The organism is Paracoccus litorisediminis (genome assembly GCF_009711205.1).
Taxonomy (GTDB): Bacteria; Pseudomonadota; Alphaproteobacteria; order Rhodobacterales; family Rhodobacteraceae; genus Paracoccus; species Paracoccus litorisediminis.
Map to the genome: position 1 here is coordinate 1 of NZ_WMIG01000022.1, position 57,671 is coordinate 57,671.

49 protein-coding genes and 1 pseudogene (1 of these 50 running past the window's edge) are annotated in these 57,671 nt (G+C 64.9%); 24 read left to right on the plus strand and 26 right to left on the minus strand.

Features of this window, described 5'->3' with window-relative positions:
- The 7 genes from GL300_RS22025 to GL300_RS22055 all read right to left on the minus strand — a co-directional run.
- Window positions 1-152, minus strand: a 152-nt coding sequence (locus GL300_RS22025) for a cytochrome ubiquinol oxidase subunit I (protein WP_211595236.1), incomplete at its 3' end; no start/stop codon positions are given.
- Between the two features lie 154 nt (window positions 153-306).
- Window positions 307-1,200 (minus strand): LysR family transcriptional regulator, encoded by an 894-nt coding sequence (locus GL300_RS22030; RefSeq protein ID WP_155041836.1) that lies wholly within the window; start codon window positions 1,198-1,200, stop codon window positions 307-309.
- A 42-nt stretch (window positions 1,201-1,242) separates the two neighbouring features.
- Window positions 1,243-2,685, minus strand: a complete 1,443-nt coding sequence (locus GL300_RS22035) for an MFS transporter (protein WP_155041837.1) — start codon at window positions 2,683-2,685, stop codon at window positions 1,243-1,245.
- 13 nt (window positions 2,686-2,698) lie between these two features.
- Window positions 2,699-3,103, minus strand: coding sequence for a (R)-mandelonitrile lyase (locus GL300_RS22040; RefSeq protein ID WP_155041838.1), 405 nt, complete (start codon window positions 3,101-3,103; stop codon window positions 2,699-2,701).
- Between the two features lie 20 nt (window positions 3,104-3,123).
- Window positions 3,124-4,140: a zinc-dependent alcohol dehydrogenase family protein gene (locus tag GL300_RS22045; RefSeq protein ID WP_155041839.1), complete on the minus strand. Its 1,017-nt coding sequence runs from the start codon at window positions 4,138-4,140 to the stop codon at window positions 3,124-3,126.
- Window positions 4,141-4,247: 107 nt separating this feature from the next.
- Window positions 4,248-4,733: an isoprenylcysteine carboxyl methyltransferase family protein gene (locus GL300_RS22050; RefSeq protein WP_343043169.1), complete on the minus strand. Its 486-nt coding sequence runs from the start codon at window positions 4,731-4,733 to the stop codon at window positions 4,248-4,250.
- Window positions 4,734-5,792 carry a type III polyketide synthase gene (locus GL300_RS22055; RefSeq protein ID WP_155041840.1) on the minus strand — a complete coding sequence of 353 codons (1,059 nt, stop codon included), beginning with the start codon at window positions 5,790-5,792 and terminating at the stop codon, window positions 4,734-4,736. It lies immediately after the preceding gene.
- Between the two features lie 195 nt (window positions 5,793-5,987).
- Here GL300_RS22055 and GL300_RS22060 point away from each other — a divergent pair, with 195 nt between their 5' ends.
- From GL300_RS22060 to iolB, 12 genes are all read left to right on the plus strand, one after another.
- A complete protein-coding gene (locus GL300_RS22060; RefSeq protein ID WP_155041841.1) occupies window positions 5,988-7,016 on the plus strand; it encodes a LacI family DNA-binding transcriptional regulator in 1,029 nt (342 codons plus the stop codon).
- Window positions 7,017-7,237: 221 nt separating this feature from the next.
- Window positions 7,238-8,182 (plus strand): sugar ABC transporter substrate-binding protein, encoded by a 945-nt coding sequence (locus GL300_RS22065; protein ID WP_155041842.1) that lies wholly within the window; start codon window positions 7,238-7,240, stop codon window positions 8,180-8,182.
- A gap of 54 nt (window positions 8,183-8,236) precedes the next feature.
- Window positions 8,237-9,775 carry a sugar ABC transporter ATP-binding protein gene (locus tag GL300_RS22070; protein ID WP_155041843.1) on the plus strand — a complete coding sequence of 513 codons (1,539 nt, stop codon included), beginning with the start codon at window positions 8,237-8,239 and terminating at the stop codon, window positions 9,773-9,775.
- 15 nt (window positions 9,776-9,790) lie between these two features.
- Window positions 9,791-10,810 carry an ABC transporter permease gene (locus tag GL300_RS22075; protein ID WP_155041844.1) on the plus strand — a complete coding sequence of 340 codons (1,020 nt, stop codon included), beginning with the start codon at window positions 9,791-9,793 and terminating at the stop codon, window positions 10,808-10,810.
- A gap of 106 nt (window positions 10,811-10,916) precedes the next feature.
- Window positions 10,917-11,816, plus strand: coding sequence for a sugar phosphate isomerase/epimerase family protein (locus tag GL300_RS22080; RefSeq protein ID WP_155041845.1), 900 nt, complete (start codon window positions 10,917-10,919; stop codon window positions 11,814-11,816).
- Window positions 11,817-11,826: 10 nt separating this feature from the next.
- The gene (locus GL300_RS22085) at window positions 11,827-12,837 is read left to right on the plus strand and encodes a Gfo/Idh/MocA family protein (protein ID WP_155041846.1); all 1,011 of its coding nucleotides are present in this window, start codon (window positions 11,827-11,829) and stop codon (window positions 12,835-12,837) included.
- 21 nt (window positions 12,838-12,858) lie between these two features.
- A complete protein-coding gene (locus GL300_RS22090; RefSeq protein ID WP_246195342.1) occupies window positions 12,859-13,644 on the plus strand; it encodes a TIM barrel protein in 786 nt (261 codons plus the stop codon).
- The gene (locus GL300_RS22095; RefSeq protein WP_155041848.1) at window positions 13,641-14,753 is read left to right on the plus strand and encodes a Gfo/Idh/MocA family protein; all 1,113 of its coding nucleotides are present in this window, start codon (window positions 13,641-13,643) and stop codon (window positions 14,751-14,753) included. Before GL300_RS22090 ends, GL300_RS22095 begins: the two co-directional genes overlap by 4 nt.
- Window positions 14,754-14,761: 8 nt before the next feature.
- Window positions 14,762-16,684, plus strand: coding sequence for a bifunctional 5-dehydro-2-deoxygluconokinase/5-dehydro-2-deoxyphosphogluconate aldolase (locus GL300_RS22100; RefSeq protein ID WP_155041849.1), 1,923 nt, complete (start codon window positions 14,762-14,764; stop codon window positions 16,682-16,684).
- 97 nt (window positions 16,685-16,781) lie between these two features.
- The gene (gene iolD / locus GL300_RS22105) at window positions 16,782-18,611 is read left to right on the plus strand and encodes a 3D-(3,5/4)-trihydroxycyclohexane-1,2-dione acylhydrolase (decyclizing) (RefSeq protein ID WP_155041850.1); all 1,830 of its coding nucleotides are present in this window, start codon (window positions 16,782-16,784) and stop codon (window positions 18,609-18,611) included.
- 12 nt (window positions 18,612-18,623) lie between these two features.
- On the plus strand, window positions 18,624-19,535 hold the full coding sequence (gene iolE / locus GL300_RS22110) for a myo-inosose-2 dehydratase (protein ID WP_155041851.1): 912 nt from the start codon (window positions 18,624-18,626) through the stop codon (window positions 19,533-19,535).
- A 77-nt stretch (window positions 19,536-19,612) separates the two neighbouring features.
- A complete protein-coding gene (gene iolB / locus GL300_RS22115) occupies window positions 19,613-20,416 on the plus strand; it encodes a 5-deoxy-glucuronate isomerase (protein WP_155041852.1) in 804 nt (267 codons plus the stop codon).
- Here the strand turns inward: iolB and GL300_RS22120 are convergent.
- The 8 genes from GL300_RS22120 to sauS form a co-directional block, all read right to left on the minus strand.
- Window positions 20,413-21,303, minus strand: a complete 891-nt coding sequence (locus GL300_RS22120; RefSeq protein WP_155041853.1) for a dimethyl sulfoxide reductase anchor subunit family protein — start codon at window positions 21,301-21,303, stop codon at window positions 20,413-20,415. The genes iolB and GL300_RS22120 overlap by 4 nt on opposite strands.
- The gene (locus GL300_RS22125; RefSeq protein ID WP_155041854.1) at window positions 21,303-22,040 is read right to left on the minus strand and encodes a 4Fe-4S dicluster domain-containing protein; all 738 of its coding nucleotides are present in this window, start codon (window positions 22,038-22,040) and stop codon (window positions 21,303-21,305) included. Before GL300_RS22125 ends, GL300_RS22120 begins: the two co-directional genes overlap by 1 nt.
- Entirely contained in the window at window positions 22,037-24,826 is a 2,790-nt protein-coding gene (locus GL300_RS22130) for a molybdopterin oxidoreductase family protein (protein ID WP_155041855.1), read from the minus strand. Before GL300_RS22130 ends, GL300_RS22125 begins: the two co-directional genes overlap by 4 nt.
- Before the next feature lie 87 nt (window positions 24,827-24,913).
- A complete protein-coding gene (locus tag GL300_RS22135; RefSeq protein ID WP_155041856.1) occupies window positions 24,914-26,434 on the minus strand; it encodes a tripartite tricarboxylate transporter permease in 1,521 nt (506 codons plus the stop codon).
- Window positions 26,435-26,450: 16 nt separating this feature from the next.
- Window positions 26,451-27,032, minus strand: a complete 582-nt coding sequence (locus tag GL300_RS22140) for a tripartite tricarboxylate transporter TctB family protein (protein ID WP_155041857.1) — start codon at window positions 27,030-27,032, stop codon at window positions 26,451-26,453.
- An 11-nt stretch (window positions 27,033-27,043) separates the two neighbouring features.
- Entirely contained in the window at window positions 27,044-28,000 is a 957-nt protein-coding gene (locus GL300_RS22145) for a tripartite tricarboxylate transporter substrate binding protein (protein WP_170297777.1), read from the minus strand.
- 72 nt (window positions 28,001-28,072) lie between these two features.
- The gene (locus GL300_RS22150; RefSeq protein ID WP_155041859.1) at window positions 28,073-29,599 is read right to left on the minus strand and encodes an AMP-binding protein; all 1,527 of its coding nucleotides are present in this window, start codon (window positions 29,597-29,599) and stop codon (window positions 28,073-28,075) included.
- Complete coding sequence (gene sauS / locus GL300_RS22155; protein WP_155041860.1) at window positions 29,596-31,005, minus strand: acylating sulfoacetaldehyde dehydrogenase; 1,410 nt, start codon at window positions 31,003-31,005, stop codon at window positions 29,596-29,598. The genes GL300_RS22150 and sauS overlap by 4 nt, the downstream gene beginning before the upstream one ends.
- Window positions 31,006-31,194: 189 nt before the next feature.
- Between sauS and GL300_RS22160 the strand changes: the two genes are divergently transcribed.
- The 8 genes from GL300_RS22160 to GL300_RS22195 all read left to right on the plus strand — a co-directional run bounded on the left by GL300_RS22160 (window position 31,195) and on the right by GL300_RS22195 (window position 40,199).
- Window positions 31,195-32,184: a LacI family DNA-binding transcriptional regulator gene (locus GL300_RS22160; RefSeq protein WP_343043170.1), complete on the plus strand. Its 990-nt coding sequence runs from the start codon at window positions 31,195-31,197 to the stop codon at window positions 32,182-32,184.
- 138 nt (window positions 32,185-32,322) lie between these two features.
- Window positions 32,323-33,462 carry a hypothetical protein gene (locus GL300_RS22165; protein ID WP_155041862.1) on the plus strand — a complete coding sequence of 380 codons (1,140 nt, stop codon included), beginning with the start codon at window positions 32,323-32,325 and terminating at the stop codon, window positions 33,460-33,462.
- Window positions 33,459-34,808, plus strand: coding sequence for a sigma 54-interacting transcriptional regulator (locus tag GL300_RS22170; RefSeq protein ID WP_155041863.1), 1,350 nt, complete (start codon window positions 33,459-33,461; stop codon window positions 34,806-34,808). Before GL300_RS22165 ends, GL300_RS22170 begins: the two co-directional genes overlap by 4 nt.
- Window positions 34,809-34,812: 4 nt before the next feature.
- Entirely contained in the window at window positions 34,813-35,871 is a 1,059-nt protein-coding gene (locus tag GL300_RS22175; RefSeq protein ID WP_211595340.1) for an ABC transporter substrate-binding protein, read from the plus strand.
- Between the two features lie 74 nt (window positions 35,872-35,945).
- Entirely contained in the window at window positions 35,946-37,025 is a 1,080-nt protein-coding gene (locus GL300_RS22180) for an ABC transporter ATP-binding protein (RefSeq protein ID WP_155041864.1), read from the plus strand.
- Entirely contained in the window at window positions 37,022-37,888 is an 867-nt protein-coding gene (locus GL300_RS22185) for an ABC transporter permease (protein WP_170297778.1), read from the plus strand. The genes GL300_RS22180 and GL300_RS22185 overlap by 4 nt, the downstream gene beginning before the upstream one ends.
- 13 nt (window positions 37,889-37,901) lie before the next feature.
- Entirely contained in the window at window positions 37,902-38,687 is a 786-nt protein-coding gene (locus GL300_RS22190; protein ID WP_155041865.1) for an ABC transporter permease, read from the plus strand.
- A 12-nt stretch (window positions 38,688-38,699) separates the two neighbouring features.
- Window positions 38,700-40,199, plus strand: coding sequence for an aldehyde dehydrogenase (locus tag GL300_RS22195; RefSeq protein WP_155041866.1), 1,500 nt, complete (start codon window positions 38,700-38,702; stop codon window positions 40,197-40,199).
- A 40-nt stretch (window positions 40,200-40,239) separates the two neighbouring features.
- Here GL300_RS22195 and ahpF read toward each other — a convergent pair whose 3' ends face one another.
- On the minus strand, window positions 40,240-41,802 hold the full coding sequence (gene ahpF / locus GL300_RS22200; protein WP_155041867.1) for an alkyl hydroperoxide reductase subunit F: 1,563 nt from the start codon (window positions 41,800-41,802) through the stop codon (window positions 40,240-40,242).
- A 54-nt stretch (window positions 41,803-41,856) separates the two neighbouring features.
- On the minus strand, window positions 41,857-42,420 hold the full coding sequence (gene ahpC, locus GL300_RS22205; RefSeq protein ID WP_155041868.1) for an alkyl hydroperoxide reductase subunit C: 564 nt from the start codon (window positions 42,418-42,420) through the stop codon (window positions 41,857-41,859).
- A 472-nt stretch (window positions 42,421-42,892) separates the two neighbouring features.
- Here ahpC and GL300_RS22210 point away from each other — a divergent pair, with 472 nt between their 5' ends.
- Window positions 42,893-44,521, plus strand: coding sequence for an AMP-binding protein (locus GL300_RS22210; protein WP_211595342.1), 1,629 nt, complete (start codon window positions 42,893-42,895; stop codon window positions 44,519-44,521).
- A 91-nt stretch (window positions 44,522-44,612) separates the two neighbouring features.
- Here GL300_RS22210 and GL300_RS22215 read toward each other — a convergent pair whose 3' ends face one another.
- Window positions 44,613-45,671: an AraC family transcriptional regulator gene (locus tag GL300_RS22215; RefSeq protein WP_170297779.1), complete on the minus strand. Its 1,059-nt coding sequence runs from the start codon at window positions 45,669-45,671 to the stop codon at window positions 44,613-44,615.
- Between the two features lie 487 nt (window positions 45,672-46,158).
- Between GL300_RS22215 and GL300_RS22220 the strand changes: the two genes are divergently transcribed.
- Window positions 46,159-47,253 (plus strand): OmpP1/FadL family transporter, encoded by a 1,095-nt coding sequence (locus GL300_RS22220; protein ID WP_155041871.1) that lies wholly within the window; start codon window positions 46,159-46,161, stop codon window positions 47,251-47,253.
- Window positions 47,254-47,292: 39 nt separating this feature from the next.
- On the opposite strand, the gene GL300_RS22225 is transcribed toward GL300_RS22220, so the two are convergent.
- Entirely contained in the window at window positions 47,293-48,180 is an 888-nt protein-coding gene (locus GL300_RS22225; RefSeq protein ID WP_155041872.1) for a LysR family transcriptional regulator, read from the minus strand.
- Window positions 48,181-48,271: 91 nt separating this feature from the next.
- Between GL300_RS22225 and GL300_RS22230 the strand changes: the two genes are divergently transcribed.
- On the plus strand, window positions 48,272-48,880 hold the full coding sequence (locus tag GL300_RS22230; protein ID WP_155041873.1) for an NAD(P)H-dependent oxidoreductase: 609 nt from the start codon (window positions 48,272-48,274) through the stop codon (window positions 48,878-48,880).
- A 63-nt stretch (window positions 48,881-48,943) separates the two neighbouring features.
- Here GL300_RS22230 and GL300_RS22235 read toward each other — a convergent pair whose 3' ends face one another.
- From GL300_RS22235 to GL300_RS22260, 6 genes are read right to left on the minus strand one after another with little or no spacing between them, the layout of a single operon-like run.
- Entirely contained in the window at window positions 48,944-49,966 is a 1,023-nt protein-coding gene (locus GL300_RS22235; protein ID WP_155041874.1) for a LacI family DNA-binding transcriptional regulator, read from the minus strand.
- Window positions 49,963-50,598: a dual specificity protein phosphatase family protein gene (locus GL300_RS22240; protein ID WP_155041875.1), complete on the minus strand. Its 636-nt coding sequence runs from the start codon at window positions 50,596-50,598 to the stop codon at window positions 49,963-49,965. Before GL300_RS22240 ends, GL300_RS22235 begins: the two co-directional genes overlap by 4 nt.
- The gene (locus GL300_RS22245; protein ID WP_155041876.1) at window positions 50,588-51,436 is read right to left on the minus strand and encodes an inositol monophosphatase family protein; all 849 of its coding nucleotides are present in this window, start codon (window positions 51,434-51,436) and stop codon (window positions 50,588-50,590) included. The genes GL300_RS22240 and GL300_RS22245 overlap by 11 nt, the downstream gene beginning before the upstream one ends.
- Window positions 51,437-51,451: 15 nt before the next feature.
- Window positions 51,452-52,549 carry an ABC transporter substrate-binding protein gene (locus tag GL300_RS22250; protein ID WP_155041877.1) on the minus strand — a complete coding sequence of 366 codons (1,098 nt, stop codon included), beginning with the start codon at window positions 52,547-52,549 and terminating at the stop codon, window positions 51,452-51,454.
- A 12-nt stretch (window positions 52,550-52,561) separates the two neighbouring features.
- Entirely contained in the window at window positions 52,562-53,692 is a 1,131-nt protein-coding gene (locus GL300_RS22255) for an ABC transporter ATP-binding protein (protein WP_155041878.1), read from the minus strand.
- Between the two features lie 2 nt (window positions 53,693-53,694).
- Window positions 53,695-55,482 carry an ABC transporter permease gene (locus GL300_RS22260; protein ID WP_246195344.1) on the minus strand — a complete coding sequence of 596 codons (1,788 nt, stop codon included), beginning with the start codon at window positions 55,480-55,482 and terminating at the stop codon, window positions 53,695-53,697.
- 279 nt (window positions 55,483-55,761) lie between these two features.
- Here GL300_RS22260 and GL300_RS26885 point away from each other — a divergent pair.
- A pseudogene (locus GL300_RS26885) lies at window positions 55,762-56,621 on the plus strand (transposase); the annotation flags it as partial.
- Window positions 56,622-57,319: 698 nt separating this feature from the next.
- Here the strand turns inward: GL300_RS26885 and GL300_RS22270 are convergent.
- Window positions 57,320-57,671, minus strand: partial view of a ParB N-terminal domain-containing protein gene (locus GL300_RS22270; RefSeq protein ID WP_155041881.1) — the end only. It continues 758 nt past the right edge of the window; 352 of the gene's 1,110 nt are visible here — the last part of the coding sequence; its start codon lies beyond the right edge, outside the window; its stop codon occupies window positions 57,320-57,322.

A 57,671-nucleotide genomic window follows, 5' to 3' on the forward strand; every position in this document is an offset into this window, starting at 1 on the left:
AGATAGGCCCGGTCCCGCGTCCACAGCCACAACCCCTCAAGCACCGCCAGATAGCTCGCCAGACCAATCGTGATCGCCGGGAACACAATGTGAAACGACACCGTGAAACCAAACTGAACTCGCGCCAGCTCCAACGCACTCAGCGTAAACATCCGACGCGCTCCTGTCGCTGGGGGCGATGGCTGGGGATGTCGCGCATGTCTGGCCTCCAGATTTCCGATGATCGGGGGCCCGATCCGGTCCGTGGTCCTTCCAATTTCAGCAGCTTAGCGCATCCGGGCCGTTCCGCCTATCGGCTTGACCGCGCTAGCCCCGCCAGCGCAGCTTGGCCAGCAGCAGCGCAAAGGCGGGCGAGGCCTGCAGCCGCGAGGGGTAGTACAGGTGATAGCCCGGAAAGCTGGGGCACCAGTCCTCAAGCACCGGGACCAGTTCGCCGCTGTCGATCCATGGTTTCAGATGCTGATCAGGCAGGCAGCACAGGCCCAGCCCGGCCAGCGCCGCCTCGATGATCATTTCGGGGTCGTTGCAGGTGAACTGCCCGGCGACCTTGACGTTCATCGCCCGGTCGTCGCGGCCCAGTTCCCATGCGTAAAGCCCGCCCAGCGTGGCAAGGCGCAGGTTGATGCAATTCTGCCGGGTCAGGTCGGCGGGTGTTCCGGGGCGACCATGCGCGGCCAGAAACGCGGGCGAGCCCACGACCAGCATCCGCATATCGGGGCCGATCCGCAGGGCGATCATGTCCTTTTCGACGCTTTCGCCCAGCCGCACCCCCGCGTCGAAGCGTTCGGCGACGATATCGGTGAAGCGATGGTCGACGGCGATCTCGACATTGATGTCGGGATGTTCCCGCATCAGCTCGCAGACCTTCGGAAACAGGATCTGCCGCGCGGCATCACGGCTGGAGGTGATGCGGATATTGCCCGCCGGGCGCTCGCGCAGCGCGGCCAGACTGCCCAGCCGCGCCTCGATATCGTCCAGCGCCGGGCGCAGCGCCTCGGCCAGCTTCTCGCCCGCCTCGGTCGGCGCGACATTGCGCGTGGTGCGGGACAGCAGCCGCAGGGCCAGACGGCTCTCGAGCCGCTTGACGGTATGGCTCAGCGCCGATTGCGAAGTTCCCAGCCGCGCCGCCGCGCGGGTAAAGCTGCGCTCCTCATAAACGGCAAGGAAAGCGACCAGATCGCCCAGTTCATCGCGCTTCATTCATGAACCATCCGTCATGTTCATAACGCAACTTATACCAGATCACGCTGAATCAATCGCTGTCTTTTCGGCAGGGATCACGAAAACCAGCGTGACCATCAGACCCAGCACCTGCAAGATCGCAGCACCGTAAAGCCCGGCCCCGATGCCATGCGCCAGGGCCGCGTCCGAGACAGGCGCACCCCGCATCGCCGAGGCAAAGACCGTGACCATCAGCGCCAGCCCCAACGTGCCGCCCAGTTGATGCGCCACGTTGACCAGACCCGAGGCCGCGCCCGCATCCCGCGCCGCAACCCCTCGCACCCCGGCCACGGTCAGCGGCGCAAGCGCCGTGCCATTGCCCAGCCCGATCCGCAGCATCGGCAGTGCCACCGCGGTTGCATAGCCCGTCCCCGCCCCGGCCTGCGCCAGCCAGAGCAGCCCGAGTGCCGCGCAGGCAAAGGCCGCCGCCAGAACCGGACCGCTGCCGAAACGCCGCAACAGGCGCGGCAGCATCAGCGAGGCCGCGAAGGTCACCACTGTCATCGGCAGAAAGCCGAAACCGGCCTGCACCGGCGTCATATGCAGCACGCCCTGCATCAACTGCGTGCTGAAAAAGAAGAAGCTGACCATCGCGCCCAGAAACAGCGCCCGCGCCGCATAAGCCCCGGCACGTCCCCGATCTGCCAGCAGCCGCAGGGGCAACAAGGGCTGCGCACTGCGGGCCTGAAGGATCAGGAAGCCCGCGATCAGCACCACGCCGACCGCCACGCTGGCAAGGGTCAGCGCGTTCCGCCAGCCGCTGTCGGCGGAACGCACGATGCCATAGACCAATGCCGCCATGCCCAGCGTAGAGCTGAGCGCCCCGGCAATATCCACGCGACCGCCCGAGACCGGGCTTTCCTCCAGCAGGCGCGCGGCGGCCAGATACAGCGCCACCCCCACCGGCACGTTCATCAGAAAACCCACCCGCCATGACAGCCAACCCGCAAAGATGCCGCCCAGCACCAGCCCAAGGCTTGCACCGATGCCCGCCGTCGCCGCGTATTGCGACAGGGCGCGGTTGCGCGGCTCGCCCTCGGCGAAATGGGTCGACAGCAGCGCCAGCGTCGTCGGCGCAAGGATCGCCGCGCCAATGCCCTGCACGGCGCGGGCCGCAAGCAGGGCCGACGGGCTCGGTGCCAGCCCGACGCCCGCCGAGGCCAGCGTGAACAGCGCCACCCCGGCCAGATAGACCCGACGGCGGCCCAGCAGATCGCCCGCGCGCGCCCCCAGCATCAGGAAACCGCCAAAGGCCAGCGTATAGCTGTTTTGCACCCAACTGAGGCCCGCGGGCGAAAAGCCCAAGCCATCGCGGATATCCGGCAGGCCGGTAATCACGATCGAGGTGTCCAGCAGGATCATCAGATAGCTGGCCAGCACGACGATCAGCACTGCGCGTGCGGCATCGGACCGCCCTCCCGCCCCGGCAAGGCCGGTCGGGTCGGGCAAGGTTGCGCTTGCCATGTTCAGATCCTTTTCAGCCCCGTTTCGCGGGATATTCGGCGTCGCTGACGTGTTCCAGCCAATCGACCACGCGCCCGTCCTGCGCCTCGGCAATCGCCACATGGGTCATTGCGACATCGGGCGACGCGCCATGCCAGTGCCTTTCGCCGGGGGCGAACCAGATGGTGTCGCCGGGGCGGATCTCCTCGATCGGGCCGCCCTCGCGTTGTGCAAGGCCAAGGCCTGCCGTCACGATCAGCATCTGTCCCAAAGGATGCGTGTGCCATGCCGTGCGCGCGCCCGGCTCAAAGGTGACGATGGCCCCGCCCGCCCGCGCCGGGGCCGTCGCCGCGAAGGGCGTGTCGATGCGGACATTCCCGGTGAACCATTCCGCCGGGCCACGCACCGAAGGCGATGTGCCGTTGCGCTTGATTTCCATGATCAATTCCTTTCGATATATCAGACCCGCAGCAAGGACTTGATGGCGCGGCGCTCATCCATGGCGCGGTAGCCCTCGGCCACATCGGACAGTGGAAGCTCAAGATCGAAGACCTTGCCGGGATCGATCTTGCGCGACAGGACAAGGTCGATCAGATCGGGCAGGAAGCGGCGCACCGGTGCGGGGCCTCCCAACATGCTGCGCTGCGCAAAGAACAGCTTCGCCCCGTCAAAGGTCACGCCATGGGGCACCCCGACATAGCCGATATGGCCGCCGGGCCGCGCCGCATAGATCGCCTGCTGCATCGATTGTTCGGTTCCGACGCATTCCAGCACGCAATCCGCGCCGACATTGCCGGTCATCTCTTTGATCCGGGCAATGCCATCCTCGCCGCGTTCGGTGACGATATCGGTCGCGCCGAATTCCAGCGCCAGATCCTGCCGCGATTTGTGGCGGCTCATCGCGATGATGCGGGCGGCACCCATCTGCCGGGCGGCCAGAACCGCCATCAGCCCGACCGCGCCGTCACCCACCACGGCAACCGTCGCACCGGGCTGCACCTGCGCCGCATCCGCCGCATACCAGCCCGTGCCCAGCACGTCCGATGCCGCCAGAAGTCCGGGGATCAGATCCTCGGACGGGATGTCCGGCGTGGCGACCAAGGTCCCGTCAGCCAGAGGCACCCGTGCCAGCGGGGCCTGAGCGCCCTTCATGAACTCGATATTCTCGCACGAGGACTGGAAGCCGAAACGGCAATGCGGGCAGGTATTGTCCGAGATGCAGAACGAGCCGACAACGAACTGACCGGGCCGGACGCTGGTGACGGCGCTGCCCACCTCGACCACCACGCCGCAATATTCATGGCCCATGGCCTGAGGCGCCTTCACATCCTGCAAGCCGCGGAACGGCCACAGGTCCGAGCCGCAGACACAGGACGCCGCCAGCCGGATGATCGCATCTGTCGGTTTCTCGATCCGGGGTTCGGGCACTTCCTCAAAGCGCAGGTCGCCCGGTCCGTAAAGCATGGTCGCCAGCATCTGGCACCTCCTTTCGTGATGGCGCCAACATACACCCTGACACGCGCAGGATTAGACACTTAATCCCGCATGGGGTTATGAACTGGTAATATGAATGGACCGGAACCCTAGCGCCCCAGTGCCCGGCTTTCGGACCGGATGCGGATCGCCAGCACCGCGGCGTTCAGAACGGTGAACAGCAGTGCCACCTGCCACAGGCCCAGCACCATCGGCGCGACAAAGATCTCGGCCACGACGACGGCGTAATTCGGGTGGCGGATCAGGCGATAGGGACCGCGCTTCACCAGCGGCGCATCCAGAACGATGATGCGGGTGGTCCAGCGCGGGCCAAGGCTGACCAGCACCCAGATCCGGGCCAGTTGCAGCAGGGCGAACAGCGCCAGCCACGGCAGATGCACCGGATTGTTGCGGCCCAGCACCGCAATCGCCAGCAGCCAACACACATGCAGCAGGACAATCAGCGGGTAATGTCCCACGCCATGCTCGACCGCGCCGCGGGCCAGCAATCGTCGGGTATTTCGCCGCGCAATCGCCAGCTCGGTCAGGCGTTGCAGGATCAGGAACAGGATGAAGGCCAGCGCGCCCGGGTGCACTCAGGCCACCCGGATCGGAATGGCCGACAGCGTGAAGCCCGGTCCAAGCGCCAACGCCAGCAGATCGCCGCGCTGGCCGGAACGCAGCACCTCCTCCAGCACGAACAGCACCGTGGGCGAGGACATGTTGCCGGCCTGTGCCAGCACGCGGCGTTCCGCGTCCAATGTGCCCTCATCCAGATCCAGCGCGGTTTCCAGCGCCACGATCACTTTGGCTCCGCCCGGATGGCAGACATAGCGGTCGATCTTGCGATCCGGCAGCAAGCCGTCCAAGGCGGCACGCAGCTCGGCCTCGGCGAAGACCGGGATCGAGCGGTCAAAGACCACGCCGAGTCCGCTTTCTTCGATCGTCCAGCCCATGATGTCCAGCGTGTCGGGCCACATATGCTGCAGCCCGGCGCCGATTTCGGGTTGGGCATCGTCACGGGCATCACCGGCGCGAAGGATGGCGGCGGCGGCCCCGTCACCGAAAATGGCGGTGGCGATGATGTCGGCCTTGGTCAGCCGGTCCATGCGGAAAAGGACGGTACACGCCTCGACCGAGACCAGCAGCACCGCCGCCCCCGGTCGTGCGGCGGCCAGATCCCGCGCAATCGCAAGGCCCGAGACCCCGCCCGCGCAGCCCAGCCCGAAAACCGGAACGCGCATGACATCGTTGCGAAAGCCCAGCCGTTCGGCCACCACCGCCTCAAGCGTCGGCGTCATCACCCCGGTCGAGGAAATGGTGACGATGACATCGACCTGATCCGCGCGCAGCCCCGCCCGAGTCAGCGCCATGCCCGTCACCTCGACATGCAGATCGGTCGCCCCCTCGACATAGGCGCGGGTGCGCTCAACCCATCCATGCTGGTCGCGGAACCAATCGATTGGCACCACCGAATGGCGCTTGTCGATCCCGGCATTCTCAAAGGCCGTGGCCAGCCGGTCGAATTGCGCGAAACGCGGGCTAAGCAGGCGACGGGATTCCGCGATCACCTCGGGCTGCGGCAGGATATTGGGCGGCAAGGCGCTGGCCAGCGACAAAAGACGCACCGCCGTTCGGGATTGGACGTCAAGCATGTCGGCTGCTCCGGTGACCTGCTGCGTGGGACAACCAAGCATAACGCCCGAACCCGACAGGTCGTGACTCTGGTGCTGTAGATTTGATCATGGGTGAGGATCGCATCGCCATTTTGTCACAAGCCCCTTCGTGATTGCGATGATGGTTCATATCATTGATGATGTCATCAGGATGCAATCTTTTCAGAATCGATCATGAAGCGACCAACGATCCATGACCTCGCGCACGCCGCCGGCGTCAGCACCGCAACCGTCGACCGGGTGCTGAACGGCCGATTGCCCGTGCGGGACGAAACCGCGCGCAAGGTGTCGGAGGCGGCCGAACGCATCGGCTATCATGGCGCCAACGCGATCCGGCAGCGGCTGCTGGCCGACATGCCGGAATATCGCGTGGGCATCGTGCTGCAAAAGGAACGCCACGCCTTTTACCAAAGCTTTGCCGCCAATCTGACGCAGGCCGCAGCCGAGGTGCATGACCGACGCCTGCGCGTCTCGGTCAGTTTCGCGCAATCCTCAGAACCTGCCGAGGTCGCGCAACTGCTGCTGCAGACCGCAGGCAAGGTCCATGCCGTCGCCGCGACCGGGTTGGATCATCACGACGTGACCAACGCCGTATCCACGCTGCGGGCGCGCGGCATCCCGACCTTTTCGCTGCTGTCGGACTTCGCCCAAGGCGAGCGTGAAGGCTATTTTGGCACCAATAACATGAAGGTAGGCCGAACCGCCGCCTGGCTATTGTCGCGCATCGCGCCGCAGCCCGGCAAGATGGCGCTGTTCGTCGGCGGCCATCGCTATCACGGCCATGCGCTGCGCGAGGCCGGGTTCCGTGCCTATATCCGCGAATATGCCCCCGAATTCGAGGTGCTGGACGCCATCGTCAATCTTGAGGCCCGGCAGCTGACACAAGAGGCCCTGTTGGGCGTCATGTCCCGTCATCCCGATCTGGTCGGGGTCTATTGCGCGGGCGGCGGGATGGAGGGGGCCATAGCCGCGCTGCGCGAAGGCAACGCCGCCGAGCGCATTTCTTGCCTTGTCCATGAGATGACGCCCGAATCCCGTCAGGCCCTGCTGGAGCGTCGCATCACCGGCGTTTTCCAGACACCGCTGCGGGAACTTTGCGCCGACCTGATGACCACCATCATCCACACGATCGAAAATGGCATGGCCGAAAATCCCGGCCAGCGCTTCGTTGTTCCGACACTGTGGACGCCTGAAAGTATCTGATGGTTTTACATCATTTCGTGATTATTTTCTATCACGGATGATGCGGGAACCCCTCTCAGCACTGTTGACCGGAATCGCGCTCTGACCGAAGACTTGCCTCGGGTGGTCAGCTGAGGAGAGCGCCACCCCATAGCTGACCGGTTGGGAGGAGCAAGGCGCCACGGGCGTCCGATCCCTCCTGCGAAACGGGCGCGCCGGACGCCCTGAGGGGAGGAACGAGAATGAAGAAAATCCTGATTGCCAGTGCCCTGACATCGACGCTGATGGGTTCCGTCGCCCATGCCGAAAATATCGGTGTGTCGATGGCGCTGTTCGATGACAACTTCCTGACCGTCTTGCGCAATGGCATGAGCGATTATGCCAAGACCAAGGACGGTGTGACGCTGCAGATCGAGGACGCGCAGAACGACGTCGGCAAGCAGCTGAACCAGATCCAGAACTTCGTGGCCTCGGGCGTCGACGCGATCATCGTGAACCCGGTCGATACCGACGCCACGGTCGCCATGTCGGACGCGGCGGCGGCGGCGGGCATCCCGCTGGTCTATGTCAACCGTCAGCCGGTGAACCTGGACGCCCTGCCCGAGAAGCAGGCCTTCGTCGCCTCGGACGAACGCGAATCCGGTACGCTGGAAACGCAGGAAGTCTGCCGCCTGCTGAAGGAAGCCGGCAAGACCGAGGCCAAGATCGTCGTCCTGATGGGCGAACTGTCGAACCAGGCCGCCCGCCAGCGCACGCAGGACATCAAGGACGTCATCGCGACGCCCGATTGCAGCTTCATGACCATCGTCGAGGAGCAAACCGCGAACTGGTCGCGCACCCAGGGCGCCGACCTGATGACCAACTGGATCACCGCGGGCCTCGAATTCGACGCGGTGGTGTCCAACAACGACGAAATGGCGATCGGGGCAATTCAGGCGCTGAAAGGCTCGGGGCGCGACATGAAGGACGTGATCGTGGCCGGGGTCGATGCGACGCAGGACGCGCTGGCGGCCATGGCGGCGGGCGATCTGGACGTGACCGTGTTCCAGAACGCGGCCGGTCAGGGTCAGGGCGCGGTCGACGCGGCGCTGAAGCTCGCCAAGGGCGAGGCCATCGAGAAAAGCAACTTCGTGCCCTTCGAACTGGTCACGCCCGCGAACCTCGCCTCGTACCAGCAAAAGAACTGACATGCAGGGCGGCAGGGGGCACGCCCCCTGCCCCAGCGAACAGGAGAATGCAGGATGATCAGTGCGACAACCCGGCGCGCCATCGACCGCGTGAAGCAGAACATCGCCGAGGACGGCGTGCTGTCGATCCGCGGCATCCGCAAGGAATTTCCCGGCGTGGTGGCGCTGGATGATGTGCAGCTGAAGATCCGCCCCGGCAGCGTTCATGCCCTAATGGGCGAGAATGGCGCAGGCAAGTCCACGTTGATGAAGATCATTGCGGGCATCTATCAGCCCGATGCCGGTGAAATTCTTCTGCGCGGCCAGCCGGTGACGCTGAAATCGCCGCTGGATGCGCTGGAGCAGGGCATCTCGATGATCCATCAGGAACTGCTGCTGATGAATCCGATGACGGTCGCCGAAAACATCTGGATCCGGCGCGAGCCGAAGACCCGCTTTGGCCTGATCGACCATGCCCGGATGGCGGCGATGACGCAGGAATTGTTCGACCGGCTGAACATCCGGCTGAACCCCTTGGCGCAGGTCGCCGACCTGACCGTCGCGCAAAAGCAGATGGTCGAGATCGCCAAGGCGGTCAGCCACAATTCCGACGTGCTGATCATGGATGAGCCAACCAGCGCCATCACCGAATCCGAAGTGGCGCATCTGTTCGCGATCATCCGCGACCTGCGCCAACAGGGCGTCGGCATCGTCTACATCACCCACAAGATGAGCGAGCTTTTCGAGATCGCGGATGAATTCACCGTTTTCCGCGATGGCAAATATGTCGGCACGCATAATGCCAGCGATGTGACCCGCGACGACATCATCCGCATGATGGTCGGACGCGAGATCACCGACATGTTCCCGAAAGTGGACTGCCCCATCGGTGATGTCGTGCTGGAGGTCAGGAACCTGACCCTGCCCGGCGTCTTCGACGATATCAGCTTTCAATTGCGCAAGGGCGAGATCCTTGGGCTGGCCGGGCTGGTCGGCTCGAAACGCTCAAACGTGGCCGAGGCGATCTTTGGCGTGCATCCCGCCGCCTCGGGCGAAATTCTGATCGACGGCAAGGCGGTCCAGATCAGCAGTCCCAAGGCCGCCATGGAACATGGCCTTGCCTTCCTGACCGAGGATCGCAAGGAAACCGGCTGCTTTCTGGTTCTCAACTGTCTGGAAAACATCCAGTCGGCCCTGATCACCCGCGACCATGTCAAGGCGGGCTTCATCGACCAGAAAACGGTGACGAAGCTGGCTGAGGATATGGCAGCCAAGCTGCGGGTCAAGACGCCGAACCTGAACGAGACGGTCGAGAACCTGTCCGGGGGCAACCAACAGAAACTTCTGATCGCGCGCTGGCTGCTGACCCGGCCGCGCATCCTGATCCTAGATGAGCCGACGCGCGGCATCGATGTCGGCGCGAAATCCGAAATCCACCGCCTGATCACGCAGCTTGCCGGACAGGGCGTCGCCGTCCTGATGATCTCGTCCGAACTGCCCGAGGTTCTGGGCATGTCCGACCGGATCATGGTCATGCACGAAGGCCATGTCTCGGGCTTCCTTGATCGCGCCGAGGCGGATCAGGTCCGGGTCATGGAACTGGCTGCCAGGTAAAAAGGGGGGAACCCGATGAATACCCAAACCATCCCTGCCAATGCGAGCGCCGCGGGCCAAAGACGTCTGCCAGCCGAGGTCAACATCCTGATGGTCCTTGTGGGCATCGCGCTGGTCTTCGAAATCCTTGGCTGGATCTTTCAGGGGCAGAGCTTCCTGTTCTCATTGAACCGGCTCAAGATCATGATCCTGCAGGTCTCGGTCATCGGCATCATCGCAGTGGGGGTGACGCAGGTCATCATCTCGGGCGGGATCGACCTGTCGTCGGGGTCCGTCGTGGGCGCGGTGGCAATGGTCGCGATGTCGGTGGCGCAGGTCTCCAGCTATGCCCGCGCCGTCTATCCGGCGCTGACCGATCTGCCGATGATCGTGCCGCTGCTGGTCGGGCTGTCCTTTGGCGCGCTGGTCGGCTTCATCAACGGCTGGCTGATCGCCTATACCAAGATCCCGCCCTTCATCGCCACCTTGGGCACGATGGTCACCGTCCGCGGCTTTGCCAAGTGGTACACCAAGGGCCAGCCGGTCAGCTTCCCGACCGAGGGCTTCGCGGCGCTTGGCAAGGGCATGATGCCGGTGGTGATCTTCATCCTGGTCGCCCTCGTGTTCCATATCGCGATGAAATACACCCGCTACGGCAAGTTCACCTATGCCATCGGCGCGAATGCTCAGGCCGCCCGCGTGTCCGGCATCAATGTCGAACAGCACCTGGTCAAGGTCTATGTCATCGCCGCGATGCTGGCCGCCTTGGCCGGGATGGTGGTGGCGGCGCGCGGTCAGACCGCGCAGGCCGGGATGGGCTTGGCCTATGAGCTTGACGCCATCGCCATGGCCGTGATCGGCGGCGTGTCGCTGAATGGCGGGCGCGGCTCGGTCCTTGGGACGGCGATCGGGATGATCATCTTTGGTGTCATCATCTCGGGTTTCACCTTCCTGCGGCTGGACGCCTATTATCAGGAAATGATCAAGGGCGTGATTATCGTCGCCGCCGTGGTGGCCGATGTCCACCGCCAGCGCAAGCGCCGCAAGACCAGCTGACCCAGACCTTCTCTAGCCTTCGTCGTTCCTCCCCCTGCGGGCGGGGTGCTCCTCCCTGCCGAAAGCTGACCCCGCCCGCTTTTTTCTTTCTCTGAAAGGCCCCCTCATGCGCATCGCGATTGACCCTTTCATGCACCGCCATCTGCCGCTGGAGCAGATCCCGGCCAAGGTCCGCGAGTTGGGCTATGACTGGATCGAGCTTTCCCCGCGCGGCGATTTCCTTGAATGGTTCAAGGCCCCCCGTGTCTTTCCCGACCGCATCAAGTCTTTGAAAAAGGCGCTGAAGGACGAAGGCGTCGGCATTGCCAGCCTGCTTCCGATGTATCGCTGGGCCAGCAACGATGAAGTCGAACGCCAAGCGGCGGTGAAGCACTGGAAACGCGCCATCGAAATCGCCGTCGAACTGGGCGTCGACACCATGAACAGCGAATTCGGCCGCGGCCCGCATCCCGACAAGGGCTCCTGCTACTGCTGCCATACCGGCAGCATGATCGAGACCTGCGAGGATGCCTGGTGGCGCAGCATGGAAGAACTGGTCCCGATCCTTGAGCGCGAGGGGATCAACCTGCATGTCGAGCCGCACCCCGAGGATTGGTGCGAGACGCTGCAACCCGCGCTCGACATCATCCGCACCGTGAACAGCCCGCGGGTGAAGTTCCTCTATTGCGCGCCCCATACTTTCTATTTCGGCGACGACACCCGCGCCATGCTGCGCGAGGCGGCCAACGTTCTGGCCCATGTCCATGTCGGCGACACCTTCAACCACAAGGCCAGTTCGGGCCTGCGCTACATCCTGAACCCGCCCGGCACGCAGGCCCGCGTTCACCAGCATCTGAATATCGGTCAGGGCGAAGTGCCTTGGGATGATTTCTTCGGGACGCTGGCCGAGATCGGCTTTGACGGGATCATGACCGCCTGCGTCTTCGCCTGGGAAGACAAGGCAGACCAGTCCGGCCGCTTCATGCGGGCCGAAATGCAAAAATACATCGATCAATATTGGAAATGAGGCCCAGAACATGACTGTCAGAATTGGTGTCATCGGCACCGGAGCCATCGGCCGCGATCACGCCCGCCGCATCCAGCATGTCCTGTCGGGCGGCACGATCGTCGCGCTGAGCGACGTGAACCGCGCCTCGGCCGAGGCGGTCCGCGCCGACATCGCCCCCGACGCCACAGTCTACGCCACCGGGCAAGAGCTGATCGCCGCCCCCGATGTCGATGCGGTTCTGGTGACCAGCTGGGGCACTACGCATGAGGAATACGTGCTGGCCGCCATCGCCGCCGGCAAGCCCTGCTTCTGCGAAAAACCGCTCGCGACCACGGCAGATGGTGCGAAACGCATCGTTGATGCCGAGGTGGCGCATGGCAAACGTCTGGTGCAGGTCGGCTTCATGCGTCGCTATGACGAAGGCTATGTCGCGCTGAAAAAGGTCGTGGACACACGCATCGGCGCGCCGATCATGGTCCATGCCGCGCATCGGAACCCAACCGTGCCGGAAGCCTATGTCACCCCCATGGCCATCCACGACACCCTGATCCATGAAATCGACGTGTTCCGCTGGCTGCTGGATGACGACTATGTCTCGGCCCGCGTGACCTTCCCGCGTTCCTGCGCGCGGACCCATGCCAAGCTGCGCGATCCGCAGATCGTGACCCTGACCACCGCCAAGGGCACGGTCATCAACACCGAGGTCTTCGTGAACTGCCATTACGGCTACGATATCCAATGCGAGGTCGTGGGCGAGGACGGGATCGCGAAACTGCCCGAGCCGGTCTCGATCCGGATGCGGTTGGATGCGAAACTGCAAAACGACATCCTCACCGACTGGAAGGACCGTTTCGTCGCCTCCTACGATGTCGAGTTGCAGGATTTCCTGAAGGCGGCAGCCCAAGGCACGGCCAGCGGTCCGACCTCATGGGATGGCTACATGGCCGCCGTCACCTCGGATGCCTGCGTCGCGGCGCAAGAGGTCGAGGGGCAATCCGTGCCGATCACCCTGCCCACCCGTCCCGCCCTTTACGCCTGAGGTCAGCTTATGCGTTTCGCCATGAACCATATCGCCGCGCCGAAACTTTCCCTTGAGGAATTCTTCGCCATGGCGCGCGCGCTCGGCGCGACCGAGGTCGAGATCCGCAACGACCTGCCCGATGTGGTCGGCACGCGAAGCCCTGCCGAGGTCAAGGCGGCGGCGGATGCGGCCGGGGTCACGATCATCTCGATCAACGCGCTTTATCCGTTCAACCTGTGGTCGGGCGACCTGCCCGACCGGGCCTTGGCCATGGCCGATTACGCCGCCGCCTGCGGGGCCAAGGCGCTGGTCATGTGCCCGCTGAATGACGGCCGCAAGGTTCCTCATTCGCAGGTGGTCGCGGCGCTGGATGCGTTGAAACCCATCCTGAAATCGCGCGGGCTGACCGGGCTTGTCGAGCCGCTGGGCTTTCCGATCAGCTCGCTTCGGACCAAGGCCGAGGCCATCGCCGCGATCACGGAAACCGGCGATGACGGCACCTTCCGGCTGGTCCATGACACCTTCCACCACCACCTTGCCGGGGAAACCCAATTCTATCCGCGCCGGACCGGCCTTGTGCATATCTCGGGCGTGACCGATCCGACGGTTTCGGTGGCCGAGATGCTGGACCCGCATCGCGTGCTGGTCGACGGCTCCGACCGGCTGGAGAATGTCGCACAGATCCGCGCGCTTCTGGCAGGCGGCTATGAGGGGCCGTTCAGCTTCGAGCCCTTCGCGCCCGAGGTGCATGCCCTGCCCGACCCGCAATCGGCCTTGGCTGACAGCATGGCGGGCATCCGCGCGCAACTGGAGCAGCCCGCATGAGCCGCGCGATGCCCCAGAAATCCCTTGGCGTCGCGCTGATCGGCACTGGCTTCATGGGCAAATGCCACGCCATGGCATGGCGCACGGTCGCCGCCACCTTCGGCGCCGCGCATCCCCGGCTGGAGGTGCTGTGCGACATGCCCGAGGATCGCGCCAGCGCCTATGCCGCGCAATTCGGCTTTGCCCGTGCGACAGCCGACTGGCAAGCGGCGGTCAGTGATCCGGAGGTGGATGTGGTCTCGATCACCACGCCGAACGGCATGCACCGACCCATGGCCGAGGCGGCCTTGCGGGCGGGCAAGCATGTCTGGCTGGAAAAGCCGATGGCACTGACGCTGGCGGATGCACAGTCCATGGCCGATCTGGCTGCAGAGCATCCGGGGCAGGTCACGATCCTTGGCTATAACTACCTGCGCTCGCCCGCGTTTCAGGCGGCGGTCGGGCTGGTGCAATCCGGCGCAATCGGCCAGCCCCATGCCTTTCGCGGTGTCTATGACGAGGATTATTCCGCTGACCCCGACCTGCCTTGGTCGTGGCGGATGACCCATGCCGAGGGGGGATTGGGTGCACTTGGCGATCTGGGCTGCCATCTGGTCAGCCAGATGGTCGCGCTGATGGGACCAGTGGCCGAGGTGACGGCGCAGACCCAGATCTCGATCCCGACACGCCCCTCGCCCGAGGGGGCAAAGCCGGTCGAGAATGAGGATTCTGCGCTGGCACTGCTGCGGTTTTCCAGCGGCGCGCAGGGCTCTTTTGCGACCTCGCGCGTCGCGAGCGGCCGAAAATGCCGGCTTCAATGGGAGGTTCATGGCGCGGATGGGACCATCGTCTTCGATCAGGAAAACATGAACCAGCTTTGGGTCCACCGGACCGGAGAGGCCGGGTTCACCCGCCACCTTACCGGCCCGGATCAGCCCGATTTCGCCGCCTTCTGCCCCGCGCCGGGCCATAATTTCGGCTTCAACGAACAGAAGGTGATCGAGGCGCGCGATCTGGTCTCGGCCATAGCCGGGGGGCCGCCCTGCGGTCCCGATTTCGCGGCCGGGCTGCAGATCGAGCGCGTCATCCATGCCATGGCGGCCTCGAACGGTCGCCCGGTGCAATTGTGAGGAACAAGATGACCAAGACCCTTGATGTGATCACCATCGGGCGCGCGGGCGTCGATCTTTACGGCGCGCAGATCGGCGGGCGGCTGGAGGATATGGGCAGCTTTCGCAAATATATCGGCGGCTCGCCCACGAATATCGCCTGCGGGACCGCGCGGCTGGGGCTGAAATCGGGCCTGATCACCCGCGTCGGTGACGAGCATATGGGCCGCTTCATCCGCGAGCAGCTGGCCCGCGAGGGGGTGGATACGCGCGGCGTCATCACCGACCCCGAGCGCCTGACCGCGCTGGTCATCCTGGGCATCCGCGACGAGGACCAGTTTCCGCTGATCTTCTATCGCGAGAATTGCGCCGATATGGCGCTTTGCGAGGATGACATTGACGAAGCCCTGATCGCCCAGACCCGCAGCGTGTTGGCGACCGGCACCCATCTGTCGAACCCGCGGACTGAGGCTGCGGTGCTGAAGGCCCTGACCCTTGCCCGCAAGCATGGCGCGAAGACGGCGCTGGACATCGATTATCGCCCGAACCTGTGGGGCGTGGCGGGGCATGGCGCGGGCGAAAGCCGCTTTGTCGAAAGCGCGCGGGTCACGCAAAAGCTGCAATCGACGCTGCATCTGTTCGACCTGATCGTCGGCACCGAGGAGGAATTCCACATCGCCGGCGGCACAAGCGACACCATCGCCGCCCTGCGCGCCGTCCGCGCCGTCAGCGCGGCGACGCTGGTCTGCAAACGCGGCGCCAAGGGCGCGGTGGCCTTTGCCGGAGACATCCCCGACAGTCTGGACGCGGGCGAAAGCGGCCCCGGTTTCCCGATCGAGGTCTTCAACGTGTTGGGCGCGGGGGATGGCTTCTTTTCGGGGCTGATGAAGGGCTGGCTGGACGGCGAAAGCTGGCCCAAGGCCTTGGAATATGCCAATGCCTGCGGGGCTTTTGCGGTCAGCCGCCATGGCTGCACCCCGGCCTATCCGTCGCTGGCGGAGCTGGAGTTCTTCCTGAAGCGCGGCGTGATCCGGCCTGACCTGAGAAATGACGAGGCTCTGGAGCAGATCCACTGGTCGACCAATCGCCATCGGCGTGTCGGCGGGGATTGGTCGCAGATGCGGGTCTTTGCCTTTGACCACCGAATGCAGCTTGAGCAAATGCCGGGCTATACGCTGGAAAAGGGCGGTGCCTTCAAGGAGCTTTGTCTGCAAGCCGCGATGAACGTCGCGGACGGGCAGCCCGGTCATGGCATTCTGTGCGACAATCGGATCGGGCGGCGGGCACTACACCGGGCCTCGGGCTCGGGGTTGTGGATCGGGCGGCCTTGCGAGGATCCCGGCTCGCGTCCCTTGCGGCTAGAGCCGGAGCTGGGCCCGGATTGCGGGGCCTTGGGCGAATGGGCACGCGAGAACGTGGTCAAGGTGCTGTGCTTCTGCCACCCTGACGACGATGCCCCGACGCGCGCCGCTCAAGAGGCCGAGGTCAAGCGCCTGTTCACCGCCGCGCGCCGCAACGATCTGGAATTCCTGCTGGAAATCATTCCGTCGAAGGTCGGGCCGGTCGATGACATGACCAGCGCCACCCTGATCCGGCAGTTCTATGCGGCGGGGATCTGGCCCGATTGGTGGAAGCTGGAGCCGATGCGGACGCGGGCCGGATGGGCCAATGCCATTGCCGCGATCGAGGAGAACGACCCCCATACCCGCGGGATCGTGGTGCTGGGGCTGGATGCGCCCGAGGCCGAGCTGGCCGCCAGTTTCGAGGTCGCGGCGGGCTTCGATCTGGTCCGGGGCTTTGCCGTCGGGCGGACGATTTTTGGCGAGGTGGCGCGGCGCTGGTTCGCGGGCGAGATCGCGGATGAGGCCGCCGTGACCGAGATGGCCCAGCGTTTTGCCCGGCTTTGCGGCATCTGGGACCGGGCGCGCGCTGCGGCGCAGGTGGCGGCATGAGCGGGTCGGATCAAGGGGAAGGGGCTCTGCCCCTCTTGGCCTGCGGCCAATTCACCCCGGGATATTTGGGCAAGAAAGAAGCAGGCGGAGGACAGGCATGAGCGGGACGATCAGACTGACAGCGGCCCAGGCCATGGTGCGCTGGCTGTCGGTACAGATGACCGAGGATGGCGAGCGTTTCATCGAGGGGGTCTGGGCGATCTTTGGTCATGGCAATGTCGCCGGTCTGGGCGAGGCCCTGCACGGGATCGGCGCGGCGCTGCCGACATGGCGCGGCCAGAACGAACAGACCATGGCTCATGCCGCCATCGCCTATGCCAAGGCGAGTGCGCGCAAACGGGCGCAGGCGGTGACCAGCTCGATCGGGCCAGGGGCGACGAATATGGTCACGGCGGCAGCTCTGGCGCATGTGAACCGCCTGCCGGTCCTGTTCATCGCGGGCGATGTCTTTGCCAACCGCCGCCCCGATCCGGTCTTGCAGCAGGTCGAGGATTTCGACGACGGCACGATTTCTGCCAATGACTGCTTCCGCCCGGTGGTGCGCTATTTCGACCGCATCCAGCGGGCCGAGCAGTTGCTGACTGCCCTGCCCCGCGCGTTGCGGGTGATGACCGATCCAGCCAATTGCGGGCCGGTCTGTCTGGCCTTCTGTCAGGATGTGCAGGCCGAAGCCCATGACTGGCCCGAGGCGTTCTTTGCACCCAAGGTCTGGCGCATTCGCCGCCCTGCCCCGGATGCCGCGGAACTGGCCGAAGTGGCCGGGCTGATCCGGCAGGCCAAGCGCCCGGTGATCGTCTGTGGCGGGGGCGTCATCTATTCGGGTGCGGAAGCGGCACTGGCGCAGTTCGCCGAAGATCATGGCATTCCGGTGGCCGAGACGCAGGCCGGGAAATCAGCGCTGGCGCAGGCGCATCCGCTGAATCTGGGGGCCTCGGGCGTTGACGGCTCGGCTGCGGCCAATGCCGCGCTGACGCGGGCGGATCTGGTGATCGGGATCGGCACGCGCCTGCAGGATTTCACCACCGGTTCCCGGACGCTGTTTTCAGGGCAACTCGTGTCGATCAATGTGCAGCCTTATGACGCAAGCAAGCATGGGGCGTTGAGCTTGGTTGCCGATGCGCGCGTGGCACTGGAAGGTCTGACCGCACTGTTGGGCGATCATCGCATCGAGCGTTTCGACACGCAGGCCCGCGCTGACTGGCTGGCCGCGGTCGATGCCCATTGCGCCGCACCCGCTGATGGCAATGCCCTGCCGACCGATGCGCAGGTGATCGGGGCGGTGCAGCGGGCCTCGACCCCTGAGAGCATCGCCATGTGCGCGGCCGGGACCATGCCCGGCGCGCTGAAGCTGCTGTGGCAGCCCGCGCAGGGCGGCTATCACATGGAATACGGCTATTCCTGCATGGGCTATGAGATCGCGGGTGCGATGGGGATCAAGCTGGCCTTGCCCCAGCGCGAGGTGCTGTGCTTCGTCGGCGACGGCAGTTACATGATGGCCAATTCCGAACTGGCGACGGCGGTGATGCGGCGCGTGCCCTTTACCGTCATCCTGACCGACAACCGCGGCTATGGCTGCATCAACCGCCTTCAGCAGGGTTGCGGCGGCGAGGAATTCAACAACCTCTACAAGGACTGCAATATCGAGGCGCAGCCGCAGATCGACTATGTCGCCCATGCCGCGTCGATGGGCGCACATGCGGTCAAGGCGACCGACATCGCCGATCTTGAGGTACAGATCCACGCCGCGCGCGGCCGCGATATTCCGACGGTGATCGTCATCGACACCGACCCGACCCATGGCCCCGGCGAGGCTGGCGGCGGCCATTGGTGGGACGTGGCCGTCCCCGAGATCGGCGGCAGCGCGAAGCTGCGCGAGGCCTATTCCAAGTATATCGACAACACCCGCCGTCAGGCGCTGGTCAATTGAAGGACGCATGACATGATCCGCTATGGCACCAATCCCATTGCCTGGGCCAATGACGACGACCAGTCGATCGGCGCGCATATCCCGACCGAGCAGATCCTGCATGAGGCGGGCGAGGTCATCGGCTTTGACGGGATCGAGAACGGCCATCGCTGGCCCGATGACCCGCAGGCGCTGAAATCTCTTCTGGGTCGGTATGGGCTGAAGTTCATCTCGGGCTGGTATTCGACGGAACTTCTGACCCGCAGCGTCGAGGACGAGATCGCCGCCGTACAACCCCATCTGGCCAAACTGAAGGCCAATGATTGCAAGGTCTGCATTGTCTGCGAATGCTCGAACACGGTCCATGGGCGGGCAGATGTGCCGGTGAACGACCGTCCGCGGCTGAGTGCCGACGAGATGGCCGAGTTCGGCCGCAAGATCGAGGAATTCGCGGCCTATCTGGCCACGCAGGGCATTACGCTGGCCTATCACCACCATATGGGCACGGTGGTCGAAAGCCCTGAGGAAATCGACGCCTTCATGGCCGCGACCGGACCCGCGACGCATCTGCTGTTCGATGCGGGGCATTGCGCCTTTGGCGGCGGAAATCCCGAAGAAGTGCTGGCCCGGCATGTCGCCCGCGTCGCGCATTTCCACGCCAAGAACATCCGCCTGCCCGTAACCCGGCGCGTGCGGGCCGAAAACCTGTCCTTCATTCAGGGCGTGCTGGCCGGGGCATTCACCGTGCCGGGCGATCCCGAAGGCGCGATCGATTTCGTGCCTTTGCTGCGGATACTGGCCGGGGCCGGTTATGATGGCTGGCTGGTGATCGAGGCCGAGCAGGACCCGCTGATCCGCAACCCGCTGGAATACCAGTCGATGGGGCTGAAGGCGTTGAAGGCGGCGGCGCTGGAAGCCGGGCTGGACCAAAGCATTCCCGCCTGATCGCGAAAAGGGCGGGGGGCTGTCTGCCCCCCGCACCCCCCGAGGATATTTCTACAAGAAAGAACAAGGTCATCCAGATGGGCACACTTCTGCGCAAACCCTTTGGCACCCATGGCAAGGTGCATGAGATCACCCCGCAATCGGCGGGCTGGCGCTATGTCGGCTTTTCATTGTACCGGCTGCGGGCAGGCGAGGAAGCTCAGGAGGCGACCGGCACGCGCGAGGTGATGCTGGTCATGGTCGAGGGCAAGGCCGAAATCCACGCCGCCGGGCAGGATTGGGGCGTATTGGGCGAGCGGATGAGCGTCTTTGAACGGACGCCGCCGCATTGCCTTTATGTCCCGAATGACGAGGGCTGGCGCGCGCGGGCGGTCACCGACTGCATCATCGCCGTATGCAGCGCCCCCGGCTCCGGCGGGCACAAGGCGCGGCGGATCGGGCCGGATGGGATCACCCTGACCCAGCGCGGCGAGGGCAGCAACACCCGCTGGATCAACAATATCGCCATGGAGGCGGAGGATTACTGCGACAGCCTGTTGGTGACCGAGGTGTTCACCCCGGCCGGGAACTGGTCCTCATATCCCAGCCACCGCCATGATGAGGACGACTTTCCGCGCGTCACCTATCTGGAGGAGACCTACTATCATCGCCTTGATCCCGGCGATGGCTGGGGTGTCCAGCGCGTCTATACCGATGACGGCAGTCTGGACGAGGTGATGGCGGTCCGCGATGGCGACGTGGTGCTGGTGCCGCGCGGTCACCATCCCTGCGCCGCGCCGCATGGCTTTGGCATGTATTACCTGAACGTCATGGCCGGACCGCTGCGCAAATGGCGTTTTGTCCTTGCCCCCGAGATGGAGCGGCTGGTCCCCAAGACCTAGCCCGTCGCCCCCTGCGGCTGGTGCCCATAGTACAGCTGGACGACATGCTCGGCCTCGGCAAAGAACAGCCAGCGCGAGACGAAGGCGCCTGCCAGATGGATCACGAAGGCCAGCGCCACCGCCATCCCGCCCGAGGCGCTGGACAGGATCAGCGCCGGCAGCACGCAAAGCAGCGCCATGCCGATCACCCGCAGCTTGGCGGCGTGGCGGCGGGCGACGTGGAAGCCGAATTCCTTCAGCAGGTAATTCGTGCCGGTATGCGGGGCCTCGAACAGGCGCGTGCGCCCCTTGCTGCCCAGCCCGGTGGCCGAGGCGATGCTGTGGCCGCGCTCTGTGAAGCGGCGGTCGCCGCGTTGCCAGCAGACCGTCTGGATCAAGGCCAAACCGATCAGGCAAACCACCGCCAGATGGTTCTGCGCCGACAGGATCGCGCCTGCGGTCAGCGCGCAAGCGATGAAATATCCGGGTGTCAGCGGGCTGTTCCAGCGCGGCACCGTCGCCATCTGCGCATAGATCATCGAGGTCGCAACGACGGTCGCCAGACACAGCGACGCCCCCAGCACGCCCACGACATTCAGGATGCGCCCGAAGAAGATCGCAGCCACAGCGAAACCCGCCATGACCAGCAGCGCCGAGCAAGAGGCCCATGCCTCGCGGCTGAGCCAACTGGTCCGCCATTGGGTAAAGGCCAGCAGCGCCCGCTGGGGATTGCCCAGATGGAAGGTGGAGGAGACCAGCCCCGCCACCGCCATCCCGAAGCCAAGCGCGAATTGCCAGAAGGCGATCGCGCCGGTGCCAGTGGACAGGCCCAGACCCAGAAACGCCAGATATCCGAACCCCGCGCCCGACAGGACGGTGAACACAATGACCGAAGGGGCGGGATGCATCAGATCTTCTCCAGAGCGCGGTCGAGCCATGCGAAAAAGCCGGTCGCAGAGGGGCCGGCGGCAGGTTCGCTGGCCACTCCTTGCAACCGGTCCTTGGGCCGTGGCGGCAGGTATTTGTTGGTGGGTTTGGTGCCCAGCTCCGGCATCAGGTCAAAGCCTCCGCGGCTTTCGACCAATTGGCTGACGGCGCTGGAGGGATCGCCCAGATCGCCAAAATGGCGCGCGCCTGACGGGCAGGTGCGGACGCAGGCGGGGACGCGGTCTTCCTCGGGCAGGTTCTCGTTATAGATGCGGTCGACGCAAAGGGTGCATTTCTTCATCACCCCCGCCACCGCGTCCAGTTCACGCGCGCCATAGGGGCAGGCCCACGCACAAAGGCCACAGCCGATGCAAGCATCCTCGTTGACCAGAACGATGCCATCCTCGGCCCGCTTGTAGCTTGCCCCGGTCGGGCAAACGGTGACGCATGGCGCGTCTTCGCAATGCAGGCAGGATTTCGGGAAATGCACGGTCTGCGTCGCGCAGCCGTTGGCGGGTTCGACCTCATAGCTGTGGACACGGTTCAGGAATGTCCCGGCAGGTTGGGCACCGTAAGCGTCGATATCGGACAGGGCCGCGCCGTAATTCTCGGTGTTCCAGCCTTTGCAGCTGATCACGCAGGCATGGCAGCCGACGCAGGTATCCAGATCGATGACCAGTCCCAGCTTGCGCGTCGTGGTTTGCGGCAGACAGGTCATTGCCCCACCTTCCATATCAGGTATTTGGGGCCGCGCCCAACGGGCGAGGCGATGGCGTCGAAATGCGGGTCGCATTCGGTCTGCGGTTCGACCCGCTCGATCTTGACCCGCAGATCGAACCATGCCGCCTGACCGGTGATCGGGTCCGAGTTTGACCAGCGCAAGCCATCGCCACGGGCGGGCTGCAATTCATGGATCAGGTGGTTGAGCAGGAACCCCTTGGTCGCTTCGGGCGCGTCCTCGGACAAGGCCCATGCCCCCTTGCGCTTGCCGATGGCGTTCCATGTCCAGACCGTGTCGGGGTTCAGCCCGCCATGCAGGGCCACGGGCACGGTGATCGCGCCATGGACCGAGCTGACACGCGCCCAGTCCCCTTCGGCAAAGCCATGCTGCTGCCAGACCTTATGCGAGACATAAAGCGGGTTTTGCCCGTGGATCTGGCGCAACCAGGCATTTTGCGTGCCCCAGCTGTGATACATCGCCATCGGGCGCTGGGTCAGGGCGTGCAGCGGGTATTCCTTGGGATCGACATTGCCGTCCTCGAACGGCGGATACCAGATCGGCAGCGGCTCCATGACCCGGCGCAGCTGGTCGCGCAGATGGTCGGGGGGTTGGCGTTCGCCATGGCCTTCGGCAGCGCGCTGGAACTTGCGCATCGGCTCGACATACAACTGGAACAGATAGGGCATCGGCTTGTCATAGAAGCCCATGCCGACGGCCCATTCCTGATAGGCGACGTTCCAAGGCTTATAGAATTCGGCATTGCCGGGGATATGGGTGACGTGAAAGCCGCCATTGCGGATGTAGCGGTCAAGTTGGTCGGCATTGGGCGCACCGCGCCCGGTCTGGTCGCCATTGCCGCGATAGCCCGACAGTGGGCCGATACCGGGCTTGCGCTGGTGGTTGACGATGTAATCGGCATAGTCGCGATAGATCGCGCTGCCATCCTTGCGCACGAAGCCGGGCAGCTCCATCAGGTTCGCCAATTCGATCAGCACGGTCTGAAAGCCGCGCACGTCGCGATCTGGCTGGATCACCGGCCAGCGGATCGCATCGGCCGCCGCCCCCGCCTCGCAGATCGGGCGGTCCAACAGGCTGATGCAATCGTGACGTTCCAGATAGGTCGTATCGGGCAGGATCAGGTCGGCATAGGCCACCATTTCCGAGCTATAGGCGTCGGAATAGATGATCCGGGGGATGACGTAATCGCCATTCTCGTCCAGATCGGTCAGCATCTCGATGACGCCGCGCGTATTCATGGACGAGTTCCACGACATGTTCGCCATATACAGAAACAGCGTATCGATGCGGTAAGGATCGCCGGCATGCGCGTTCGAGATCACCATATGCATCAGCCCATGCGCCGACATCGGGTTTTCCCAGGTAAACGCCTTGTCGATGCGGGCGGGACTGCCATCCTCGCGCAGCGCCAGATGCTCGGGACCGCGCACAAAGCCCAGATGCGGGCCGTCCAGCGGGTGATCGGGCTGGGATTTGCAATGCGGGACGGGATGGGCCTCGACCGGTTTGGGATAGGGCGGCTTGAAGCGGAAACCGCCCGGCACCTCGACCGAGCCGATCAGGATCTGCAGCACATGCAGGGCGCGGCAGGTCTGGAACCCGTTCGAATGGGCCGAGATGCCGCGCATTGCATGAAAGGCCACCGGGCGGCCCAGCATGCGGTCATGCTTTTCACCCCGAAAGTCGGTCCATGGACGGTCCAGCGTGATCGCCTGATCAAAGGCCACGCGGGCGATTTCATCGGCCAGCGCCCGGATGCGGAGGGCGGGGATACCGCAGCGCTCGGCCACGGCCTCGGGGGCGTATTCGGGTTGCAGATAGCGTTCCGCCATCAGTTGCAACACGGTGCGGTGACCGGGATGGTGAGCGTTCAGGTCGGGGCGCACGCCCATCTGGTCAAAGGGCACCAGCGCGCCGGTCGCCCGGTCAATGACCAAGGGGCGGTCGTCAGGATCGCGCAGGATCAGTCCGGTCGCATCGTCGATCAGCAAGGGCGCGTTGGTGTAGCGGGCCAGATAGTCCAGATCGATCCGCCCCGCCGCCATCAGGCAATGGACCAGCGACAGGATCAGCAACCCGTCCGTGCCCGGCGTGATCCCCAGCCAGTCATCGGCAACGGCATTGTAGCCCGAGCGGATCGGGTTCACGCCGACGATCCGCGCGCCCCGCGCCTTGAGCTTGCCGATGCCGATCTTGATCGGGTTGCTGTCATGGTCCTCGGCCACGCCGAACAGAACGAACAGCTTGGTCCGGTCCCAATCGGGCTGGCCGAATTCCCAGAACGCCCCGCCCATGGTGTAGATGCCCGCCGTCGCCATGTTGACCGAACAAAAGCCGCCATGTGCCGCGTAATTGGGCGTGCCAAAGGCCTGTGCCCAGAAGCTGGTGAAAGACTGCGACTGGTCGCGCCCGGTGAAAAAGGCCAGCTTCGAGGGATCGGTCTTGCGGATGCGGGTCAGCCAGTCGCTGGCCGTGTCCAGCGCCTCGGCCCATGAGATTTCCTGAAACTGGCCCGAGCCGCGCGGTCCGACCCGGCGCAACGGCGCGCGCAGCCGTGAGGGTGCGTTCACCTGCATGATCCCGGCCGAGCCCTTGGCGCAAAGCACGCCCTTGTTCACCGGATGGTCGCGGTTGCCTTCGATATAGGCGACCTTGCCGTCCTTCATGTGGACGTTGATCCCGCAACGACAGGCGCACATGTAGCAGGTCGTCTTGCGCACCTCGTCCGAGACCTTGGGCGAAGTATCGATGATCGGCTGGTTCATGGCAGGACGGCTCCTTCCGGGGCAGATGGCTGGTTCGCAAGGGCATGCGAGCGGGCTGGAAAGGTCGTCGTCACGGTCATTTCTGCCTTAGTTGGAATCAAGCCCGGCCTCCTGAACCGATCGCCGCCCGACAAGTGATTTGACGGATGGCCAAAGCGACCAGAGCACGAAGACAAGCGCCAGCAGCAGGATGGTCGCGCTGATCGGACGAGTAAAGAAGACAGTGAAATCCTGATGCGAATTGGCCACCGCGGTCAGGAAGTAGCGCTCGGCCAGCGGTCCAAGGATGACGCCCAGAACCAGCGGCGCGGACGGGAATCCCACCCGTTTCATCGCCCAGCCGACCACGCCAAAGGCAAGGCAGACATAGACGTCGAAGATATTGTTCCTGACGCCAAAGGCCCCGATCAGGCTGAGCACCACGATGAAGCCCGCAAGGATTGCCGGTGGCGTCCGCATCAGCGTCGAGAACATCTGCGCGACGCCTACTCCTGCCCCGATCATCAGCACATTGGCGATGATCATCGCGGCAAAGATCGTATAGACCATCGACGGGTCCATGACGAACAGCAGCGGTCCGGGATTGACCCCTTGCAGCATCATCGCCGCCAGCATGATCGCGGTTGCGGCGCTGCCGGGGATGCCCAGCGTCAGCAGCGGCACCATGGCCGCGCCGGTGGTGGCATTCTTGGCGGCCTCGGGGGCGGCAAGACCCGCCTCGACCCCGGTTCCGAACTCGGCCCCGCGCGGATTTACCTGCTTTTCGATGCCATAGGCGATGACCGCGCCCGGCGTCGCGCCTGCACCGGGGATGACGCCGATCATGCACCCGATCCCGGTGCCGCGCAGGATCGGACCTTTCAGGTTCAGAATGTCGCGGAAACTGGCCCCGCTGGCCTTGCCCTGCGGCTTTTTCGGTCGCAGGTCACGGTCGGTCGAGACCAGATCGACCACCTCGCCGATGGCGAACAGCCCGATCATCACCACGACAAAACGGATGCCGCTTTCGACCTCGGGGACGCCAAAGCTGAAGCGCGCCTGACCGTAAAGCGGATCGACCCCGACCGTGCCGATGGCCACGCCGATCAGCAATGAGATCATGGTGATGATCGGCCGGTCCTTGGCAATCGCAATGACGCTGACCAGACCCAGCACGGTGGCCGCAAAGAACTCGGGCTGCGAGAATTTCATCGCGAAGCTGGCGAAGGGCGCGGACAGAAAGGTCAGCATCAAGGCGCTGACCAGCCCGCCCGTGGCCGAGGCGGTGACCGCGATGGTCAGGGCGCGCTTGACCTGCCCCCTTTTCGTCATCGCATAGCCGTCCCATGTCGAGGGCAGCGATGCGGGCGTGCCCGGCACATTGATCATGATCGCCGAGATCGAGCCGCCAAACACCCCGCCGACATAGATGCCACCCAGAAACAGCATCGCATGGGTCACATCCATCGCATAGGTAAAGGGCAAGGCCATCGCCATGGCATTCACAAAGGAAATGCCGGGCAAGGCCCCCGCGATCACCCCGATCAGCAGCCCGACCACGATGGTCAGAAACGCACCGATCTGGAAGGCCGCCTGAAAACCGGCCAGCAGGAAATCAAGAGTCTGCATGTTGGTCGGTCCCCCCCTAGTAGATGCCGATCAGCTTCAGCAGCCAGACGCTGAACTGATCGAACGGTCCGATCCCGCGGCTAAGCGGCATCAGCGCCAGCCCCATGAACATCCACAGCAGCCCCACCGTCCCCAGCACGGGCACAAGGGTCACCACCCACGGGTTGCGCAGCCCGCCATACAGGCACCAGACCAGCAGGAAGGACGCCGTCGCCAGGGCAAAACCGATGATCGGCAGCAGCCAGCCAAAAAGGATCACCAGCACGATGCCGGTGATCGCCTTGCCGTAATGATAGACATCCTCGTCCCGCGGCGCGCTTAGCCCGACCGGCGGCTTGCCCCGGACCAGCGCCCGGATCTCAAGCACCAGCCAGACCGCCGAGAACGCGGCCAGCGCCATCAGGATCGCACCCGGCCATGCCCCCGGACCCAGCCCGTTCACCTGCAGCCTGCGGTCGCCATGAAACATGAATGTCGGCAGGATCAGTGCCGCGAAAGTCAGGACGCAGGCCAGAGCCGGCGCCAGCAGCGGCGGCAGCCCCCCGGATGTCAGCGTGACCGGAGAGGGGTCTGTCTGTGCCTTTTCAACCATGGCCATGATGTCCCCCCTCAGCTTGCCAGCTGCTTGCTGACCAGTTGCAGGAAATCCGTGACCATCTTCTGCGCCGCATCGCCGGTGACCGGCTGGATGCAGCTATAGGTGTCCGTGCAGAATTTCTGCCAATCCGCGCTGGCGGTGGCCTCAAGGATCGCGGCCTCAAGTCGGGTCAGGATCTCGGGCGGGGTATCCGCGCGCACGGCGATAGAGCGGAAGTTGTCCAGCCCCGAGATTTCGTGCCCCAACTCGGCCGAGGTCGGAACATCGGGGAATGCCGGATGGCGTTCCATCGAAAAGACCACCAGCGGCTTCAACTGCCCTGCCTTCAGGAATTGCGCCACATCGCCCGGTTCTTCGTAAAGCACTGACGTATGGCCACCAATGGGTGAGGCATAGCGTTCGCCGGGGGATTGAAACGGCACGTTCTCCATCTTGACGCCGCCGCCCGCCAACAGCTTCAGCGTCACGTCATCCTGCGTGCCGTAACCCGAGGTGGCGACGGTCAGTTGCCCCGGATTGGCCTTGGCGAAATCGAACAGATCCTGCGCGGTCTGATAAGGACTGTCGGCCGAGACGAACAGGAACGAGGGCGAATTCTGCACCACCGAGATCACCCGGAAATCCTCGGGCTTGCTGTCGCCCAGGCCCGAGGCCCAGGATGCCACCGTCAGGGAAATCAGCGTGCCCAGCGTATAGCCATCGGCAGGGTTGGTGCGCAGATGGGTCAGCCCGGCATTGCCCGACGCCCCGGCGACATTCGACACCGGGATCGCCACGCCCAGCGGCTTTTCCATCAGCCGCCCCATCTGGCGGCCCATCACATCGGCCCCGCCACCGGGGCCAAAGGTCACCACCATTTCCACGGGTCGTTCGGGATAGGCATCGGCCAGCGCCATTCCCGATGAAAGGGCCAGACCTGCGGCAACCAGCCCTGCCGCGCCGAGTTTCAGTGAAGCATCACGGGTCATTGATTCTCCTCCCATCACGACCGTTGCTTTCTGGTGCCGCCGCCCGCTCCTCTCGGGTGACGACTTGCGGCTTCATTGGGTCATCTCGGCCAGCCGCAGGCGTTGAATCTTGCCGGACGGGCCTTTGGGCAACTCGTCCATCAGGTGAATGACATCGGGCGACTTGAACCGGCCCAGCCGCGCCTCGCATAGCAGGGCAAGGGTCTGGACGGTCAGGTCCGATCCGTCGCGCAGGACCACTGCCGCCTCGACCCGCTCGCCATAGCGAGGGCATTTGCGGCCGAATGCGGCGGCCTCGATCACGTCGGGATGGGCGTAAAGCGCCTCGTCGATCTCGCGCGGGGCGATGTTCTCGCCGCCCTTGATGATCAATTCCTTCAGACGCCCGGTGACAAAGACATAGCCGTCCTCATCGATGCGTCCCAGATCGCCGCTGCGCAGCCAACCATCCGGGGTCAGCGCCGCTGCCGTCGCCTCGGGATTGTCCAGATAGAGCCGCATGACATTCGGCCCCCGGACACAAATTTCCCCGACAAGGCCGGGCGGCTGGGATCGCATGTCCACCGACATGATCGCCACCTCATTGCCGATGGCGACCCCCGGAGAGCCGATCTTGCGCAGCCCCGGCGGCAGCGGGTTCGACAGGATCTGTGCGGCGGTTTCGGTCAGGCCCATGGTCTCGACGATGGGGATGCCAAAGCGCCACTCGAAGGCGGTCTGCACCTCGGGTGCCAGCGCCGCCGAGGCCGAACGCCCGAACCTGATCCGCCCCCGCACGCTTTCATCGGGCGTCCCCTCGCCATGCAGCAGATGCGAGATGATCGTGGGCACGACCGAAAACCACGTCGCCTGCTGATCCGCACAGATCGGCCAGAACCGACCGGCCGAGAATTTCTCGCACAGGATGACCGATCCGCCCGAAACCAGCGGCCCCATGATCGTCACGCAAAGCCCGTTGATGTGATAGATCGGCAGCACGCACATGGCGCGGTCGCGGTCGGTCAGGTCATGCGCCATCATGGTCGTCCAGCCACCGGCCAGCAGGCTGGCATGGCTGTGAATGACCCCCTTGGGCCGCCCGGTCGTCCCCGAGGTATACATCAGCAGCGCATCATCGCTGGCCCCATGCGGATGCGGCGGGATCGGCACCAGACCCACGGGCCAGTCAAAGCCTTCCTCGGCCGTGATGATGACCGGGCGCGCCGTGCCCCCCAGCAGCGCCCGCGTCAGCAGATCGTGCTGGGATGTCGCGACCAGAACCACCCGCGCGCCGGAGTGAGTCAGCGCATGGCCGATGGCATCCACCCCGGCGACAAGGTTGATCATCGTCGCCCGGAACCCACCGTAAAGCGTCCCGAACAGGCCCAGCAGCGCCTCGCGACCATTGGGCATCATCATGGCGACGCTTTCCCCGCGCCGGATGCCAAGGCTGGCCAGACGGCCCGCGATGTCGGCGGCGTGCTGGCGCAGCTCGGCCCAGTTCAGCGTGCTGCCGTCGCTTGCAAAGACATGGCTGATCCGCGTGCCGCAACTGACGGCGCGGTAGTCCAGCCAGTCGCGGACGGTGCCTTCAGGTGGGGCCTGCGGGTTCGGCATCATGCGCCGGCCTCGGCCCAGTAATCGGCAAAGATCTCCTCAAGCCCCGGCTCGCGCGCGGGGATCGGGCGGACGATGCGGCAACGCTGCATGAAGTGCTGCCAGTTCAGGTTGGCGTCGATGGAATTGCCGCCCCAGCTGCCGCAGCCCATCGACAGGCTGAAGGGCAGCCCATTGTCGAAGGCCCCTCCGGTCGCAAAGCAATGCGCCTGATTGACGATCACGCGGCAGACCGGCAGATGCGTGCCCAGCCGCAGCGGCCGCTCGGCATCGGTCGAGTGCAGGCCCAGCGAATGCCCCGCCCCCTGATGGCGCAGCAGGCGGACGGCCAGTTCGGCGGCATGGCCGAAATCGCGCGCCCGGTAAAGCGCCACGACCCGGCTGAGCTTTTCGCCCGACAGCGGATGACGGGGCCCGATGCCGTCCGTCTCGACCGCGATGAAGCGGGTGTCGGCGGGCACGCGCCCCGTCAGCCCCAGCCTGTCGATCAGGATATCGGCGTCCTTGGCGATGATCTCTCGGTTCAGATGGCCATCGGGCCATAGCCGGGCCACGATCCCCGCCGCCTCGTCCGACGGGATCACCGCCCCGCCCTCGGCCGCCATCGCGGCAAGAAAGGCGTCATAGACCCGATCGACGACGATCAGGGCATTTTCCGACGAACACGAGGTCGCATTGTCGAAAGTCTTGGACATGGCGATCTTTTCCGCCGCATCGGCCAGATCAGCGGTTTCATCCACGATCACCGCGACATTGCCTGCCCCGACGCCAATGGCGGGGGTTCCGCTTTCATAGGCGCGGCGGACATTGTCCTGACTGCCGGTGACCACGGCCAGATCGGCGGTCTCCAGCAAACGCTGGGTCTTGGCCTTGCCGCCCGGAGGCGGCAGCATCTGGACCAGACGCCGGTCCTCGCCGATCTTGTAGAACTCGGCATGGATGAATTGCAGCAGCAATTCACAACAGGGCACCCCCTTGGGCGATGGCGACAGGATGATGGCATTGCCGCATTTCAACGCGTTGATGATGTTGTTGGCAGGAGTCGCCGCCGGGTTGGTCGAGGGCACGACCGCGCCGATCACCCCAAGCGGACGGGCAATCTCGGTGATCCCGGTCGCGGGATCGTCCGACAGCACGCCATGGGTCCGCGCGCCCTGAATGTCGCGCATCAGTCCCAGCGTCTTGCGGTGGTTCTTGGTGATCTTGTCGGCGACGTTGCCCAGCCCGGTGCTGCGCACCGCCAGTTCGGCCAGCCTGCGGTTGCGGCCCGGCTCCATGATCGCCCAGGCGACGGCCAGCGCCGCGCGGTCATAGCGTTGCTGGCTGCCATTCGCCTCGTAATCGGCCTGGGCATTGCGCGCGCGGGCCATGGCGGCATCGACTGACAGAATGTCTTCCGAAATGTTCATGCCCATCCCTGGCGGTTCGGGACCTTCGGTCCAAAGGGCAGCCCCTGGCCTTCGGTCGGACGAGTCTCTTGTCGGCGTGGAATTCTGACGATAAGTCATGAAAATAGCCTTGCAAATGTTTTCATAAATCTGTCGCACGGATGACGCTTAGCTATGAAAAAACAAAGCTATAGACCTGATATTGTTTCCGTGGCTACGCTCGCGGGGGTATCCGCGGCCACTGTATCGCGCGCGCTGAACCATCCCGAACTGGTCCAGCCCACGACCCGGAAAAAGGTCGATCAGGCCATCCGCAAGCTGGGCTATATCCGCAATCGTGCGGCCCAGACCATTCACGGACGCCGCAGCGCGACCATCGGTCTGGTCGTGCCCTCGGTCTCGGACGCGATCTTTGCCGAGCTGGTACAGGCCTTCAACGACACGGTCAGCGAAAGCGGCTTTACGCTGCTGCTGGCCTCGCATCGCTACGATCTGGACATGGAATACGCGCTGGTGCGCAAGCTTCTGGAACACCGGGTCGATGCGCTGGCGATGATCGGGCTGGATCACCGCCCCGACACCTACCGTGTGCTGCGCGAGCAAGAGGTGCCCGTCGCCGCGATCTGGAACTACCAGCCCGACTCACAGATTTCCTGCATCGGCATCGACAATGCCGAGGCCGGACGGCGCGCAGCCGAACACCTGCTGATGCTGGGCCATCGCCGCATCGCCACCATCTTCCCCGAGACGCGCGACAATGACCGCGCCCGCGCCCGTCGCCTTGCGGCGATGGGCAGCATTTCGGCAACCGGCGTGGCGCTGCGCGAGGAATGGCAGTTGCAAACCCCCTACAACATCGCCCAGTCCAAGCGCAGTTGTATCGAACTGCTGACACGGGCCGAGCGTCCCACCGCCCTGCTTTGCGGCAACGATGTCATCGCGCAGGGGGCAATCTATGCCGCGCTGCATCTAGGCCTGTCGGTGCCGCGCGACATCTCGATCATCGGCATCGGCGATTTCGATGGCTCGGCCGAGCTTGAGCCGCCCCTGACCACCGTCCGCATCCCGGCCAGCCGCATTGGCGCGGCCGCGGCCCGCCACCTGATCACGGTGATCGACAGCGATGGGCAGGACCAGTTGGTTCGGACCCGTTTCGATTGCGAATTGATCATGCGTTCAACCACAACCGCGCGAACTTGACTCGTTTTGCTGCAAATTTGCAGCATTTGATGCGAAGTTGCGGCGATTCTGACGTGGCGCGCCACTTCTGGCCCAAATCTCTTTGCGCAAATCCGGGAAGTCCCTTGGAGTGACAGCCATCACAACGGGATTCACCACATGCCGGGCGGCCCCCCAATCCTACCCTCGGAACTGCCGGTCCTGATCGACCGCTACCATTCCGACGGCGCGCTGCTGGAAATCAACCCGGCGCAGCAAGAGTTTCTGGGTCTGGACGCGGGCGATAAACCCACGCTGAAGACCATGTATTCCAGCCACTCGGCCGAATTCCTGCGCGACGTGCTTGAGGGGCGGGTGCAGCCTCAGGCCTCGGTGCCGCTGTGGATGCTGGGCCGTGACGATGTCGAACATCCCGTCGTCGCCACGCTGTGCCGAACCGATGCCGGCCTGCTGGTCTGCAAGCTGCCCTTGGGCGCGCAAGCCCTGTCGCTGCAAGATGAGATGATCGAGCGGGTCGAGATCCTTTCGGGCATGATCGGCGAGGCGCGCGAGGCCTATTGGTGCATCGAGTTCCTCGAACCCATCGACGTGACCCAACCCGAGGACGCGATCATCGCGCAGGTCTTTGGCAATGCCTCGTGCTGGCGGGCCTGCAACCGCGCCATGGCCGAACTGTACGCCGTTCCCGAGGGACTGGATTTCAACGATCAACCTGTCTCGCGCTATTTCCCCGACACCCCCGTCAACCGCGAGATGCTGCGCGACCTGATCCGGGCCGGCTATCGGCTGGACGGCGCCGTCGCCATCGACCAACGCCATGGCGGCGAAGCCATTCTGGTCGAGAACGACTTTCGCGCCCGCATTGCCGAGGGGCGGCTGGTCCGGCTGTGGGGCACGGTGCGCGACATCAGCGCCAACCGCGCCCGCGAGCAGGACCTGAATGACCGTGCCGACCGCATGCGCGACATCCTTGGCGCACTGCCCGATCCGGTGCTGCTGCTCTCGGCCGAGGGCTTCGTGCTGGCCGCCAATCCCGCCGCCGATGCGGCCTTCGAGGGCAGGAACCTGCTGGGCCGCGCCTTTGACCAGATCGCCGCGCATAAGGCCGCCTTCCAGACCCTGCGCACCGCCGCCGTCCTGCGCGACACCGGCGAAATCGCGATGAACCTGCCTGCCGCCAAGGGCAGCCGCCGGGGCTGGCTGCTGCGCGTGGCCTTCAGCGACGGTATCCGCGGACAGATGGTGGTGACCGCGCGCCCGCAACGGACCCGCCCCCGCAAGGAGCGCGAAGAGGCATGAAATTCTATGCGCCCCATCCCGCGTCCAAGGGTGGCACCCGCGCCCGCCCCGCCTTTATCGACGGTCCCGAATTCGCGCTGTTTCTGAACGGGCTGCCGGATGCCACCGCCTTTCTGGAGCTGGACGGGCGGATCAGACTGGTCAACGTCGCGTTCGAACGCCTGCTGGCTACCGGACGCGCGGGCCTTCTGGGCACCGACCTGACGCGGCATGGCCGCAATGGTGAGGATCTGTTGCTGGGCGCGGCGACGGCACTGGCGCGGCTGCAGCGCTTCGAAGGCCGCGGGGCGATTGCGGGCCAGCCCAATACTCGTGCGATGCTGCAGGTCCTGCGCTCGGGCGAGGGCACGCCCTATGGCGCGCTTCTGGTCCTGACCCCGCCCGAGCGCGGGACCGCACCCTTGGGCGGGACATTCCGCTTTCTGACCGAACAGAACCCACCCGATGCCGGACCGGTCCTATCCCCGGCCCATGCCAGCGCCGAGGCCCGCGCCCTCCGCGCCCTGACGCAAGCATCTCCCCTGCTGGTGACAGGCGAGACCGGGACTGGCAAGACCGCCTTCATCCGCCGCATCGCTGGCGCGGACCCGGACCGCCCGCTGGTCCATGTCGCCTGCACCAGCCTGACCGAGGCCAATTTCACCGCCGAAATGCAGGGACAGGACCACGCTCCCGGCGGCCGACGCGCCGGGCTGATCGAGGCCGCGTCCGGCGGCACGCTCTGTCTCGACCATGTCGAGGACCTGACCCTGCCCCTTCAGGCCCGCCTGCTGGCGCTGCTTGACGCTGACAGCTTCCGCCCCTTTGCCGATGGCGGCACGGTGCGGCTGGTGACGGCGACCGTCGTTGATCTGTCGGCGCTGGTGGCCAAGGGCGCGTTCCGGGCCGACCTGTTCCACCGCATCGCCGCGGTTCGGGTCACGCTGCCCGCCCTGCGCGATGAGCCCGACATGATCCCGGCACTGACCCAGCGGATCATGGCCCGCATCAACCTGCACCGCCATCCGCCGTTGTCCCTTTCCCCGGCCTTCACCCAGCTTCTGCTGGGCCATGACTATCCCGGCAATATCCGCGAGCTGGAAAACATCCTTGCCCATGCCGCGACCACTTCAGGGGCGCAGGCGACGGCCGAGGATTTCACGACCCCGCCGCGCCCGGCAGCCATGGCGCGCCCGGCCGGGACCGACCTGCGCAGTCAGGTCCAAGCCTTTGAGGAAGGGCTGATCGCCGACGCCCTTGCCTCGCACCGAAGCAAAAGAAGCGCCGCCAAGGCGCTCGGCATCGATGTCGCGACCTTGATCCGGAAAACCGGACGGGCGCGACACTCAACCCCCAACAAGGAGTGAACCCATGACGAAATCCAAGGCGCTGCGACAACTCGCGCTTGGCGGCACCGCGCTGGCCTGCATGGCCGGTGCCCTTCAGGCGCAGGAACTGAACCTGCTGACCTGGGAAGGCTATGCCACGCCCGAAATCACCGCCCCGTTCGAGGCCGCGACCAGCTGCAAGGTCACTGCGACCTATGTCGGCTCGAATGACGATTTCGCCCCGAAACTGGCGGCGGGCGGCGGGGTCTATGACATTGTCGTCCCCTCGCTGGACGCGGTGCCGGTGCTGCAACAGGCCGGGTTCGTCGAGGCCCTCGATACCGCCAAGGTTACGGGCTTCGACGCGATCTATCCCGAATTTTCCAAGGCCGCCTCGCTGAATGCCGATGGCTCGGTCTGGGCCGTGCCACTGATCTGGGGCTCGGTTTCACTGATCTATCGCCCCGACAAGATCAGCGGCACGCCGGATTCGATCGGGCTGCTGTTCGATCCCGCCAATGCGGGCAAGATCTCGATGTGGGACGACAAGTCGGCGATCTATTGGGCGGCGCGCTATCTGGGCTATGACAATATCTACGACCTGAATGACGATCAGCTTGCCGCCGTGCAGGCCAAGCTGATCGAGCAGAAACCGCTGGTCCGCAAATACTGGACCTCGGCCGGGGAACTGACCGAACTCATGGCCAATGATGAGGTCTATGCCTCGAACACCTGGACCGGGCTGACCAGCAAGGACGTGAACGCGCTGAAGAAGGGCTTCGAGGTCGTCGAGTTTTCGCCCAAGGAAAAATCCGAGGGCTGGATGGATTCGATGATGCTGGTCAAGGACAGCCCGAACCAAGACTGCGCCTACAAGTTCATGGCCTATATGCAATCGCCCGAGGGGCAATGCGCCATCGCTGCTTCGACCGGCTATTTCCCGGTCAACCCGACGGCGGTCGGGGGCTGCATGGACGACGCCATGAAAAAGGAACGTCAGGTCGGCAATATCGACTTCGTGAAAAGCCTGATCATGTGGGAACAGCCCGCCCGCCTCGACAAATATATCGAGGTCTGGAACGCGGTGAAGGCCGCGCCATAAGCGCCCTGCCCGCCGCCCCGGCCGGGCTGCGCCTTGCCGGGGATACCACCCCGCTTTGACCCGAAGGACGACCCATGTCTGCCCGCCCCATCGTGACGCTGGACGGTGTCACCAAATCCTATGGCACCTTCCGCGCGCTTGAGCGCACCGACCTGACCCTTGCCGAAGGCGAGTTCGTGACCCTTCTTGGCCCATCCGGCTGCGGTAAGACCACGACCCTGCGCCTGATCGGAGGGTTCGAACATGCCTCCGAAGGCCGGATCGGCATCGATGGCCGCGACATGACCCATGCCCCCGCCTATCTGCGCCCGGTCAATACGGTCTTTCAGGACTACGCGCTGTTCCCGCATATGACGGTCGCCCAGAATATCGGCTATGGCCTGAAGGGCGCTGATGTCGCGCGGCAGGTCGGCGATGCGCTGGAGCTGGTCGGCCTTGGCACGCTGCGCGACCGCAGCCCGCATCAGCTTTCCGGCGGTCAGAAGCAGCGCGTCGCCATGGCCCGCGCCATCGTGCGCCGCCCGCGTGTGCTGCTGCTGGACGAGCCCCTGTCCGCGCTGGATGTGAAGCTGCGCGAGGGCATGCAGATCGAGTTGAAGCGCATCCATCGCGAGCTGGGCATCACCTTCCTGATGGTCACCCATGACCAGAACGAAGCGATGAGCATGTCCGACCGCATCGTCGTCATGCAATCGGGCCGCATCCGCCAGATCGGCGCGCCGCAGGACCTGTATGATGCCCCCGCCAGCCCCTATGTCGCGGATTTCATTGGCGGCAGCAATCTGGTCCCGGCCCGTCATGTCGGGCGCGAGGGCGATGCGCAACTGGTCGAATGCGCGGGCGGATTGCGCCTGCGTGGCATGGCACGCGATGGGCGCGGTTTCCTGCCAGACGCCCCGTTGGTCGCGGCACTGCGTCCCGAAACCCTGCGCCTTGGCGGCACTGAAAACCCGATCCCCGCCCGTATCCTTGAGGTGAACTTTCAAGGCGACCGCATCCGGCTGGAGGCCATGCCCGACGGATGCGCCACGCCCTTGGTCGTGCAGGTCCAGCGCGCCGGGCTGACCGGGGCCGAAAACCTGACCCATGGCGCGGCCATCACCCTGTCCATCGCCGCCAAGGACGTGATGCTATTCCCGGCGGAGGCATCATGAAGTTGGACCGCCGCAATGCCGCGGGTTTTCTGGGCCTGTTCTCACTGCCCTTGGCATGGAGCCTGATCCTGCTGATCCTGCCCTATCTGATCATGATCTCGGTCGGGTTCTGGCTGCGGAAATACCCGACCTTCGTGCCCGATTTCCAATTCGCGAATTACGTCCAGATCTTCAGCGATCCGCAATATTTCAACGTCATCCTGCGCACCGCCAAGATCGCAGCGCTGGTCACCATCACGGCAACGCTGCTGGGCTATCCGCTGGCCTATCTGCTGGCCTTCACCATTCGCTCGCCGGGGTTGCGCAACCTGCTGTATCTGCTGGTGATCGTGCCGCTTTGGGTGTCCTATCTGCTGCGCGCCTATACGTGGAAGACGATCCTTGGCACCAATGGCGCGCTGAACTCACTGCTGCAATCTCTGGGGGTCATCGACGCGCCTCTGGATATCTTCCTGTATAATCAGGGATCTATGGTCATTACTCTGACCTATATCTTCATCCCCTTCATGGTCATGCCGATCTTTTCGGCGCTGGAGAATATCCCCAAGAACCTGATCGAAGCCTCCGAGGATCTGGGCATCGGCCCCTTCGGCACCTTCCTGAAAGTCGTGCTGCCCTTGTCGCTGGGCGGCGTGCTGGCAGGCGCGACGGTGACCTTCTGCCTGACCTTCGGCGATTTCGTCGCCCCGGTTCTGGTCGGAGGCCCGGACGGCACGATGATCGCCAATGTGCTGCAAAACCAGTTCGGCGCGGCGCTGAACTGGCCGCTGGGTTCCGCCTTGGCGACGCTGGTCCTGCTGATGGTGATGGCGGTGCTGTGGCTGTCCTCGAAACTCGACCGCAATGCGCGGGTGGCATTGTGAGGGGGGCGCACGCATGAACAGGCTGCTTTGGTGGCAAAAAGGGCTGGTCGGTTTCGCCGTCGCGGTGCTTGCGTTCCTGTACCTGCCGATCGTCGTGCTGGTGATCTTTTCCTTCAACGACAGCAAGGTTACGTCCTTTCCGCTGTCCGGCTTTACCCTGCATTGGTACAGCCAAGTGCTGGCCAATTCGCAGATGCTGACGGCGCTGGGAAACAGCCTTTACGTCGCGGTCTTCGCCACGCTGATCTCAGTCGTGGTGGGGGTGCTGGCGGCCTTGGCGCTGCACCGCTATGACTTTCCCGGCAAGCGGCTGTTTCAGAATGTGCTGATCCTGCCGCTTAGCCTGCCCGGCATCGTCACGGGCATCGCCATGCTGAATTTCTACAAGCAGATCGGCATTCCCCAAAGCCTTGGCGCGGTCATCATCGGCCACGCCACGGCGCTGATGGGCATCGTCGTCAGCCAAGTTCTGGCGCGGCTGTCGCGGCTGAACCCGCGGCTGTTGGAAGCCTCGGCAGACTTGGGCGTCAGGCCCTTCGCGACGTTCTGGCACGTGACGCTGCCATCCATCCGCAGCGCGGTGATCGGCTCGGCGCTGCTGTGCTTCACGCTGTCCTTCGATGAGATCCCGGTCACCTATTTCCTGACCGGTCGCGACGTGACCCTGCCCATCTATATCTATTCGACGCTGCGCCGGGGCATCACCCCCGAGATCAACGCCATCGGCACCATGATCGTCGCGGCATCGATCCTGATCATCATTCTTTCGGTTCGACTGCTGCGCGACCGGGGACAATAGGGAGAAGAGACCATGACCGAATACAGCCGCGATTTCTGGCACGACCGCGCCAGCCGCCTGCAACTGCGCACCCGCCATTTCATCGACGGGGCCTATGTGGCCTCGGCCGATGGCCGCACGTTCCAGACCATCAATCCGGCCAATGGCCAGCCCTTAGCCGATGTCGCCCGTGGCGGTCAGGCCGAGATCGACCGCGCCGTCGCCGTCGCCCGCAAGACCTTCCGTTCCGGCGTCTGGTCGCGCATGGCCCCGCGCGACCGTCTGGGGGTGCTGGAAAAATTCTCGGCCCTGATCGCCGCGAATGCCGAGGAATTCGCCCTGCTCGACAGTCTCGACATGGGCAAGCCCGTGTCGGACATGCTGAATATCGACGTGCCCGGCTCCGTCATGTCGCTGAAATATTTTGCCGAAACCGCCGACAAGATCGAAGGCACGGTGACCGCCACCGACCCGAGCGCCCTGCATTACATCCTGCGCCAACCCTTGGGCGTCGTCGGCATCATCACGCCCTGGAACTATCCGCTGATGATGGCAGCTTGGAAGCTGGGCCCGGCACTGGTCACCGGCAACTCGGTCGTGCTGAAACCGGCCGAGCAATCGCCGCTGTCCGCCGGTCTGCTGGCCGAGTTGTTCATCGAGGCCGGCGGCCCCTCGGGCGTGCTGAACGTCGTCCACGGTCTGGGCGAGGAGGCGGGCAAGGCGCTGGCCCTGCACATGGATGTCGACAAGATCGCCTTCACCGGCTCGACCGAGGTCGGCAAGCTTCTGATGATCTATGCCGGGCAGTCGAACATGAAGCGCGTCACCACCGAATGCGGCGGCAAGACCCCGCAGATCGTGCTGGGCGATTGGGACGATCTGGATACCGTCGCCACCTATGCGGTCAACGGCATCTATGGCAACCAAGGCGAGGTCTGCAACGCCGGTTCCCGCATTCTGGTCCAGCGCAACCTGCATGACGCCTTCGTCGAGAAATTCACCGAGATCACCCGCAAGAACTTCGTGCTGGGCGACCCCTTGGACCCGGCCACGACCATGGGTCCGCTGGTCACCGCCGAGCATCGCGACCGCGTCATGTCCTATATCACCGAGGGCCGGAGCGAGGGCGCGCAACTGGCCTTTGGCGGCGGTCGCCCGGATCATCTGTCAGCCGGTGCCTTTGTCGAACCGACGCTGTTCACCGGCGTCAATGGCGGCATGACCATCGCGCGCGAGGAAATCTTTGGCCCGGTCGCGACCATCCTGCCGGTGGACGGGCTGGATGATGCCTTGGCACTGGCAAATGACTCGATCTATGGGCTGGCGGCCTCGGTCTGGACCCGCGACCTGAACAAGGCCCACCGCTTCGCGCAGGACATGGAGGCCGGGGTCTGCTGGGTCAATTGCTTCGACCACGGCGACATGACCTCGATCTGGGGCGGTTACAAGCAGACCGGCAATGGCCGCGACAAATGTCTTGAGGCGCTGACCCAATATACCCAGACCAAATCCGTCTGGATCAATCTGGGCTAAGGGCTGCGGGCCGCCGCTATCCGGCGACGGCCCGTCCCGTTCAGGCCGCCTTTTCGACCGGCAGCCGGATCAGGTGGTCAAAGGCCGCAAGCGAGGCCTTGGCCCCCTCGCCCATGGCGATGACGATCTGCTTGTAGGGCACGGTGGTGCAATCGCCCGCCGCGAACACGCCCGGCAAGGATGTCGCGCCATGCGCATCGGTGACGATCTCGCCGCGCGGCGACAGGGTCAGCGTGCCTTTCAGCCATTCGGTATTCGGAACCAGCCCGATCTGAACAAAGATCCCCTCCAGCGGCAGCTCGACCAGCTCTCCGTTGGCGCGGTTTTCATAGGCCAGGCCGGTGACGCGGCTGCCGTCGCCCTTGACCTCGGTGGTGCGGGCCTGGGTCAGGATGCTGACATTGGGCAGGCTGCGCAGCTTGCGTTGCAGCACCTCATCGGCGCGCAGATGCTTGTCGAATTCGATCAGCGTGACATGGGCGACCAGCCCGGCCAGATCGATCGCCGCCTCGACCCCGGAATTGCCGCCGCCGATCACCGCGATGCGCTTGCCCTTGAACAGCGGCCCGTCGCAATGCGGGCAGAAGGCCACACCCTTGTTCAGGTATTGCTCCTCGCCCGGCACGCCCATCCGCCGCCAGCGCGCGCCCGTCGACAGGATCACCGAGGCCGCCGTCAGCGCCGCCCCCGAGGCCAGCGTCACCCGGAACCCGCCCGCGACCTCTTCCAGCTTGGTCGCGGTCTGGGCGTTCATGATCTCGACCGCATATTCGCGGACATGGGTTTCCAGCGCGGTCGCCAGCTTCGGACCTTCGGTATGGGGAACCGAGATCAGGTTCTCGATGGTCATGGTGTCCAGCACCTGCCCGCCAAAGCGTTCCGCGACGACCCCGGTGCGGATGCCCTTGCGCGCCGAATAGACCGCCGCCGCCGCACCGGCCGGGCCGCCGCCGACCACCAGAACGTCAAAGGGCGCCTGCGCGCTGATCGCTTCGGCGGCGCGGGTGGCGGCACCGGTGTCGATCTTGGCAAGGATTTCCTCGGGCCCCATGCGGCCCGCGCCAAAGGGCTGGCCGTTCAGGAAAATCGTCGGAACCGACATGATCTGCCGCGCCTCGACCTCGGACTGGAACAGCGCGCCGTCGATGGCGACATGCTCGATGCCGGGATTCAGCACCGCCATCAGGTTCAGCGCCTGCACCACGTCGGGGCAGTTCTGGCAGGACAGCGAATAATAGGTCTCGAACCGGAAGCTGCCCGGCAGCGCCTTGATCTGGTCCAGCAGCGCCTGTTCGGCCTTGGGCGGATGGCCCCCCACCTGCAGCAGCGCCAGCACCAGCGAGGTGAACTCATGCCCCATCGGCAACCCGGCAAAGCCCAGCCGGATGTCGTGACCGGGCGAGGTCAGCATGAAGGACGGCTTGCGCGCGTCGCCCTCGCCGCGGGTCACGCTGATCTTGTCGGAAAGGCTGCGGATGTCGTCCAGCAGCGCCAGCATCTCGCGCGATTTCGCGCTGTCATCGGCAAAGGCCGTGATCTGGACCGGGCGAACCAGCCGTTCCAGATAGGCCTTGAGCTGGGTTTTCATATTGGCGTCAAGCATGGGACATCCTTTCCGATAGAGGTGTCGGGCCGGGTTTCCCCGGCCCGAGGGGCATCAGATCTTGCCGACCAGATCCAGCGACGGGGCCAGCGTTTCTTCGCCCTCTTGCCACTTGGCGGGGCAGACCTCGCCCGGATGGCTGCGGACATATTGCGCGGCCTTGATCTTGCGCAGCAGGTCGGTGGCGTCACGGCCGATGCCCTCGGCGGTGATCTCCATGGCCTGAATGATGCCATCGGGGTCGACGATGAAGGTGGCGCGGTCAGCCAGACCCTCTTCTTCGCGCATCACGTCGAAATTGCGGGTGACGAAGCCGACCGGGTCGCCGATCATGGTGTATTCGATCTTGCCGATCGTGTCCGAGCTGTCATGCCACGCCTTGTGGGTGAAATGCGTGTCGGTCGAGACCGAATAGACCTCGACGCCAAGGCGCTGCAGCTCGGCGTAATTGTCGGCCACATCGCCCAGTTCGGTCGGGCAGACGAAGGTGAAATCGGCGGGGTAGAAGAAGAACACCGCCCATTTGCCCAGCACGTCGGCTTCGGTGACTTCGATGAACTTGCCCTGCTTGAAGGCCTGCGCCTTGAAGGGACGGATCTTGGTGTTGATAAGCGCCATCTGCTTTGCCTCTTTTGGTGATGGCCGCAGGGTTAGTGGCGCGGGCGGGGGATGTAAAACAGTTAGGAACCGGCGATTTTCGCCCCCAAAAGCGCGTGTTTTAGGCCCCCGGCGCGAGAGGATTGATTTTTCGGGGAAAGCACGTAATTTTCTGCAAAGGCAAGGCGTTGCGCCCTCGCAGCTGCACGGTTTCGGCATGGCGGCCTTGCGCATAGGTCATGGCAGGACGCGCCTTCGCGCTGTCCCGGCCCCCGCACCACAACTGTCGCGAAAAGTCAAAAATTCATCGCAATATGTCATTTGTGCTTCGGGATTTGTGCCATGCATATGTGTTCAGGGCGCCAAACGGGCAGCGGGCCAGTCCCGGCAAGCAGGAGGCAGGCCGCACGGGACATCCGCGCGACAACGGACAGGCCGCCCGATGGCATCCGCCCTGATCAGGAATGTCCCGTACAGGGATGGGGAGGATATATTGAGCAAACCTTGGATCCGGGCCTATGGCGACGCCATCCCGCATGAGATCGTGACCGACAGCCAGGCTTCGGTCGTGGCGCTGCTTGATCAGGCCGCACAGACCTATGGCGACCTGCCCGCGCTGGAATGTTTCGGCCAGACCATGACCTATGCGGAAGTCGACGGTCAGGGCCGCGCCTTTGCCGCATGGCTGCAGCACAAGCTGGGCGTCCAGCCGGGCGAGCGTATCGCGCTGATGTGCCCCAATATCTTTGCCTTCCCGATCGCCATGTACGGGATCATCCGCGCCGGTGCGGTGCAGGTGAACGTCAACCCGCTATATACCCCGCGCGAATTGCTGCATCAGCTGAACGATGCCGGGGTCCAGACCATCGTCATCTATGGCGGCGCGACCCCGACTTTGGCCGAGATCCTCGACCAGACCCAGATCCGCAACATCGTCACCGTCAATCCGGGCGACGGGGCCGGGCTGGACCTGCCCTCGCCGCCCATCGATCCGCGCATCACCGCCATCCGCTTTGCCGATGCGCTGGCCCAAGGCGCAGCGCTGCGCCTTGATCCGGTGGCGCTCGCCTCGGGCGACAACCTGTTCCTGCAATATACTGGCGGCACGACCGGCCTGTCCAAGGGCGCGATCCTGACCCATGGCAACCTTGTCGCCAATACCCGGCAGTTCCGCGCGATCCTGCCCGAAGCCTGCGATCCGGGCCGCGAGGTGCTGGTGCTGGCGCTGCCGCTTTACCACATCTTCGGGCTGATGCAGCTTTTGACCTTTACGGCCATCGGGGCCAAGGCGGTGCTGATCCCCAATCCCCGCGACGGCGACCGCTTCATCGACGCGATCCGGCATGCGAAATTCTCGGTCATTCCGGGGGTCAACACGCTGTTTCAGGCGCTGATGGCCCATCCCCGCTTCAATGAGATCGACCTTTCGGGCTACAAGGTGGCGATCGGCGGCGGCGCGGCGGTGATCCCGGCAACCTCCGAGCAATGGAAGGCGCTGACCGGCCATCACATCAAAGAGGCCTATGGCCTCTCGGAAACCTCGCCGCTGCTCTGCATCAACCCGATGAGCGTCACCGATTTCACCGGCAGCTGCGGCCTGCCCGTGCCCTCAAGCGAGGTGATGCTGCTGGACGATGCCGGTCAACCCGCCGCCCCCGGTTCCGCCGGAGAGATCTGCTGCCGCGGCCCGCAAGTGACCAAGGGCTACTGGAACCGCGATGCCGACAGCGCCGCCTCGTTCACGCCCGACGGCTTCTTCCGCACCGGCGATATCGGCTATTTCACCGAGGCCGGGTTCCTCAAGATCATCGACCGCAAGAAGGACATGGTGCTGGTCTCGGGCTTCAACGTCTACCCGAATGAAATCGAGGCCGTGGTGACCGCCTGTCCGGGCATCGCCGAATGCGCCTGCATCGGCGTCCCCGACCCGAAAACCGGCGAGGCCCTGCGCATCTACGCGGTGAAGCTGGCTGGCGCGGAACTGACCGAGGAGCAGGTGATCGCGCATTGCCGCAAGGAGATGACCAGCTACAAGGTCCCGCGCCAGATCGTCTTCCTCGACGCGCTGCCCAAATCGAACGTCGGCAAGATCCTGCGCCGCGAATTGCGCGACCGCGCCTAAGCTGCCCCGACGCGGGGGCACCCGCGTCTGCCGGGCGGCGCCTCGATGGCGCCCGCCCGGCACGCCTTTCCCAGCGAAACCGCCGCCTGCCTCAGCGCAGACCGTGCGCCATTTCCGGCCGCGCCCTGCCATGACGCAGCGCAGCCACCATCGCCGCGTCCTTCAGCCGATAGGCCAAGGGCGATTGGCCATACCAGCGCTGAAACGCCCGACTGAAGATGCTTTGGTCCGAATAACCCAGCGCAAGCGTCACCTCCATCAACGGCAGCCGCGTCCGGGTGACCAGCGACAGCGCGCGTTCGCGCCGCCAGTCGTCCATCAGGTCGCGAAACCCGCTGCCGTCCTGCTTCAACTGCCGCTGCAGGCTGCGCGGCTCGATCCGCAGCCGCTGCGCCACGCTCTCCAGCGTGCATCTGCCGAACTCCATCTGCCGGGCAATTTCCTTTCGCACGGTCTCGGCAACGCCGCCTCCCAGTTCGTGATGAAGCGTGGTCAGGTAGCGGTCTATAATGGCGTGGTACGCGGTATCGCTGCGCTGGGTTGGCCGATCCAGAACCGCCGCATCGAAATACAACGCATTGCGCTCAGCATTGAAACGCACCGGGCAACCGAAAAAGGCCTCTGCCGCGGCCTGCACCCCGCCCGCCTCGTGCCGAAGGCTGACCTCGATCAGCTTCAGACCGGCATTCCCGGCCTGCTCGATCACGCTGCGCGCCGTGCCCAGAGACGCCAGCATGTATTGCCGGGTATAGGCGGTAGTCGGATGGGTCTCCAGCGTGACGGTGGCGACACCGTCCCTTTCGTCCAAGGCTGCGATCTTCGCGTCGCTGTGGATCACCAGATTGGCGATGATCGTGTTGACCGCACCGCGCAGCGTTCCCTCCATCTTGGTGGCAAGGCCAACGACCCCCAGAATGTTCAGGTGATGATAGTTGGCCAGCCGCAGCCCGAAATCCGGCAGGTTCCAGACCTGAGCGCAATGCTCGAACAGCGCGCAGACGGTTTCAAAGGAAATGCGTTCGTCAGGCTTGCGCAACAGGTCCATCCGCAGCCCCACCGACTGCATAGCTGCGGCCAGATCCGCGCCCTGCCGTTCGGCCAGCTCACGCAGCCCGATCAGGCTGCTTGCCCGAATGAAATAGCGGCCCATCTCTCCTCCCAAAGAACTGACGCCCGGAATCAGATATTTGGGTTTGGGGTTCAGAAACAGCCTTTTGACCGCAAAGTAACTTGACGTCACAGGCCTGACGCCACTGGGCCCATCCGCATATCGCTGTCGTCCCAAGTCAAATTCCAGTCGGTCAAAGCAAAACGCGCAGGCCTCATCCCCCGGATGATGAACTGTCCGCGGGGAGGCGGGCATCAAGGAAAAACAAGGGAGGATACCATGCCGTTCAAGGCCGCCATCAATGGGCAGGACCACCTGTCCGCACTGAACCATCCACGGCCCGGCAAGACGCGGAACGCCCCGCCCTTCCGTGCCTAAGCCCAGTGCGCCTGCGCCGCCACCCGCTGACACCGGGCCCCCAGCGCAAGACCCCCTGAACCATCGGCACGGAACCGCCCTGCATCCGCCCCGGCACAGCCCTGCCGGGCCCTGATGCCTGCCCGCCTGCCCTCATCGCGTGAAAGACCACATGAAGCATTTCCTTATTGGCGCCGCCTGCCTGATCGGGGCCGGCCCTGCCTTGGCCGATGGCATCGACCTGGCCGGCCAGCCCGTCACCCTGCTGTTTCGCGACGGCAACTACGTTGAGCTGGGCTATACCAACTGGGGCCCGTCAATCGCAGGCAAGGACCAGTTCGGCAACCGCACCGGCAAGGCGATGAACAACCTCGGCTTTGCCAATGCCGGGTTCAAGATCGACCTCGACGATCAGTGGTCGGCGGCGGTGATCTTTGACCAGCCCTGGGGCGCCGATACCTTCTATCCCGACGGTGCCTTTGCCTTTGCCGGAACCAGAGCAAATGTCGACACTTCCGAGGTGACCGGCCTGCTGCGCTACAAGATCGACAAGAACTGGAGCGTGCATGGCGGCATCCGGCTCAGCCGCTTCGACGTGGATATCACGCTGGACGGTCGGGCCTTCGGCAATATGGGCTATCATTGGACGGCCGAGGACGACTGGGGCATCGGCTATGTCCTGGGCGGCGCTTATGAGATCCCCGAAAAGGCGATCCGCGTCGCGCTGACCTACAGTTCCAAACTGGATTACAGTCTTGAGGGCCGCGAATCCGCGCCGGGCATGGGCTCACGCGCCACGACGACCGACATCACCATGCCGCGGACGGTCAATCTGGACATGCAGATGGGTCTCAGCCCGACGACGCTGCTGTTTGGCGGCATTCGCTGGGGCGACTGGAAAAGCTGGCGGGTCGCGCCTCCGATGCTGGAGGAGATCACCGGCGGGGGGGCGCTGGTCAACGACGATTCCGACACCTGGCGCTTCAAGGTCGGGCTTGGCCACAAGCTGAGCAAGCAGCTGGCCGTCGCCGCCGAACTTAGCCATGTCCCCGCCGAACATACGCCCAAAGGCTCACTGACGCCCTTCGACGGCTCGACCTCGCTGGCGCTGGGGGCGACCTATACTTTCGAGAACGGCGTTTCCGTGACCGGTGCTGCCGCGCAGTTCTGGCTGCATGATGCCGATGCCCGCGAGGGCGGCGTCTACGCCAATTTCGACGGCAACACGGCGCTGGGGCTGAACGTGAACATCGGCTACAAATTCTGATTGCCACCGCCCGGCCCCCTCACCGGGGCCGGGCCTGCCTTAACGCAGCAACCCGGCCAGCAGCCCGGCCACATGCTGCAAGCCGGCATCCTTGTCGCGCCGCCGATGCCATGCCAGATGCAATGGGAAACCGGCGACCGGGATCGGTGGCGGCAACTCGACCAGATCGCCGACAGCCCGTATGACCCGCGACGGCAGCATCGCGATCATGTCGGACCCCCGCAGCACATCGGCCACCATCCCGAAGCTGGGCAGCACCAGTCCGACGCGACGGCTGCGACCCAGCCGCGCCAGCTCACCGTCCAGCGGGCTGCGCGTCTCGCCCCGGCCCGAGACAAGCACATGCGGATAGGCCAACCAGCGGTCCAGATCGAAGCCCACGGTCGCCGGATGATCGGGGCGCAGCGCGATGCGGTACTCCTCGACCAGCAGTTCCTCGCGCCGGATGTCGTCGCCCTCTTCCGGAAAGACCGAGATGGCGAGATCGCTGCCGCCGTCGATCAGCGCGGCCCGCGCGGCCTCGGCCCCGTGCCAGGGCTGGATCACCAGATCGATGCCCGGCGCGCTGTCGCGCAAACCCGCCACCAGCGGTGCGGCCACGAACAGCGCCGGATAATCGGCCATGGCGATGCGCAGGGTCTGGCGGATCTGGGCCAGCGGCAGATCGGGCGGGTCGACCAGATCGGTGACCCCCGCCAGCAGCGATTTCAGCGGCCCGCGCAGCGTCTCGGCCTTGGCCGTCAGCCGCATCGTGCCGCGCCCGCGCTCCAGCAGCGGATCGCGGAACAGCTGGCGGCAGCGTTGCAGGGCAGCCGACGCCGCAGGCTGCGACAGGCCCAGCCGGTCGGCGCCACGGCTGACATGGGCCTCGTCCAGCAGCGCGTCGAGGATCACCAGCAGGTTCAGGTCAAGGCCACGCAAATTCATATGATGGATAATAGATCAGATTGTTAATCGATTGGAGTAATTTTCTGTCCCCTCGCATCCTTCCCCCCATCCCAAGCTGATGGAGAAGATGATGCCCCGAACCCTTGTCCTGCTGTTTCACCCCGACCTGCGCCGGTCCAAGGCCAATGCCGCCATGGCCGAAGCCGCAGCATCCCTGCCCGACACCACGGTGGTCGATATGGCCGCCGCCTGCCCGGATGGGCTCGACCTTGCCCGAGAGGGCGGACCAGAGACGGCGCGGCTGCTGGGCGCCGACCGGCTGGTGCTGCAATTCCCGGTGCAATGGTATTCCACCCCGCCTTTGCTGAAGGCGTGGCAGGATGCCGTGCTGACCCGGATGTTCTACCTGAACTACGAAACCGAGGGTCGGCGGCTTGAGGGCACGCCGCTGATGATCGCCGCCACCGCCGGAAACACGCCCGAGGCCTATCGCCCCGATGGGCGCAACCTGTTTGCCATGACCGATCTGCTGGCCCCGCTGCGCGCCACAGCGCATCGCTGCGCCCTGCCCTGGGCCGAGCCCTTCGTCCTTTATCGCGCCGACAAGCTGACACCCGATGAGATAAATGCCGCCGCCGCCGCATATGCGGACAGGCTGACCCGCTGGGACACGCCATGCAAATCGCATAGCGATAGCCATCATCCTGATCAGCACGTCACTTTTTGCCACGCAGGATGACGATCTGGCTTTGCAATTCTAACGGGCCGCAAGGAACCCGACCTGATCACGGCGGTCCGGGGATCACCCTTCGGGCCGCACCGTCCCGCGCCAGCACAGGGTCGGCGGCAGCAGGATCGGGGCCTCGGGCAATTCCGTAGAGCCTATACGCAGAAGGATTTCTTCGGCGATGGCGTCGAAGGGATGGGCAAAGGTGGTCAGGTCATAGGCCCCCCATGACGCCTGCGCCACATCGTCAAAGCCGATCACGCTCAGATCGCGCGGGATCTCCATGCGGAACTCGTGTCGGGCGGCGTCGATGACGCCAAAGGCCAGCAGGTCGGTCACGCAGAAGATGCCTTCGGGCCGGTCCGCGCCGGCCAGCAATTCGCGCGCCGCCCGCTGCCCGGTCGCGTAAGCGGTCGGCCCGCCCTGCCAGACCCGCAGCGACAGGCCCGCCGCCTCGGCCTCGCGCCGGAAATGCGCCGCGCGCTGCGCCAAGGCCGGCGTGCCGCTGGCCGAGGTCACCAGCGCGCAGCGCCGCACCCCCGCCCGCAGCAGCATCGAGACCGCATCGCGCATGGCCGGGGCATCGTCGACCCGGATATGGCAGATGCCCGGCAGCGGATCGGCGCGGTTCAGCAGGATCATCCTTTGCCCCGCCGCGACGCAGGCCGCGACCAGATCGGCGGGGGGCGTGCCCGACAGCACCACCGTCGCCACTGCCCGGTAGCTCAGCGCATGTTCCAGCGCCTGATGCACCCCCGCCCCCGGCCCGTCCGCGCCGCCGGTATTGATCACCATCACCATCCGCCTGGCGCGCTGCAGCGCCTGGGTCAGCCGGTCCAGCATCCGGGCATGAAACGGCGCATCCAGCGTCGCCCCGATCAGGCAGACCGGGCGGCTGTCCTGCTTGGAAATCCCCCGTGCCAGATGGTTGACATGGTAGTTCAGCGCCTCGGCCGCGGCCAGCACCCGCGCCCGCGTCTCGGCCGAGACGCTGGCCCCTTCGATAAAGGTCCGCGACACGGCCGAGCGCGACACCCCGGCCAGACGCGCCACCTCGGCGGCCGAGGCCGGGTGGCTTTGCAGGCGGGTGCCGCTCATGCGGCGGGGGCCTCGGGCAGATGCGGCTGGATCATCCGCGCCATGCTTGCCGCCCATTCCGCCGCCTCGATCAGCACCGGTTTCGGCGTCTTGAAACGCAGCGCATCGGGAATGCCGCGCAAACGGCAGATATGACCGATCGCATCCTCCAGCGCCGGAAAGCGCTGCGGCATCTGCAGATGCAGGAACAGCGCCGCCAAGGTGACCGAGCGTGACCGCCCCGCCCGGCAATTCACCAGCAGATTGCCATGCGCCCGCCGGGGATAAGAGGGCTTGTCGGGCATCTTTTGCGCCAGCAGCCCGCACATCTGGTAATAGCCCGCCAGCATCATCGGCACCGGATTGCCCGGCCCATCGACAATGCCCAGCTTGTAATAGCGCACGAAACCCGTGCCCCAGCCAAGCGCGGCACTGTCCGGGCTCACCTCGGTCACGCAGTTGATGTCCAGATTGACCGCGCAATTCAGCACCATCTGGATATTGTGCCGGGCCAGCATCGCGGGATCCGATGCCGCGCGCTTGTCGCCGATATACAGATCGACCCCGGTGCCGATCAGGTTGCGCTCGATCAGGGTGATCGGCTCGCGCAGGGATTTGTCCTCGATCCCGGCAAGGGCAATGTCATCGCTCATGGCTTGCATCCTGTCCGGCGGCACGGGCCGCGCTCAGCATCTGGAAAATGTCGGGATTGGCGGCGGCCAGAACCGGGCCGGGCGCGGCCAGATCGGCCAGATGTCCCGGCCAGTCCCCGACCAGTCCGCCCGCCTCCTCGACCAGCAGCAGCCCGGCCAGACAGTCCCAGCAATGCATCAATGGCTCAAGATAGCCGTCCGAGCGGCCATCGGCGACATGGGCCAGCGACAGCGCGCCCGAGCCCACCCGGCGCACGCTGGCCCCCTGCCCCAGCGCATGGTTCAGGGCCGCCAGATAGCCGGGGATCGGCAGCCGCCGCGACCAGCCCATCTCGATGATGGCCTGATCGGGACGGGCCTCGACGCGGACGGCCAAGGGCGCGCCGTTCAGCGTCGCGCCATGCCCGCGCCGGGCCAGCCAGACCTCGCCGGTCAAGGGCTGCACGATCGCGCCCAGTTCGGCCCGGCCGTCGATGGCAAAGGCGATCGAGACGCAGAAATGCCCCACCCCACGTGCGAAATTCGCGGTGCCGTCGATCGGGTCGATAACCCATGTCAGCGGGCCGGGCGTGCCGCCGCCTTCCTCGCCAAGGATCGCATCCTCGGGCCAACGCGCTGCGATCTCGGCGCGGATCAACGCCTCGACCGCGGCATCGGACTCGGTCAGATAATCCTGCGGTCCCTTCAGGGTGAACTGCCCCTTGGGGCGGCTTTCGAATGCCGCGCGGGCCGCGTCGCCCGCGCGCCGCGCGATCAGGGCCAGCCCGTCGAAGCGCTGCGCGATCTCCTGCCCCGTCGGCATCCGGGGCAGGCTTCCATCCGTCAAATTCATTTCCATCATCTGTCCTGTGGCTTAGCTGGCGCGGTTGATCGCCCAGACATCCTGCCAATCCTGCCGCCGGTTCCAATCGCTTTCCGCCGTGCCCGCGTCATAGGGGGTCATCTGGTCGAAATGGGCCGCGACGCCCGAGGGCTCATCGGCGGGCATCGGGATCGACATATTGCCAGATTGCTTGCCGTCGATGGTCTGGGGGGCGGCGCCTTCCTCGGTCATCACGTAATGGATGAACAGCTTGGCCGCGTTCGGGCTGGGCGCATTGCGGGTGATGAACACGGTCTTTGCCCCCATGAAGCCGGAAAACGGCTGCACGTCCGCGCAAAGGCCCAGCTTCATGCCGTTGTCGTTGTCGCGATATTTCCCGGTGGAAACCAACCCGACGAAATTGTCCTGCATGTCCGGCGCGCCCACCGCCTGCGCGGCATCGCTGTCGCTGTCGGTCAGCAGCGGCTGGTTCAGCGCCAGCGCCGCCACCCATTGCGCCGTCGCCGTGCCGCGCGCGGGGTCCAACGGCTTGCCGAACTGCGCCTGATAGGCGGCGGCCATCGCCGCGTCGTGATGTTCTTCAAGCTGGTTGAACCAGTCGGTATAGCTGGGCTTGCCCATCGGATCCTGCATGGCGACGCGGCCCTTCCATTCCGGCAGGGTCAGTTGCCAGACATTGCCGATCGGGCAGCGGTCGTTCAGCGCGGTGTTGTAGGTCCAGACATCGGCCGAGACATTCATCACCAGCGGCTCCTGCATCGCGGCAGGCACTTTGCCTGCCAGATCCGAGGGCAGGTAGTTTTCGACAAATCCCGGCGCGATCAGTTGCGCCTGCGCCGCCGGCGCGTCCGAGACCGCGATCACGCTGGCCTGCACATTCCCGGCCTGCTGCTCGGCGGTGACGATCTTGATGGTCTGGGTGACCTTGGATTTCGTGCCCGTGGCCTTCAGCCCGTATTTCGCGGCAAAGGCATCGGCCTGTTCGGTGATCTTGCCGGTGGAATCATAGATCACCAGCGGCGGTTCGGATTTCGCGGCGGCCAGCAGCGCGGCCTCGTTGAAGTCCTCGGCAGCAAGGGGCAGCGCGGTGCCGAAAAGCAGCGCGGCCATGACGGAAACAGTTTTCATCGCGTGATCCTGTCAGTTGCGAAAGAGCGAGGTGAAGGCCAGCGGCCTGTCGGCGCGCGGGGTTTGCCCATCGGCCGGGATGCGCTGGCCGGTGGCGTCGAACAGATGCAGCGCCTCGGGGCGCAGCTCGGCATGCAGGCGCTGCCCGGCCCGCCAGGGCGGCGGCTGATGCGTCATCGCATGCAGCAGCGTCGGGCCTTCGACCGAGGCATGCAGCAGCTCCATGATCCAGCCGCCACCCGTCGGCAGCACCGCGCGCAGATCCAGCGCGATGCGACCCGGTCCCGGCTCGGCCATGGGCATGATCCCTTCGGGACGCAGGCCGATCGCCGCGGCACGCGGCAGCGCCGTCCCCAGCAAGCCCGCCAGCGCATCGGCCAGAGCCGTGCCGGTCGCGATCATGTTGATCGGCGGGCTGCCGATGAAGCCCGCGACAAAGCGGTTGGCGGGCTGGCCATAGATCTGATCGGGGCTGCCCACCTGCTGGACCTCGCCGCCATTCATCACCGCGATGCGGGTGGCCAAGGTCATCGCCTCCCACTGGTCATGGGTGACAAAGACGATGGTGGTGCCGAATTCGCGATGCAGGCGGCTCAGTTCCTCGCGCATCTGCAGTCGCAGGGTGGCGTCCAGATTGGACAGCGGCTCATCCAGCAGCAGCACGCCCGGATTGACCGCCAGCGCCCGCGCCAAGGCCACGCGCTGCTGCTGCCCGCCCGAAAGCTGGCCGGGATAGCGCTCGGCCAGCCCGGCAATGCGCAGCCGCTCCATGACACGGACCAGCCGCGCCTCGCGTTCGGCCGTGGGCAGCTTGGCCAGCCGCAACCCGAAGTCGATGTTGCGCGCCACCGTCATATGCGGCCACAGCGCGTAGGACTGGAACACCAGCCCCAGCCCGCGCTTCTCGGCCGGGACGAACAGCCCCCGCGCGGCGCTGTCGACATAGCGCCCGCCAATCGCGATCTCGCCGCCCGAGACCTGCTCCAGCCCGGCGATCATCCGCAGGATGGTGGTCTTGCCGCAGCCCGAGGGGCCCAGCAGGCACATGAAATCGCCATCCTCGACGGTCAGGCTGACGCCGCGCACGACGGCCTCGCCCCGGGCATAGCGCTTGGTCAATTGGCTCAGGTGAATCCCCGGCATGGTCAGCTCTCCAGCCCCTGGGCAATGCCCGTCTTGGTGATGCGGTTGATCAGCGAGGTGCCCGCCCATGACAGCAGCGCGATCATCAGGACGACGGCATTGGCGGCCTGCTGGTAATTGTAATCGACCAGCCGCAGCGCCCATGTCGTCAGCACGTCGGTCGCGGGCACCGCAAGGATCACGAACAGCGACACGTTCTTGATCCCGGATATGAAGGGCATCAGCACCGCCGCGATCATCGGCCCGCGTTGGATCGGCAGCACGATATGGCGCATGCGCTGGAACCACCCTGCCCCGGACATGCGCCCGGCCTCCTCGGCCTCGCGGCCCAGCTGGGTCATCGCCGCAATCCCCGTGCGCGAGGCGAAGGGCATCTGATCCGCGATCAGCGCCAGAAACAGGATCATCGGCGTGCCGTATAGCGCAGGCAGCGGCCCGCGCGGCACCGCGAACAGCGCCATGAAGGCGGCGGCAAAGGCGATGCCGGGCACCAGATAGGGCAGAAAGGTGATCTGGCGCAAAGCCGCACCCAGCAGCGGCAGCGGGCTGCGCACCACCGCGTAGCCGACCAGCATCCCCAGCAGACCGGCCACCAGCGAGGCCGCCCCCACGATCCGCACCGAATTGCCAAGCGCGTTCCAGAATTCCGGCGACAGCAGGATGCCCGACCGCAGCGCCACCGTATGCAGCCCGGTCCCGATCCAGTAATCGAAGGTGAAATTCTCGGGCGTGAACCGCCCCGGCAGCTTCATCACCGTCGACAGCGCCAGCGCCCCCAAAGGCAGCACCACGCCCAGCAGGAATGTCAGCCCCGCCAGCGCAAAGGCCGGCCATTTCCAGCGTCCCAGCGGATGGCTGCGCTCGGTCATGCCCTTGCCGCCGATGGTGGCAAAGCGCCGCGTCTCGCGCATCATCCAGGCATCAAGGCCCAGCGTCACCACCCCGATCAGCATGATCACGCCCGCGACCACCGCCGCCACCCCGTCCTGCTGCGTCCCGATCGCCCGGTAAAGCGAGGTGGACAGCGTCTCGAACTGCACCGGCAGGCCAAGGATATAGGGGACCGAGAACTCCCCCACCCCATCGGCAAAGATCAGCAGACAGGCCGAGAACAGCGCCGGTCGCGACAGGGGCAGCACGATCTGACGCATGATCCGCATGCGCGAGGCACCCAGCATCCGCGCCGCCTCCTCCATCTGCGAGTCGATCCGGCGCAGGGCATTGCCGACCAGCAGGATGGCAAAGGGGGTGTAATGCAGCGACAGGATCACCAGCGTCGGCAGCCCGCCGTAAGCCAGCCAGTCGGGCGGCGTCAGGCCCATCGCCTCGACCCAACCGGGCTGGCCGCCGACGGTCCGGTTCTTAAACAGTGTCATCCACGCCAGCGCATAGGTCGAGGCCGGCAGCATATAGGGCACGATCAGCGCCGTGGCGAACCAGCGCCGCCCCGGCAGATCGCTGCGCGCCACCAGCCAGCCCAGGGCCGTCCCCAGCGTGATCGCAATCACCGTCGCCGCGACCGAGATCAGCAGCGTATTGCCCAGCGGCCGCCAGAACAGGATATGCGACACGCGCGAGGCAAAGACCCGCTCCAGATAATGCCCGGTCAGCGCATCGGACTGCAACTGGGTGCGGGCCTCATCCCCGATCTGGACCGTGATCATATCGCCCAAAATCGAGGCCAGAGGCGCCACGATCAGCCCCAGAAACAGCGCCAGAAGCAGCAGCGACAGGACGGTGCTTGCGTCCTGAGAATAAACGATAAATCTGTATCTTGCCCGATAAGGCAAAGCAAATGCCCGGCCCGGCCTGCGCGGCGATGTCATAACCCACCCCAGTTTTCATTGCCGCTTGGCTAACCGGGTGCTGTGACAGTCGAATGAATGTTTGCACCTATGTGCATGACATTCTCATGGCCGGGATACGGGGGCATGTTCCCGTATAGCTGCTGCCCTCTCTGCCCGCGCAGAATGCTATAGCCGCCCCTATGGCATTGGTGTGCCCGGGTAAGATCGCAACAATCGCACTTTGCGAGGCGGTCATGTCAGAGATTCACGGTCGGGCTCGATCTGGCGAAGAGTGCGTACCAGGCGCAAGAAACTGAGGCCCGGCTAGGTTCTGCCCTTCTTCTGCCAACCGCGGCCTTGTGTTGTGGCGATGGTGGCCTGCGGCGGCGCACATTTCTGGGGTCGCGAGATCGGCAATTTGGCACACGAACTGCGGCTCATCCCACCCGCCTCTGTAAAGCCCTTTGTCATTCTTCAAAAAGCTGATGCTGCCAACGCAGCGGCGATCTGCGAGGTGGCGCGCCCCAAACGATGCGCTTCGTTCCCGTGAGTATCGAGATGACACAAGGCGCAGCGACGGTTTTCCGCATCCGGGAAGGTCTCGTCCGGCAGAGGACGCCAGCGATGAACGCCCTGCACGGCCAGCTGATCGCGTTTGGGCAGATCGTTCCCCAAGGTGCCGCCGACACCCCACGGCTGGTTGCGATCGCCACAGCAGCCCGCCCCCCAATGTGACCGGAACTATCAAGGATCTGGTCGCGACACTTACCCATATCAATGCGGGGAACGCCCACCGGGCGAAAGAGAGCGATGTTGCCCGGCACCTGATGACCGTGCTCGCGATCGACCCCCTGATCGCCACCGCATTGGCCGCCTTGCTCCCCTTCCCGAGACGCCTAGAAAGGCTCGGGACTTGTTCGCCGGGAAAACAGTCCCCCGGATAGTTTCCCGATCCGGCTTGCTGCTCATCGGGACCAACAGCGTCATCATCACACGACAAGTCCATGCCAGCGCCCGACCGGGCATCGTTGGGTGCCATGCTGACGCGCAGCGCCACGGGTCCGAGTCCACCGCCAATGGCGTGGATCGTCTGGGCTCTGGTCGCGCGCGGCGGCGATTTAAAAGCTCCGGTCGTAGCGGCTCAAATCACCGGCGATCGCGAGGACGTCACTACGAATGAGCGCAAGGAGACGTTTGGCGCAACGGTCGTAAGACGGGATCGGGCAATCAGTGTGCAACAGAGTGCCGTCGAGCGCGTGGCTTTGATCTGAACCCGACCTACGAACACCATCCGGGCCCGCAGCATGGCAATGACCACTACAGAGGCTGGATGGCGGTTATACGTGTTGCGCAGATCCATCTGTCCCGCTCGGGTGCTCGTCAAACCCCTTTCGGGCAGCCGTAGAGCGCCACCCTGTTCACCCGTGGCCGCCGAACCTATCCAATCCCGCACCCACGCCAGACCCAACCTCAACCCGACACCTAACCAGGGCACACAAACCCCACTACTCAGGATCAGCCGGCAGCTCGTGTCGTTCAGGGCGGCACGCCCCCTACCAACATGGCTCGAGTTAAATTTATATCCGCATAAATATGCCAATTTGCGGATAACTAAAGCCGCCCCTTCAGCAGGGCACTTCTTTCGCCCGCCCCTTACCAGCGGACGTGGAAAAGCGAAAGACCCGCTCGGCCCGTCAAACGTCACATCTTTCCAAGCAATCGACGCAACGCCCGCTGCGTGGCCGGTCACGCAACAACGCCCAGCCACACGACCAGCGTGCTCAATATCAGCGAGGCCGCCCGCCCCGACCCTTTGGCCGGGACGGTTTCGCGGCGAAACCTAGCGCTCCAGTAGAGAGCGGATTTCGGCCATAAGGCTGTCCATCAGGTCGTCATCCAGCGCCCTGCCCTCAAGGCGCAGCGTGTGGCCCTTTTCGTCCCGGCCTCGCCGAATGACGATCCCGCTTGAGGTTCGGATGGTCAGGTCGTCAATCCAACCCTGCCGCACCGGAGCCGTCCGAGGCCGCCCCCCGCGCGGCGATGGCCGAGGCGTCAGCTCGCTGGCTTCCAGCACCGGTTCGACCAGCGCCCATTCGGCTTCGGCGTCCGCCGGATGATGGCTGGACAGGGCCTGCCGCAGCCGCGATTCCGCCCCTCCGCGCAGCGCCGCCGACAGCCGCAAGCCGCGCCGC

What these genes read in the sequence shown, in the direction of transcription:
- GL300_RS22175 (WP_211595340.1), top strand. Translation starts at nt 34,813, where the DNA reads ATGACGAAATCCAAGGCGCTGCGACAACTCGCGCTTGGCGGCACCGCG.
- GL300_RS22165 (WP_155041862.1), top strand. Translation starts at nt 32,323, where the DNA reads ATGCCGGGCGGCCCCCCAATCCTACCCTCGGAACTGCCGGTCCTGATC.
- ahpC (WP_155041868.1), bottom strand. Translation starts at nt 42,420, where the DNA reads ATGGCGCTTATCAACACCAAGATCCGTCCCTTCAAGGCGCAGGCCTTC.
- GL300_RS22230 (WP_155041873.1), top strand. Translation starts at nt 48,272, where the DNA reads ATGCCCCGAACCCTTGTCCTGCTGTTTCACCCCGACCTGCGCCGGTCC.
- iolE (WP_155041851.1), top strand. Translation starts at nt 18,624, where the DNA reads ATGATCCGCTATGGCACCAATCCCATTGCCTGGGCCAATGACGACGAC.
- GL300_RS22070 (WP_155041843.1), top strand. Translation starts at nt 8,237, where the DNA reads ATGATCAGTGCGACAACCCGGCGCGCCATCGACCGCGTGAAGCAGAAC.
- iolB (WP_155041852.1), top strand. Translation starts at nt 19,613, where the DNA reads ATGGGCACACTTCTGCGCAAACCCTTTGGCACCCATGGCAAGGTGCAT.
- GL300_RS22085 (WP_155041846.1), top strand. Translation starts at nt 11,827, where the DNA reads ATGACTGTCAGAATTGGTGTCATCGGCACCGGAGCCATCGGCCGCGAT.
- GL300_RS22185 (WP_170297778.1), top strand. Translation starts at nt 37,022, where the DNA reads ATGAAGTTGGACCGCCGCAATGCCGCGGGTTTTCTGGGCCTGTTCTCA.
- GL300_RS22065 (WP_155041842.1), top strand. Translation starts at nt 7,238, where the DNA reads ATGAAGAAAATCCTGATTGCCAGTGCCCTGACATCGACGCTGATGGGT.
- GL300_RS22195 (WP_155041866.1), top strand. Translation starts at nt 38,700, where the DNA reads ATGACCGAATACAGCCGCGATTTCTGGCACGACCGCGCCAGCCGCCTG.
- GL300_RS22235 (WP_155041874.1), bottom strand. Translation starts at nt 49,966, where the DNA reads ATGAGCGGCACCCGCCTGCAAAGCCACCCGGCCTCGGCCGCCGAGGTG.
- GL300_RS22150 (WP_155041859.1), bottom strand. Translation starts at nt 29,599, where the DNA reads ATGATGCCGAACCCGCAGGCCCCACCTGAAGGCACCGTCCGCGACTGG.
- GL300_RS22040 (WP_155041838.1), bottom strand. Translation starts at nt 3,103, where the DNA reads ATGGAAATCAAGCGCAACGGCACATCGCCTTCGGTGCGTGGCCCGGCG.
- GL300_RS22125 (WP_155041854.1), bottom strand. Translation starts at nt 22,040, where the DNA reads ATGACCTGTCTGCCGCAAACCACGACGCGCAAGCTGGGACTGGTCATC.
- GL300_RS22045 (WP_155041839.1), bottom strand. Translation starts at nt 4,140, where the DNA reads ATGCTGGCGACCATGCTTTACGGACCGGGCGACCTGCGCTTTGAGGAA.
- GL300_RS22170 (WP_155041863.1), top strand. Translation starts at nt 33,459, where the DNA reads ATGAAATTCTATGCGCCCCATCCCGCGTCCAAGGGTGGCACCCGCGCC.
- GL300_RS22145 (WP_170297777.1), bottom strand. Translation starts at nt 28,000, where the DNA reads ATGACCCGTGATGCTTCACTGAAACTCGGCGCGGCAGGGCTGGTTGCC.
- GL300_RS22190 (WP_155041865.1), top strand. Translation starts at nt 37,902, where the DNA reads ATGAACAGGCTGCTTTGGTGGCAAAAAGGGCTGGTCGGTTTCGCCGTC.
- GL300_RS22250 (WP_155041877.1), bottom strand. Translation starts at nt 52,549, where the DNA reads ATGAAAACTGTTTCCGTCATGGCCGCGCTGCTTTTCGGCACCGCGCTG.
- ahpF (WP_155041867.1), bottom strand. Translation starts at nt 41,802, where the DNA reads ATGCTTGACGCCAATATGAAAACCCAGCTCAAGGCCTATCTGGAACGG.
- GL300_RS22030 (WP_155041836.1), bottom strand. Translation starts at nt 1,200, where the DNA reads ATGAAGCGCGATGAACTGGGCGATCTGGTCGCTTTCCTTGCCGTTTAT.
- GL300_RS22135 (WP_155041856.1), bottom strand. Translation starts at nt 26,434, where the DNA reads ATGCAGACTCTTGATTTCCTGCTGGCCGGTTTTCAGGCGGCCTTCCAG.
- GL300_RS22120 (WP_155041853.1), bottom strand. Translation starts at nt 21,303, where the DNA reads ATGCATCCCGCCCCTTCGGTCATTGTGTTCACCGTCCTGTCGGGCGCG.
- GL300_RS22245 (WP_155041876.1), bottom strand. Translation starts at nt 51,436, where the DNA reads ATGGAAATGAATTTGACGGATGGAAGCCTGCCCCGGATGCCGACGGGG.
- GL300_RS22255 (WP_155041878.1), bottom strand. Translation starts at nt 53,692, where the DNA reads ATGCCGGGGATTCACCTGAGCCAATTGACCAAGCGCTATGCCCGGGGC.
- GL300_RS22090 (WP_246195342.1), top strand. Translation starts at nt 12,859, where the DNA reads ATGAACCATATCGCCGCGCCGAAACTTTCCCTTGAGGAATTCTTCGCC.
- GL300_RS22055 (WP_155041840.1), bottom strand. Translation starts at nt 5,792, where the DNA reads ATGCTTGACGTCCAATCCCGAACGGCGGTGCGTCTTTTGTCGCTGGCC.
- GL300_RS22180 (WP_155041864.1), top strand. Translation starts at nt 35,946, where the DNA reads ATGTCTGCCCGCCCCATCGTGACGCTGGACGGTGTCACCAAATCCTAT.
- GL300_RS22215 (WP_170297779.1), bottom strand. Translation starts at nt 45,671, where the DNA reads ATGGGCCGCTATTTCATTCGGGCAAGCAGCCTGATCGGGCTGCGTGAG.
- GL300_RS22080 (WP_155041845.1), top strand. Translation starts at nt 10,917, where the DNA reads ATGCGCATCGCGATTGACCCTTTCATGCACCGCCATCTGCCGCTGGAG.
- GL300_RS22095 (WP_155041848.1), top strand. Translation starts at nt 13,641, where the DNA reads ATGAGCCGCGCGATGCCCCAGAAATCCCTTGGCGTCGCGCTGATCGGC.
- GL300_RS22225 (WP_155041872.1), bottom strand. Translation starts at nt 48,180, where the DNA reads ATGAATTTGCGTGGCCTTGACCTGAACCTGCTGGTGATCCTCGACGCG.
- GL300_RS22220 (WP_155041871.1), top strand. Translation starts at nt 46,159, where the DNA reads ATGAAGCATTTCCTTATTGGCGCCGCCTGCCTGATCGGGGCCGGCCCT.
- iolD (WP_155041850.1), top strand. Translation starts at nt 16,782, where the DNA reads ATGAGCGGGACGATCAGACTGACAGCGGCCCAGGCCATGGTGCGCTGG.
- sauS (WP_155041860.1), bottom strand. Translation starts at nt 31,005, where the DNA reads ATGAACATTTCGGAAGACATTCTGTCAGTCGATGCCGCCATGGCCCGC.
- GL300_RS22035 (WP_155041837.1), bottom strand. Translation starts at nt 2,685, where the DNA reads ATGGCAAGCGCAACCTTGCCCGACCCGACCGGCCTTGCCGGGGCGGGA.
- GL300_RS22240 (WP_155041875.1), bottom strand. Translation starts at nt 50,598, where the DNA reads ATGAGCGATGACATTGCCCTTGCCGGGATCGAGGACAAATCCCTGCGC.
- GL300_RS22075 (WP_155041844.1), top strand. Translation starts at nt 9,791, where the DNA reads ATGAATACCCAAACCATCCCTGCCAATGCGAGCGCCGCGGGCCAAAGA.
- GL300_RS22130 (WP_155041855.1), bottom strand. Translation starts at nt 24,826, where the DNA reads ATGAACCAGCCGATCATCGATACTTCGCCCAAGGTCTCGGACGAGGTG.
- GL300_RS22100 (WP_155041849.1), top strand. Translation starts at nt 14,762, where the DNA reads ATGACCAAGACCCTTGATGTGATCACCATCGGGCGCGCGGGCGTCGAT.
- GL300_RS22060 (WP_155041841.1), top strand. Translation starts at nt 5,988, where the DNA reads ATGAAGCGACCAACGATCCATGACCTCGCGCACGCCGCCGGCGTCAGC.
- GL300_RS22140 (WP_155041857.1), bottom strand. Translation starts at nt 27,032, where the DNA reads ATGGCCATGGTTGAAAAGGCACAGACAGACCCCTCTCCGGTCACGCTG.